The organism is Thioalkalivibrio sp. XN8 (genome assembly GCF_011058255.1).
Taxonomy (GTDB): Bacteria; Pseudomonadota; Gammaproteobacteria; order Steroidobacterales; family XN24; genus XN24.
In genome coordinates, this window is the sequence record NZ_JAALFH010000002.1 from 1 (window position 1) to 54,780 (window position 54,780).

General features: G+C 70.8%; 58 protein-coding genes and 1 tRNA gene (1 of these 59 only partly in view). 22 read left to right on the forward strand and 37 right to left on the reverse strand.

Annotated elements, in window-relative coordinates; translation table 11 throughout:
• From nadB to G6N75_RS00115, 18 genes are all read right to left on the reverse strand, one after another.
• A partial coding sequence (gene nadB / locus G6N75_RS00030) for an L-aspartate oxidase (protein ID WP_165346023.1) occupies positions 1–1,244 on the reverse strand: 1,244 nt, incomplete at its 3' end.
• Complete coding sequence (nadA, locus tag G6N75_RS00035; RefSeq protein ID WP_165346024.1) at positions 1,241–2,239, reverse strand: quinolinate synthase NadA; 999 nt, start codon at positions 2,237–2,239, stop codon at positions 1,241–1,243. The genes nadB and nadA, both read right to left, overlap by 4 nt.
• A 136-nt stretch (positions 2,240–2,375) precedes the next feature.
• Positions 2,376–3,320 carry a hypothetical protein gene (locus G6N75_RS00040; protein WP_165346025.1) on the reverse strand — a complete coding sequence of 315 codons (945 nt, stop codon included), beginning with the start codon at positions 3,318–3,320 and terminating at the stop codon, positions 2,376–2,378.
• Positions 3,317–4,153 carry an ion transporter gene (locus G6N75_RS00045; protein ID WP_206202814.1) on the reverse strand — a complete coding sequence of 279 codons (837 nt, stop codon included), beginning with the start codon at positions 4,151–4,153 and terminating at the stop codon, positions 3,317–3,319. The genes G6N75_RS00040 and G6N75_RS00045 overlap by 4 nt, the downstream gene beginning before the upstream one ends.
• Positions 4,150–4,950, reverse strand: coding sequence for a putative DNA-binding domain-containing protein (locus G6N75_RS00050; protein WP_165346026.1), 801 nt, complete (start codon positions 4,948–4,950; stop codon positions 4,150–4,152). The genes G6N75_RS00045 and G6N75_RS00050 overlap by 4 nt, the downstream gene beginning before the upstream one ends.
• A complete protein-coding gene (locus G6N75_RS00055; protein WP_165346027.1) occupies positions 4,943–5,806 on the reverse strand; it encodes a DUF692 domain-containing protein in 864 nt (287 codons plus the stop codon). The genes G6N75_RS00050 and G6N75_RS00055 overlap by 8 nt, the downstream gene beginning before the upstream one ends.
• 3 nt (positions 5,807–5,809) lie before the next feature.
• Positions 5,810–6,250: a DUF1841 family protein gene (locus G6N75_RS00060; protein ID WP_346765447.1), complete on the reverse strand. Its 441-nt coding sequence runs from the start codon at positions 6,248–6,250 to the stop codon at positions 5,810–5,812.
• Positions 6,234–6,935, reverse strand: coding sequence for an endonuclease III (gene nth / locus G6N75_RS00065; RefSeq protein ID WP_165346029.1), 702 nt, complete (start codon positions 6,933–6,935; stop codon positions 6,234–6,236). Before nth ends, G6N75_RS00060 begins: the two co-directional genes overlap by 17 nt.
• Positions 6,936–6,948: 13 nt before the next feature.
• A complete protein-coding gene (locus tag G6N75_RS00070) occupies positions 6,949–7,635 on the reverse strand; it encodes an electron transport complex subunit E (RefSeq protein WP_165346030.1) in 687 nt (228 codons plus the stop codon).
• The gene (gene rsxG, locus G6N75_RS00075) at positions 7,632–8,285 is read right to left on the reverse strand and encodes an electron transport complex subunit RsxG (RefSeq protein WP_165346031.1); all 654 of its coding nucleotides are present in this window, start codon (positions 8,283–8,285) and stop codon (positions 7,632–7,634) included. The genes G6N75_RS00070 and rsxG overlap by 4 nt, the downstream gene beginning before the upstream one ends.
• A gap of 13 nt (positions 8,286–8,298) precedes the next feature.
• Positions 8,299–9,342, reverse strand: coding sequence for an RnfABCDGE type electron transport complex subunit D (locus tag G6N75_RS00080; RefSeq protein WP_165346032.1), 1,044 nt, complete (start codon positions 9,340–9,342; stop codon positions 8,299–8,301).
• Positions 9,339–10,895, reverse strand: coding sequence for an electron transport complex subunit RsxC (gene rsxC, locus G6N75_RS00085; protein WP_165346033.1), 1,557 nt, complete (start codon positions 10,893–10,895; stop codon positions 9,339–9,341). Before rsxC ends, G6N75_RS00080 begins: the two co-directional genes overlap by 4 nt.
• Positions 10,892–11,446: an electron transport complex subunit RsxB gene (gene rsxB, locus G6N75_RS00090; protein ID WP_165346034.1), complete on the reverse strand. Its 555-nt coding sequence runs from the start codon at positions 11,444–11,446 to the stop codon at positions 10,892–10,894. Before rsxB ends, rsxC begins: the two co-directional genes overlap by 4 nt.
• A gap of 1 nt (position 11,447) precedes the next feature.
• Complete coding sequence (rsxA, locus tag G6N75_RS00095; RefSeq protein WP_165346035.1) at positions 11,448–12,029, reverse strand: electron transport complex subunit RsxA; 582 nt, start codon at positions 12,027–12,029, stop codon at positions 11,448–11,450.
• A gap of 27 nt (positions 12,030–12,056) precedes the next feature.
• The gene (gene metG, locus G6N75_RS00100; RefSeq protein WP_165346036.1) at positions 12,057–14,087 is read right to left on the reverse strand and encodes a methionine--tRNA ligase; all 2,031 of its coding nucleotides are present in this window, start codon (positions 14,085–14,087) and stop codon (positions 12,057–12,059) included.
• Positions 14,088–14,135: 48 nt separating this feature from the next.
• Entirely contained in the window at positions 14,136–15,254 is a 1,119-nt protein-coding gene (locus G6N75_RS00105) for a type IV pilus twitching motility protein PilT (RefSeq protein WP_165346037.1), read from the reverse strand.
• Complete coding sequence (locus tag G6N75_RS00110; protein WP_165346077.1) at positions 15,251–16,342, reverse strand: PilT/PilU family type 4a pilus ATPase; 1,092 nt, start codon at positions 16,340–16,342, stop codon at positions 15,251–15,253. Before G6N75_RS00110 ends, G6N75_RS00105 begins: the two co-directional genes overlap by 4 nt.
• Before the next feature lie 3 nt (positions 16,343–16,345).
• On the reverse strand, positions 16,346–18,754 hold the full coding sequence (locus tag G6N75_RS00115; protein WP_165346038.1) for a HEAT repeat domain-containing protein: 2,409 nt from the start codon (positions 18,752–18,754) through the stop codon (positions 16,346–16,348).
• Positions 18,755–19,047: 293 nt separating this feature from the next.
• Between G6N75_RS00115 and apbC the strand changes: the two genes are divergently transcribed.
• Complete coding sequence (gene apbC / locus G6N75_RS00120; RefSeq protein ID WP_165346039.1) at positions 19,048–20,142, forward strand: iron-sulfur cluster carrier protein ApbC; 1,095 nt, start codon at positions 19,048–19,050, stop codon at positions 20,140–20,142.
• Entirely contained in the window at positions 20,142–20,708 is a 567-nt protein-coding gene (dcd, locus tag G6N75_RS00125) for a dCTP deaminase (RefSeq protein WP_165346040.1), read from the forward strand. The genes apbC and dcd overlap by 1 nt, the downstream gene beginning before the upstream one ends.
• A gap of 10 nt (positions 20,709–20,718) precedes the next feature.
• On the opposite strand, the gene purN is transcribed toward dcd, so the two are convergent.
• The gene (gene purN / locus G6N75_RS00130; protein WP_165346041.1) at positions 20,719–21,363 is read right to left on the reverse strand and encodes a phosphoribosylglycinamide formyltransferase; all 645 of its coding nucleotides are present in this window, start codon (positions 21,361–21,363) and stop codon (positions 20,719–20,721) included.
• On the reverse strand, positions 21,363–22,391 hold the full coding sequence (purM, locus tag G6N75_RS00135) for a phosphoribosylformylglycinamidine cyclo-ligase (RefSeq protein WP_165346042.1): 1,029 nt from the start codon (positions 22,389–22,391) through the stop codon (positions 21,363–21,365). Before purM ends, purN begins: the two co-directional genes overlap by 1 nt.
• A gap of 86 nt (positions 22,392–22,477) precedes the next feature.
• On the opposite strand from purM, the gene G6N75_RS00140 reads away from it, so the two are divergent.
• The 3 genes from G6N75_RS00140 to hda are packed head-to-tail and all read left to right on the forward strand — an operon-like array spanning position 22,478 to position 24,743.
• Positions 22,478–23,497, forward strand: a complete 1,020-nt coding sequence (locus G6N75_RS00140) for a DUF2066 domain-containing protein (RefSeq protein WP_165346043.1) — start codon at positions 22,478–22,480, stop codon at positions 23,495–23,497.
• Complete coding sequence (locus tag G6N75_RS00145; protein WP_165346044.1) at positions 23,494–24,042, forward strand: CDP-alcohol phosphatidyltransferase family protein; 549 nt, start codon at positions 23,494–23,496, stop codon at positions 24,040–24,042. The genes G6N75_RS00140 and G6N75_RS00145 overlap by 4 nt, the downstream gene beginning before the upstream one ends.
• Positions 24,042–24,743 (forward strand): DnaA regulatory inactivator Hda, encoded by a 702-nt coding sequence (gene hda, locus G6N75_RS00150; RefSeq protein ID WP_165346045.1) that lies wholly within the window; start codon positions 24,042–24,044, stop codon positions 24,741–24,743. Before G6N75_RS00145 ends, hda begins: the two co-directional genes overlap by 1 nt.
• Here the strand turns inward: hda and G6N75_RS00155 are convergent.
• The 3 genes from G6N75_RS00155 to arsC are packed head-to-tail and all read right to left on the reverse strand — an operon-like array spanning position 24,700 to position 26,014.
• Positions 24,700–25,059 carry a DUF2069 domain-containing protein gene (locus G6N75_RS00155; RefSeq protein WP_165346046.1) on the reverse strand — a complete coding sequence of 120 codons (360 nt, stop codon included), beginning with the start codon at positions 25,057–25,059 and terminating at the stop codon, positions 24,700–24,702. The two genes, hda and G6N75_RS00155, sit on opposite strands and share 44 nt — an antisense overlap.
• Positions 25,056–25,667 (reverse strand): NAD(P)H:quinone oxidoreductase, encoded by a 612-nt coding sequence (gene wrbA / locus G6N75_RS00160; RefSeq protein WP_165346047.1) that lies wholly within the window; start codon positions 25,665–25,667, stop codon positions 25,056–25,058. Before wrbA ends, G6N75_RS00155 begins: the two co-directional genes overlap by 4 nt.
• Positions 25,664–26,014, reverse strand: a complete 351-nt coding sequence (gene arsC, locus G6N75_RS00165) for an arsenate reductase (glutaredoxin) (protein WP_165346048.1) — start codon at positions 26,012–26,014, stop codon at positions 25,664–25,666. Before arsC ends, wrbA begins: the two co-directional genes overlap by 4 nt.
• Positions 26,015–26,122: 108 nt before the next feature.
• Between arsC and G6N75_RS00170 the strand changes: the two genes are divergently transcribed.
• Positions 26,123–26,431, forward strand: a complete 309-nt coding sequence (locus G6N75_RS00170) for a DUF4398 domain-containing protein (RefSeq protein ID WP_165346049.1) — start codon at positions 26,123–26,125, stop codon at positions 26,429–26,431.
• Positions 26,432–26,438: 7 nt separating this feature from the next.
• Complete coding sequence (locus tag G6N75_RS00175) at positions 26,439–26,714, forward strand: acylphosphatase (protein ID WP_165346050.1); 276 nt, start codon at positions 26,439–26,441, stop codon at positions 26,712–26,714.
• A 25-nt stretch (positions 26,715–26,739) separates the two neighbouring features.
• Here the strand turns inward: G6N75_RS00175 and G6N75_RS00180 are convergent, their stop codons facing one another.
• Together G6N75_RS00180 and G6N75_RS00185 are read right to left on the reverse strand one after the other, a co-directional pair.
• Positions 26,740–27,306, reverse strand: coding sequence for a lytic transglycosylase domain-containing protein (locus tag G6N75_RS00180; RefSeq protein WP_165346051.1), 567 nt, complete (start codon positions 27,304–27,306; stop codon positions 26,740–26,742).
• Positions 27,303–29,033 carry a proline--tRNA ligase gene (locus G6N75_RS00185; RefSeq protein WP_165346052.1) on the reverse strand — a complete coding sequence of 577 codons (1,731 nt, stop codon included), beginning with the start codon at positions 29,031–29,033 and terminating at the stop codon, positions 27,303–27,305. Before G6N75_RS00185 ends, G6N75_RS00180 begins: the two co-directional genes overlap by 4 nt.
• Positions 29,034–29,114: 81 nt before the next feature.
• Between G6N75_RS00185 and ilvC the strand changes: the two genes are divergently transcribed.
• From ilvC to G6N75_RS00215, 6 genes are all read left to right on the forward strand, one after another.
• A complete protein-coding gene (ilvC, locus tag G6N75_RS00190; protein WP_165346078.1) occupies positions 29,115–30,107 on the forward strand; it encodes a ketol-acid reductoisomerase in 993 nt (330 codons plus the stop codon).
• Between the two features lie 61 nt (positions 30,108–30,168).
• Positions 30,169–30,963, forward strand: a complete 795-nt coding sequence (locus G6N75_RS00195) for a phosphatidylcholine/phosphatidylserine synthase (RefSeq protein WP_165346053.1) — start codon at positions 30,169–30,171, stop codon at positions 30,961–30,963.
• A 1-nt stretch (position 30,964) separates the two neighbouring features.
• Positions 30,965–31,678 carry a uracil-DNA glycosylase gene (locus G6N75_RS00200; RefSeq protein WP_165346054.1) on the forward strand — a complete coding sequence of 238 codons (714 nt, stop codon included), beginning with the start codon at positions 30,965–30,967 and terminating at the stop codon, positions 31,676–31,678.
• A complete protein-coding gene (gene rimI, locus G6N75_RS00205) occupies positions 31,675–32,139 on the forward strand; it encodes a ribosomal protein S18-alanine N-acetyltransferase (RefSeq protein ID WP_206202815.1) in 465 nt (154 codons plus the stop codon). Before G6N75_RS00200 ends, rimI begins: the two co-directional genes overlap by 4 nt.
• A 66-nt stretch (positions 32,140–32,205) precedes the next feature.
• A complete protein-coding gene (locus G6N75_RS00210) occupies positions 32,206–33,795 on the forward strand; it encodes a peptide chain release factor 3 (protein ID WP_165346055.1) in 1,590 nt (529 codons plus the stop codon).
• A gap of 69 nt (positions 33,796–33,864) precedes the next feature.
• Positions 33,865–35,190 (forward strand): MFS transporter, encoded by a 1,326-nt coding sequence (locus G6N75_RS00215; protein ID WP_165346056.1) that lies wholly within the window; start codon positions 33,865–33,867, stop codon positions 35,188–35,190.
• On the opposite strand, the gene G6N75_RS00220 is transcribed toward G6N75_RS00215, so the two are convergent.
• From G6N75_RS00220 to G6N75_RS00250, 7 genes are read right to left on the reverse strand one after another with little or no spacing between them, the layout of a single operon-like run.
• Complete coding sequence (locus G6N75_RS00220) at positions 35,187–37,139, reverse strand: DUF3488 and transglutaminase-like domain-containing protein (protein WP_165346057.1); 1,953 nt, start codon at positions 37,137–37,139, stop codon at positions 35,187–35,189. The genes G6N75_RS00215 and G6N75_RS00220 overlap by 4 nt on opposite strands.
• On the reverse strand, positions 37,132–38,172 hold the full coding sequence (locus tag G6N75_RS00225) for a DUF58 domain-containing protein (protein ID WP_165346058.1): 1,041 nt from the start codon (positions 38,170–38,172) through the stop codon (positions 37,132–37,134). Before G6N75_RS00225 ends, G6N75_RS00220 begins: the two co-directional genes overlap by 8 nt.
• Positions 38,147–39,043, reverse strand: a complete 897-nt coding sequence (locus tag G6N75_RS00230; protein ID WP_276611188.1) for an AAA family ATPase — start codon at positions 39,041–39,043, stop codon at positions 38,147–38,149. Before G6N75_RS00230 ends, G6N75_RS00225 begins: the two co-directional genes overlap by 26 nt.
• A gap of 46 nt (positions 39,044–39,089) precedes the next feature.
• Complete coding sequence (locus tag G6N75_RS00235) at positions 39,090–41,855, reverse strand: valine--tRNA ligase (RefSeq protein ID WP_165346060.1); 2,766 nt, start codon at positions 41,853–41,855, stop codon at positions 39,090–39,092.
• 18 nt (positions 41,856–41,873) lie between these two features.
• Entirely contained in the window at positions 41,874–42,179 is a 306-nt protein-coding gene (locus tag G6N75_RS00240) for a hypothetical protein (RefSeq protein ID WP_165346061.1), read from the reverse strand.
• Positions 42,176–42,628 (reverse strand): DNA polymerase III subunit chi, encoded by a 453-nt coding sequence (locus G6N75_RS00245; RefSeq protein WP_165346062.1) that lies wholly within the window; start codon positions 42,626–42,628, stop codon positions 42,176–42,178. Before G6N75_RS00245 ends, G6N75_RS00240 begins: the two co-directional genes overlap by 4 nt.
• Positions 42,629–42,649: 21 nt before the next feature.
• A complete protein-coding gene (locus G6N75_RS00250) occupies positions 42,650–44,146 on the reverse strand; it encodes a leucyl aminopeptidase (protein ID WP_165346080.1) in 1,497 nt (498 codons plus the stop codon).
• A gap of 74 nt (positions 44,147–44,220) precedes the next feature.
• Between G6N75_RS00250 and lptF the strand changes: the two genes are divergently transcribed.
• Positions 44,221–45,348 carry an LPS export ABC transporter permease LptF gene (lptF, locus tag G6N75_RS00255; RefSeq protein ID WP_165346063.1) on the forward strand — a complete coding sequence of 376 codons (1,128 nt, stop codon included), beginning with the start codon at positions 44,221–44,223 and terminating at the stop codon, positions 45,346–45,348.
• Positions 45,345–46,409, forward strand: coding sequence for an LPS export ABC transporter permease LptG (gene lptG / locus G6N75_RS00260; RefSeq protein WP_165346064.1), 1,065 nt, complete (start codon positions 45,345–45,347; stop codon positions 46,407–46,409). The genes lptF and lptG overlap by 4 nt, the downstream gene beginning before the upstream one ends.
• Here the strand turns inward: lptG and G6N75_RS00265 are convergent.
• From G6N75_RS00265 to G6N75_RS00275, 3 genes are all read right to left on the reverse strand, one after another.
• Positions 46,395–46,838 (reverse strand): RDD family protein, encoded by a 444-nt coding sequence (locus G6N75_RS00265; RefSeq protein ID WP_165346065.1) that lies wholly within the window; start codon positions 46,836–46,838, stop codon positions 46,395–46,397. The genes lptG and G6N75_RS00265 overlap by 15 nt on opposite strands.
• Positions 46,828–47,496, reverse strand: a complete 669-nt coding sequence (locus G6N75_RS00270) for an NAD(P)H-binding protein (RefSeq protein ID WP_165346066.1) — start codon at positions 47,494–47,496, stop codon at positions 46,828–46,830. Before G6N75_RS00270 ends, G6N75_RS00265 begins: the two co-directional genes overlap by 11 nt.
• 36 nt (positions 47,497–47,532) lie before the next feature.
• Positions 47,533–47,607, reverse strand: a tRNA-Glu gene (locus G6N75_RS00275).
• A 178-nt stretch (positions 47,608–47,785) separates the two neighbouring features.
• On the opposite strand from G6N75_RS00275, the gene pcnB reads away from it, so the two are divergent.
• The 6 genes from pcnB (at position 47,786) to panD (ending at position 52,471) form a co-directional block, all read left to right on the forward strand.
• Entirely contained in the window at positions 47,786–49,138 is a 1,353-nt protein-coding gene (gene pcnB / locus G6N75_RS00280; RefSeq protein WP_346765448.1) for a polynucleotide adenylyltransferase PcnB, read from the forward strand.
• Positions 49,139–49,140: 2 nt separating this feature from the next.
• Positions 49,141–49,641: a 2-amino-4-hydroxy-6-hydroxymethyldihydropteridine diphosphokinase gene (gene folK, locus G6N75_RS00285; protein ID WP_165346067.1), complete on the forward strand. Its 501-nt coding sequence runs from the start codon at positions 49,141–49,143 to the stop codon at positions 49,639–49,641.
• The gene (locus tag G6N75_RS00290; protein ID WP_165346068.1) at positions 49,641–50,294 is read left to right on the forward strand and encodes a deoxynucleoside kinase; all 654 of its coding nucleotides are present in this window, start codon (positions 49,641–49,643) and stop codon (positions 50,292–50,294) included. Before folK ends, G6N75_RS00290 begins: the two co-directional genes overlap by 1 nt.
• An 80-nt stretch (positions 50,295–50,374) precedes the next feature.
• A complete protein-coding gene (panB, locus tag G6N75_RS00295; protein WP_165346082.1) occupies positions 50,375–51,205 on the forward strand; it encodes a 3-methyl-2-oxobutanoate hydroxymethyltransferase in 831 nt (276 codons plus the stop codon).
• Positions 51,202–52,062: a pantoate--beta-alanine ligase gene (panC, locus tag G6N75_RS00300; protein WP_346765449.1), complete on the forward strand. Its 861-nt coding sequence runs from the start codon at positions 51,202–51,204 to the stop codon at positions 52,060–52,062. Before panB ends, panC begins: the two co-directional genes overlap by 4 nt.
• 28 nt (positions 52,063–52,090) lie before the next feature.
• Positions 52,091–52,471 carry an aspartate 1-decarboxylase gene (gene panD, locus G6N75_RS00305; RefSeq protein WP_165346069.1) on the forward strand — a complete coding sequence of 127 codons (381 nt, stop codon included), beginning with the start codon at positions 52,091–52,093 and terminating at the stop codon, positions 52,469–52,471.
• Between the two features lie 7 nt (positions 52,472–52,478).
• Here panD and G6N75_RS00310 read toward each other — a convergent pair whose 3' ends face one another.
• Both G6N75_RS00310 and queG read right to left on the reverse strand, forming a co-directional pair.
• On the reverse strand, positions 52,479–53,429 hold the full coding sequence (locus tag G6N75_RS00310; protein WP_165346070.1) for a GGDEF domain-containing protein: 951 nt from the start codon (positions 53,427–53,429) through the stop codon (positions 52,479–52,481).
• Between the two features lie 54 nt (positions 53,430–53,483).
• A complete protein-coding gene (gene queG, locus G6N75_RS00315) occupies positions 53,484–54,560 on the reverse strand; it encodes a tRNA epoxyqueuosine(34) reductase QueG (protein WP_165346071.1) in 1,077 nt (358 codons plus the stop codon).
• Here queG and G6N75_RS00320 point away from each other — a divergent pair.
• Positions 54,559–54,780, forward strand: partial view of an NAD(P)H-hydrate dehydratase gene (locus G6N75_RS00320; protein ID WP_165346072.1) — the start only. Its footprint extends 1,284 nt past the window's final position; only the first 222 of its 1,506 coding nucleotides appear in the window; its start codon is at positions 54,559–54,561; its stop codon lies off the right edge, out of view. The two genes, queG and G6N75_RS00320, sit on opposite strands and share 2 nt — an antisense overlap.

Sequence of the window (54,780 nt, forward strand, 5' to 3'; positions counted from 1 at the left end):
CCGCCGGCGCCCGGCCGGGCCGGGCCGCGCGGCACGTCGGCCAGGATCGCCGCCGTCACGGCCTCGCCGTAGACCAGCCCCTCCAACAGGGAGTTGCTGGCCAGCCGGTTGGCGCCGTGCAGGCCGGTCCAGGCCGTCTCGCCGATGGCGTACAGGCCCGCCACGTCCGTCTGCCCGGCGCCGCCGGTCACCACGCCCCCGCAGGTGTAGTGCGCCGCCGGCGCGACCGGGATGGGCTCGCGGGTGATGTCGATGCCCACGGCCAGGCAGTGCTCCAAGGTGTTCGGGAAGTGGGTCCGGATGAAGCCGGCGCCGGCGTGGCTGATGTCCAGCAGCACGTACTCCAGCTTGTGGGCAGCCATCTCAGTATGGATGGCCCGGGCGACGACGTCGCGGGGCGCGAGTTCGCCGCGCGCGTCATAGCGATGCATGAAGCGCTCGCCGTCGGGCAGCAGGAGCCGGCCCCCTTCGCCGCGCACCGCCTCGGTCACCAGCCAGCCCTCGGCCCCGGGATGACGCAGGGCCGTCGGGTGGAACTGCATCATCTCCAGGTCCGCCACGCGGCAGCCGGCACGCCAGGCCAGGGCGATCCCGTCGCCCACCGGCCGGGAGCGGTTGGTCGAGATGGCGTAGATGCCCGAGGCGCCGCCGGTGGCCAGGACCACGTGGTCGGCATGCAGGGTGCGCAGCAGCCCGCGTTCCAGGTCCAGCACCTGGGCGCCGCGGCAGGCCCGCGCGCCCGGCGCGCCCGGCTCCGGTTCCACCAGCAGGTCGACCGCCGCGTGCTGTTCCAGCAGGGTGATGCCGGGATGGGCGCGCAGGCGCCGCAGCAGCGCCTGCATCACGGCCCGTCCCGTGGTGTCGGCCGCGTGCACCACCCGGCGCCGGCTGTGGCCGCCCTCGCGGGTCAAATCGAGCGCGCCGTCGCGCCGATCGAACGCTGCGCCCTGGTCGAGCAGCCACTCGATCGCGTCCGGGGCGCGTTCCACCACGCCCCGCACGGTCGACTCGCGGCACAGCTCGCCGCCGGCCGCCAGGGTGTCCGCCAGGTGCAGGGCAGGGGCGTCATCCGGGCCGATGGCCGCAGCGATGCCGCCCATGGCCTGGTTGCTGGCCGAATCCTCCAGCGCGGTGCGCGCCAGCACGGTGACGCGGCGGCCGGCGTCGGCCAGCCGCAGCGCCGCCGAGGCGCCGGCAACGCCCGCGCCGATGACGAGAATGTCGCTGCCGTCGCGCTGGTTCATGCGACCTCGAGCATGGCCTCGACGGCCCCGCGGGCGCGCCGCGCGACCTCGGGATCGATGAGGATCTCGTGGGTGCCGGTCTGCAGCGAGTGCAGGATCTTCGGCAGCGTGATGCGCTTCATGTGCGGGCACAGGTTGCAGGGCCGCACGAACTCGACTTCCGGGTGCTCGACCGCGACGTTGTCGCTCATCGAGCATTCGGTGATCATCACCACGCGCTCCGGTCGGTGGTCCCCGACCCAGTCGATCATGCCCTTGGTGGAACCGACGTAATCGGCCTCCGCCAGCACGTCCGGCGGGCACTCGGGGTGGGCGATGACGCGGATGTGGTCGAACTGCCGGCGGTAGTCGCGCAGTTCCTGGCCGGTGAAGCGCTCGTGCACCTCGCAGGCGCCCTCCCAGAGGATCAGCTCCACGTCGGTCTGGTCGGCGACGTAGCGGCCGAGGTACTGGTCCGGCAGGAAGATCACGCGGTCCACGCCCAGCGACTCGACAATGCGCACCGCGTTGCCGGAGGTGCAGCAGATGTCCGACTCCGCCTTCACGTCGGCGCTGGTGTTGACGTAGGTGACCACCGGCACGCCGGGGTACTGCGCCTTCAGCCGGCGCACGTCGGCGCCGGTGATGGACTCCGCCAGCGAGCAGCCGGCCCGCAGGTCCGGGATCAGGACCTTCTTGTCGGGGCAGAGGATCTTCGAGGTCTCCGCCATGAAGTGGACGCCGCACTGAACGATGATGTCGGCGTCGGTCTTGGCGGCTTCGCGCGCCAAGCCGAGGGAGTCGCCGGTGTAGTCGGCCACGCCGTGGAAGATCTCCGGCGTCTGGTAGTTGTGGACCAGCAACACGGCGTTGAGCTCGCGCTTGAGCTCGTTGATGGCGGCCACATAGGGCGCGTGCACGCCCCACTCGGCCTCCGGGATCACGTGCCGGACGCGGTCGTAAATGGCTCGCGTCTGGCGCGCGACCTCGGGCGTGTAACTGAGGTGTGTCGTCATCTACTTATACTCAAAATGAGCAATACTGCTGTCCAAAAAAAGGCCGAATCACAGGCCGGGGCTTATGCTACGCGGGAGCATAAGCAATGTCCAGTGCCAGGCCATGTCCTGGGGACTGTCCCGGGGACAGTCCCCATCAGCGGCCGCGGTAGCTGAGCGCGCCCACCCCGGGTGCTCGCCGCTCCCGCAGGACCTCGCGGCGGAAGCGGTACAGCTCGGCCGGCCGGCCGCCGGTGTGCGTATCGATCCGGCCGGTCTTCTCGACCAGCCCGCCGCGCTCCACCAGGCGGCGGAAGTTCTGCGTGTGCAGGGGCAGTCCGGCCAGCGCCTCGACCACGCGCTGCAGCTGGGCGAGGGTGAACTGCTCCTCGACCAGTTCGAAGACCAGCGGTCGGTAACGCAGCTTGCCGCGCAGGCGGGCCAGCCCCGTGGCCAGGATGCGGCGGTGGTCGTGGGCCATCGGCTTGCCGAACAGGGGCGCCTCGGCCGACGGCCGGGCGCCGCGGTCGAACCAGGACTCGGCCGTAAGGCCCGCCTCGTACAGCAGTTCGTAGCGCTCCAGTACCCGGTAGCCGTCCCAGCCGGCGCCGCCGAGGCCGAAGCAGATCTCGGTCCGCTCGGTGCGCCGCTCGCGTTCCTTCCTGGCGCGGCCCTGGCGCGCCCAGGCCGCCAGCGCCTCGCCGATGGGATCGAGGATCGCCGGCCGGTCGTGGCGCCAGTCTTCCCAGGGCAGGAAGCCGTAGCAGCCCATCCAGCGGCCGCCGGCCGCTTCGGCCGGCAGGTCCTGGGTGAGGGCGAGGTAGGCGACCGAAAGCATGCGCGGGCCGCCGGCCCGTTCGCGGGGGTCGCGGCCCTGGTCGCCGAAGGTGTAGAGCTGTTCGACGTAGCCGAGCTCGCGGCCGGTCTGGCGCCGGACCCAGTCGCGCAGCCCGAGCTCCAGGGTGCGGTCCTGTTCCGGGTCGAACGCCCCGGAGGGCAGCATCGGCAGGTCTGACTCGTCGCTCACCGTCAGCACCCGAGGCGCGTCCTCCCGCACCGAGATGATGACGGCGTTCAGCCCGACCGTGAGGTCGCCGCTCATGACTGCTCGAGCGCCGCGCCGCACATGCGGCAGTGGTGGGCGTCCGCCTCGTGACCCTTCAGGCCGCACTCGGCGCAGGTGCGCCGGCCGCGCCGCCGGTTGCTGGCCTGGTAGAACTCGCTGAAGAAGATGCCCATCGGCACGGCGATGATTCCGTAACCGGTGATCATGATCACCGAGGCGATGAACTTGCCCAGCGGAGTGACCGGGGTGATATCGCCGTAGCCGACCGTGGTGAGGGTCACGATCGCCCAGTACATGCTCATCGGGATGCTGGTGAAGCCGGCCTCGGGACCTTCCACGTAGTGCATCAGGGTGGCGAACACCACCACCAGGGTGATGACGACATAGACGAATACCAGCGTCTTGCGCCAGCCCGCTTTCAGCACCTCGAGCAGGATGTTGGCCTCGCCGATGTAGCGGTTCATGTGCATCACGCGGAACAGGCGCAGGATCCGCAGCACGCGGATCACCAGCATCGGCCCGGTGCCGGTCAGGATCAGCCCGAGGTAGGTCGGGATGACCGACAGCAGATCGACCACGCCGTAGAAGCTGCTGGCGTAGCCCCAGCGATTGCGCACGCAGTACAGCCGCAGGAAATACTCCACGGTGAAGATGATGGTGAAGACCCATTCGATGGCGTAGAGAATGCGGCCATGGCGCAGGTTGAACTGGTAGACCGTGCTCAGCAGAACCACCGTCACGCTCACCAGGATGGCGGCGATCAGCAGGACGTCGAACAGCATCCCGGCCGGGGTGTCGGAGCGGAAAATGACGCGGAACAGCGTCTCTTTGCCCGGGCCGCTGCCGGCCTCGTGGCGGGCCCTGGTCACCGGGCCGCTCCGGCCGTGGACTGGGCCACCGTTTCTTGCCGCACGCCGAGAATGACGTCCCGGGCCCGGAGGTCGTCGAGGATGGCGGCGCCCGCGGCCACGACCGTGTCGGGCGACGGGTGGCCGAGTTCGGCGGCGATCTGCAGCAGGCAGTCCCGTCCGCTGGACGCGCCCACGGCCCGGTCGAGCAGCTCCAGCAGCCGCGCCGTCACCGGGTTGATCTCGAGAAAGCCGATCTCGTCGGCCCGGTCGCGGTAGACGACCAGCCGCGTGGGCTCGGCCGGCGGCTCGGTCGGCTGGAAGTCGGGTGCGATGCGGTGCACCGGCCAAGTGTAGGCCAGCGACCACGCCAGCGGCGAGAGCACGGGATGCCCGGCGAGCAGGTTGCCGTCGCGCTCGATGCCGGTGTCGTCGAGGTCCCGCTCGTCGATCGACAGGGCCAGCTCGACCCACTCGTAGTGCGCCAGCTCGGCCAGGAAAGGCGGGTCTTCCGGCGCGTCCCGCGCGTCCTCGAGGTAGCGCAGGAACTCGCGCGGCAGCTCGAGGAACAGGGGCGTCTGCGCCCGGTGGCGCACCAGCCAGTCGCGCACCATCCGGCTCCAGGCGTCCTCGCCGAGGACGCGCCGGATGACGGGAAAGCTGCGGCCCAGCAGGTCACGCAGGTTGTTGTAGAACAGCTCACGGTAGATGTTGAGCCGGCGGTCCTCGATCCCGGCCGGGGCCGGCGACCGCTCCGGGTCGCGGATATGGGCGGCGAACTCGAGCTGGGTCCGGCGCAGGCGCTCGTGCTCACTCATCGCGGTCCGGCTCGTGCTTGCGCTGCAGGCTGCGGATCACCTCGAGCTCCCGGCGCAGCTCCGCCAGCGGCGGGATGTTGAAGTCCCGCTCCAGCAGCGTCGGGACTGGACCGAAGCGGGCATAGGCCTGGTCCAGCAGCTGCCACACCGGGTCCGCTACCGGCGCGCCGTGCGTGTCGACGCGCAGGTCCTCGGCTTCGACGTAATGGCCCGCCACGTGCATGTACACCACGCGCTCGGCGGGCAGGGACTCGAGGAACTGCCGCGGGTCGTAGCCGTGGTTCACGGCGTTGACGTAGATGTTGTTGATGTCCAGCAGCAGGCCGCAGTCCGCTTCCTCCAGGACCGCGCTGAGAAACTCGATTTCCCGCATCTCCTGGCCCGGCGCCGCGTAGTAGGAAACGTTCTCCACCGCGATCGGCCGCGCGAGGATCTCGCTGGCGCGACGGATCCGCCCGGCCACGTGCCGCACGGCCTCGGCGGTAAAGGGAATCGGCATCAGGTCGTAGAGGTGGCCGTCGTCGCCGGTGTAGGAGAGATGCTCGGTGTAGTAGCGGATGCCGTGCAGGTCGAGGAACTCGCGGACCCGGCCGAGAAAGGCCTCGTCCAGCGGCGCCGGCCCGCCCAGCGACAGCGACAGCCCGTGCACGACGAAGGGAAAGCGATCGGTGAACCAGCAGAACTTGCGTCCCAGCGCACCGCCGACACCGATCCAGTTCTCGGGCGCCACCTCCATGAAGTCCACGTCCCAGGGCGGCTCCGCCATCAGCTCGTCCATCATGCTCCGCCTGAGGCCGAGGCCGACGCCGCTGACGGGGTAGGTGTTCTGGCTGTTGCTGTGGTCGTGCTGTGCCATGACTCAGGCGCGGGTATCCCTTTCCAGTGCTCTTAGCGTCTCCAGGTAAGAGACGTCGTCCGGCGCCCGCTGATTGCGCTGCGCCTGCCACAAGGCCTCGGCCAGGCACTCGGCGATGCGATGCTCCGCCTCATGCCGGCCCAGCCGCGCGACCAGCGCGCCGTAGATGGCGGCGATCCCTGCCGGCCGGTCGGTGCCGGCCTGCTCGCGGACCGCCAGATGCAAGCCCATGTGGAGGAAGGGATTGCTCTCGCCGCCCTCGGGCGTCCAGTCGCGCGCCAGCGCCTCCGGGTCGTCCTCGAGCAATCGATGGTACTCGGGATGCTGCTCGATGACATCCGCGACCTGGACTTCCAGCGGCTCCGCCGGGAGGCGCTCCCGGCGCTTGCGCCACGCCTCGACGTAAAAGGCGCGCAGTTCTTCGCGGTTATTCGGCAGCAGCACGGCCCGCATCCTTGCGGCGCGTCGTACGCCGCAGCGGCGGCGAGGACGGCTCGCCGGGGGTCTTGTGACGGTAGTCGCACAGGTCGCGGATGATGCAGTGCGGGCAGTCGGGCTTGCGCGCCTTGCAGACATAGCGGCCGTGCAGGATCAGCCAGTGGTGGGCGTCGCGCTTGAACTCCGCCGGGGTGACCTTTTCGAGCCGCTCCTCGACCGCGCGCACGGTCTTGCCGGGCGCCAGGCCGGTGCGGTTCGCGACCCGGAAAATATGGGTATCCACGGCGATGGTGGGCTCGCCGAACGCGGTGTTCAGCACCACGTTGGCGGTCTTGCGGCCCACCCCGGGCAGGGCCTCGAGGGCCGCGCGGTCGCGCGGGACCTCGCCGCCGTGCTGCGCCAGGAGCATCCGGCACAGGGCAATCACGTTCTTCGCCTTGGCGTTGAACAGCCCGATGGTGCTGATGTAGCGCTTCAGCCCCTCTTCGCCGAGCTCCAGTAGGGCCGCGGGCGTGCGCGCCGCCGGGAACAGCCGCGCGGTCGCCTTGTTGACGCCCTTGTCGGTGGCCTGCGCGGATAGCACCACGGCCACCAGCAGCTCGAAAGGCGTCTCGTAGTTCAGCTCCGTGGTGGGATGCGGATTCGCGTCCCGCAGCCGGCGATAGAGCTCGTGGCGCTTGGCGTTGTTCATCGCCGGCCGCGGTTCAGGCCGCCTCGCCGGGGGCGGCGGCCGGCAGCGGCGGCGCGGCGGGCTGGCGGCGCTGCAGCCCGGCGTCGACGAGGTTCTTGGCGGCGACCAGCAGGCCGAGCCCGATAAACGCGCCCGGCGGCAGCAGCGCCAGCAGGAAACCGCCGTCGAACGCCTGCAGCTCGACGGCGCGGGCCGCCTCGCCGAACATCATGTGCGCGCCGGCGAACAGGGTGCCCTGGCCGATCAGCTCGCGCGCGGCGCCGAGCGTCACCAGGACCGCAGTGAAGCCCAGCCCCATGGCGATGCCGTCGAGCGCGGCCAGGCCCGGGCGCTCGCGGGAAGCGAAGGCCTCGGCGCGGCCGATGATCGCGCAGTTGGTGACGATCAGCGGGATGAAGATGCCCAGCACGCGATACAGCTCGTGGAACCACGCGTTCATCGCCAGTTCCACCGCCGTCACGAAGGAGGCGATCACCAGCACGAAGACGGGAATGCGGATCTCGGGCCGGACCACGTCGCGGATGAGCGAGACGGTCACGTTGGAGAGCAGCAGCACCAGGGTGGTGGCGATGCCGAGGCCCAGGCCGTTGACGAAACTCGTGCTGACGGCCAGCAGGGGACACAGGCCCAGCAGCTGGACCAGGCCCGGGTTGTTGCTCCAGAGGCCGGTGCGCATGACCTCGGCGGCGCGTCCGCTCATTCCTCCTCCTCGTCCCCGGCCGCTGGCGACGGCAACCCGGCGGCGCCGGCCGGCGCGGCGAACAGGGCGTCACGGTTGCGGTCGAAGTATATCAGCGCGTCGCGCACGGCCGAGACCACGGCCCGCGGCGTGATGGTCGCGCCGGTGAACTGGTCGAAGACGCCGCCGTCGCGCTGCACCGCCCAGCGCCCGGGCCGCGGGTCCTGCAGGGAACGTCCCTTGAAGCCGCGGATCCAGTCATTGCGTTCCACCTCGATCTTGTCGCCGAGTCCCGGCGTTTCCCGGTGCGAAACCACGCGCACTCCCCCCAGGGTGCCGTCGGCGCGGATGCCCACCAGCAGGCGGATCGGGCCGCTATAGCCGGCCGGCGCGGTCGGCGTCAGCACTGCGGCGACCGGCTTGCCGTCGCGGCGGGCGCGATACACGGTCACCGGCTCCGGCGTGCCGAGCAGCTCCGGGTCGGTCACGGTGATGGCGTCCTCGTGTACGGCGTTGTCGTAGCCGTCCGCCGGCAGCACGTCGGCGAGGCTGCGCAGCAGGAAGTCCTGCTCGTTCGCCGCGATCCGCTCCGCGGTCGACTCCCAGGTGAGCGCGACCAGCACCGCGCCCAGCACGGCGAAGCCCGCCAGCAGGCCGGCGGCCCGCCGCATGCTGCGCAACACTTCAGCCCGCGTGGCCATAGGTGCGCGGGCGGGTGAAGTGATCGATGGCCGGGACGGCCATGTTCAGCAGCAGCACCGCGAAGGCGACGCCGTCCGGGTAGCCGCCCCAGCTGCGAATGATGAAAATCAGCGCGCCGATGCCGAAGCCGTAGACCAGCCGCCCGGCCGGGCTGGTGGCGGCGGAGACCGGGTCGGTGGCGATGAAGAAAGCGCAGAGCAGGGCGGCGCCGCTGAACAGGTGGAAGGTCGGCGGCGGGAAGGTGGCCGGCGCCAGCAGCCAGGCCAGTGTTGCCGGCAGGCACAGGCCGGCGATCACCGCCAGCGGGATCTGCCAGCGAATGACCCGGCGCCACAGCAGGTAGAGCCCCCCGACGCCGGTCCACAGCGCGATCCACTCCCAGCCGCGGCCGCCGACCAGGCCGTACAACGGCCCGGCGCGGACCTGTTCCACCGTGGCGGCCAGCGACAGCCGGGTGCGCAGGTCGTCCAGCGGCGTGGCGCCGCTCAGCGCGTCCCAGGACACGCCGGCCGGCAGCGCCCCGGTCAGGGTGAAGCGGAGTGTCTCCCAGGCGCCCAGCGCGACCGGCGTGATTTCGCCCAGCCCCGCCTGCGGCCAGGGCCAGCGCGTGAGCTGCTCCGGAAAAGAGATCAGCAGCACCACGTAGCCTGCCATGGCGGGATTGAAAGGGTTGTACCCGAGCCCGCCGTAGAGCTGCTTGGCGAACAGGATGGCGAAGGCTGCGCCCGTGGCGGTGATCCACCATGGCGTCAGCGGCGGCAGGCAGAATGCCAGCAGCACCGCCGTCACCACGGCGCTGAGATCGGCCAGGTGGGGGTGCAGCGCGCGATCCCGCAGGCGCAGCGCGCCGGCTTCACAGGCCACGGCCACCAGGGTGGCGACGGCCATGTTGTAGAGAATCCCCGGCCCGAAGAACCATACCCAGGCGATAGTCGCCGGCACCAGCGCGAGCAGCACCTCCCCCATCACCCGCGTGACGCTGCGGGCCGGGCGCAGGTGGGGCGGGCGGGTCAGCTCGAACCTCATTCGTCCTTCCCCGGCGGGCCGCTCGCCCCGGCGTCCCGCCGGGCCTGCACCCGCTCGAGCGCGGCATCGATCATGGCCTTGCGGGCCTGCTCGTCGCCACGGGCCTCGTCGGCGGCCCTGGCCTTTTCCTCCAGCCGTTGCTTGCGCGCCGCCTGCTCCGCCTCGAGCCGGTCGCGCCGCGCCTCGAAACGCTCGCGGGCGAGGTCGGATCGCACGCGGTCGTGCTGGCGCGCCCACAGCTCGGTCTTGGCGTAGCGAAAGTACTGGGTCAGCGGGATCTGGCTGGGGCAGGCGAGATCGCAGCAGCCGCACTCGATGCAGTCGAACAGGTGGTAGTCGTCGAGCGGCTCGAGGTCGTCGCTGCGCGCATGCCAGTAGAGCTGCTGCGGCAGCAGCTGGGCCGGGCACACCTCGGCGCATTCGCCGCAACGGATGCAGGGCATGACGGGCGCCCGGGGCCGGATTTCCTCCCGGGAAGCGACCACGATGCAGTTGGTGCCCTTGATCACCGGCAGGCTGTCGTCGGCCAGGGGGAAGCCCATCATGGCGCCGCCCATCAACAGGTGCGCGGCCTCGCCCGTGTAGCCGCCACAGGCCTGGACCAGCGCGCTGATCGGCGTGCCCAGGCGCACGTCGACATTGCGCGGGCCGGCCACGCCGTCGCCGGTCACCGTCACGATGCGCGAGATCAGCGGCTCGCCCTGCAGCACCGCCCGGGCCACGGCCGCGGCCGTGCCGACGTTGTGGCACAGGTAGCCGATGTCCGGCGGCAGGCCGCGGGCGGGGACCTCTTCGCCGGTGAGTACCTTGATGAGCTGGCGCTCGCCGCCCTCGGGGTAGACGGCGGGGACCGAGACCACCTCGAGGCGCGGATCGGCGGCCCGGGCGATGGCCAGTTCGAGGGCCTCGAGCGCCAGCGGCTTGTCGTTTTCGATGGCGATCACGCAGCGGGGAATGGCCAGCGCCTGCAGCAGGATCTGGGCACCGGCCAGCACCTCGGCGGCGCGCTCGCGCAGCAGCAGTTCGTCGCAGCAGATGTAGGGCTCGCATTCGGCGCCGTTGAGGATCAGCAGCTTCAGTCCCGATCCGGCGCCCAGCTTGACCGCGGTCGGGAAGGCGGCGCCGCCGAGGCCGACCACGCCCGCCGCCCGCACCCGCGCGCGCAGCTCGGGGCCGGTCAGCGCGGCGTAGTCGGACAGGGGCTCATAGCCCGTCCAGCGCTCGTCGAGCCCGTCGGTCTCGATCACGATGCAGGGCGCGGCCAGGCCGCTGGGATGCGGCACCGGGTGATTCGCGATCTCCACCACGGTGCCGGAGCTGGAGGCATGGACCTTGGCCCCGACGTAACCGCTCGGACGGGCGATCGGCTGGCCGCAGAGCACGCGTTCGCCGGGGACCACGATCGGCTCGGCCGGCTGGCCGACGTGCTGCGAGAGCGGTAGCACCAGCTGCGGCGGGACCGGGATCGTGCCGATCTGGTCGCCGGTGGCGCGCGCCGTGCGCGCGTCCAGCTTCAGCCCGCCATGGAAGCGCCAGAGCCCCGGCTGCTTCACCGGCGCTCCGCCGCCAGCGGCTCGGCCGGCCGCGGCCACTTCCAGGTCTTCAGGGTCACCGGCTCTTCGACCATGGCGATGCAGTCCACCGGGCAGGGCGCGACACAGAGCTCGCAACCGGTGCACTCGCTGGCGATCACCGTATGCATCTGCTTGCCGGCGCCGAGGATGGCGTCGACCGGGCAGGCCTGGATGCAGAGCGTGCAGCCGATGCACAGCGGCTCGTCGATGACCGCCACGGTGCGCGGCTTGATCTCGCCGCTCTCCGGGTCCAGCGGCTTCGGGTCGCGCTCGAGCAGGTCGGCCAGGGCGCGGATGGTGGCCTCGCCGCCCGGAGGGCAGCGGTTGATGTCGGCCGTGCCCGCAGCGATCGCCTCGGCGTAGGGGCGGCAGCCGGCGAAACTGCACTGGCCGCACTGGGTCTGGGGCAGCAGGGCGTCGATCCGGTCGACCACCGGGTCGCCCTCGGTGCGGAAGCGCACGGCGGCAAAGCCCAGCGCCAGGCCGAACAGCAGCGCGATACCGGCGATGACGGCGACGGCGGCAATCATGTCAGCCCCGCACCAGGCCGGCGAAACCCATGAAGGCCAGCGACATGAGGCCGGCCGTCACCAGGGCGATGGAGGCGCCGCGGAAGGGCGCCGGCACGTCGGCCGCGGCGATGCGCTCGCGCACGCCGGCGAACAGCACCAGCACCAGGGAGAAGCCGATGGCGGCACCGAAGCCGTAGACGAAGGACTCGAGGAAACCATGGCTCTCCTGCACGTTCAACAGCGCCACGCCGAGGACGGCGCAGTTGGTGGTGATCAGCGGCAGGTAGATCCCGAGCACCTGGTAGAGCAGGGGGCTCGTCTTGTGGACCACCATCTCGGTGAACTGCACCACGCCGGCGATCACCAGGATGAAAGCGATGGTGCGCAGGTATTCGAGGCCGAGCGGGGCGAGCAGGAACTCCTGCACCAGGTAGCTGCAGACCGACGACAGGGTCAGCACGAAGGTGGTCGCCAGGGCCATGCCGGCCGCGGTTTCCAGCTTCCTCGACACGCCCATGAAGGGGCACAGGCCGAGGAACTTCACCAGTACGAAGTTGTTTACCAGCACGGTGGCCACGAGAATGAGAGCCAGCTCTTGCATTGCCTCAGGTTCCGGGACGAGGTCGCCTCAGGTCACCCGCATGCCGGGTTCGGCACCGGCATCGGGCGCCAGCAGGAAGATGCCGCCGTCGCCGGAGGCTGCCAGCACCATCCCTTCGGACAGGCCGAAGCGCATCTGCCGCGGTTTCAGGTTCGCCACCACGACGGTGAGCCTGCCGGGAAGGTCTTCGGCGCGATAGGCCGAGCGGATGCCGGAGAAGACCTGGCGCTGGCTGTCGCCGAGGTCCAGCGTGAGCTTCAGCAGCTTGTCGGCCCCGTCCACGTAGTCGGCCTCGACGATGCGCGCTACCCGCAGGTCCACCTTGAGGAAGTCGTCGATGGCGATCTCGGCCGGGCCTTCCTCTGTGCCGGCCGGCGCCGCGACGCGAGCCGGCGCGGGCTTTTTCTCGAGGCTGTCGCGCGAGGCGTCCAGCAGGGCCTGCACCGCCTTCGGGTCCACCCGCTGCATCAGGGCCTCGAACGGCCCGATGGCGTGGTCGAGCAGCGGCCGGCCGGCGTCGTCCCACTGCAGCGGCGGGCAGCGCAGGAAGGCCTCGGCCGCCGCCGCCAGCCGCGGCAGCACGGGCTTGAGGTAGGTCACCAGGCTGCGGAAACCGTTCAGTCCCTGGGTGCAGGCCGCCTGCACCTCGCGCTCGCGCCCGGCTTCCTTGGCCATCACCCAGGGCTTTTCCCGGTCGATGTACTGGTTCACCCGGTCGGCCAGGGCCATGACCTGGCGCATCGCCTGGTTGTAGCGGCGCTGCTCGAAATGCTCGGCGATCTCCGGGCCGGCCGCTGCCAGCGCAGCCTGCAGCTCCGGCTCGGGCAGCTCCGCCGCCAGGCGGCCGTCGGCCACGCGGTGGATGAAGCCGGCGCAGCGGCTGGCGATGTTGACCAGCTTGCCGACCAGGTCGGAGTTCACCCGCTGGACGAAGTCGTCGAGGTTGAGGTCGATGTCCTCGGGGCCGGGACCGAGCTTGGTGGCGTAGTAGTAGCGCAGGGCCTCGGGATCGAGATGCTCCAGCCAGGTGCTGGCGCGAATGAAGGTGCCGCGGGACTTGGACATCTTTTCGCCGTTCACGGTGAGGAAGCCGTGGGCGAAAACCGCCGACGGCATCCGGAAGCCGGCGCCGTGCAGCACGGCCGGCCAGAAGAGCGAATGGAAGTACACGATGTCCTTGCCGATGAAGTGGTACAGCTCCTTGTCGCCGCCCGGCCGCCACCAGGCATCGAAGTCCAGCTCGGGCTGGCGATCGCAAAGATGGCGGAAACTGGCGATGTAGCCGATCGGGGCGTCCAGCCAGACGTAGAAATACTTGCCGGGGCGCCCCGGGATCTCGAACCCGAAATACGGCGCGTCGCGGCTGATGTCCCAGTCCTGCAGCCCCGCCTCGAACCATTCCTCGAGCTTGTTGCGCATGCTGTCGTGCAGGCGCCCCTCCGCCATCCAGGACTTCAGCAGCGGTTCGAAGTTCCCCAGCTTGAAGAACAGGTGCTCGGATTCCCGCTCCACCGGTCGCGTCCCGGACAGGACCGAGACCGGGTCCACCAGCTCGGATGGCCGGTAGGTGGCGCCGCAGACCTCGCAGCTGTCGCCGTACTGGTCGGCGGCGCCGCAGCGCGGGCAGGTGCCGCGGACGAAGCGGTCCGGCAGGAACATCTGCTCCTGCTCGTCGTAGGACTGGCGGATCGCCCGGGTCTCGATGTGGCCGCCGGCCTCGAGCGCGGCGAAGATCTCCTCCACCAGCGCCCGGTTTTCGTCCGAGTGGGTGCTGTGGTAGTTGTCGAAGCTCACGAGGAAGCCGGCGAAGTCCTCGACCTGGCCGGCGTGGACCTCGCGGATCAGCGCTTCCGGCGTGATCCCGTCCTGGCGGGCCTTGAGCATGATCGGCGTGCCATGGGCGTCGCTGGCGCAGACGTAGATGCAGCGGTGGCCGCGCAGGCGCTGGAAGCGCACCCAGATGTCGGTCTGGATGTACTCGACCATGTGGCCGAGGTGCAGCGGCCCGTTGGCGTAGGGCAGGGCGCTGGTGACAAGGATTTCGCGGCTGTCGCTCATGATCGCTTCCCGCCGAGGTTAAGCGGGAAATTATGCCATATCCGGGGCTCAGGCCCCGGGACGCGGCGGCTCGGAATCCTCGACGCGCTTGCGGAAGCGTTCCTTGTTGATGGCGCGCTCGTACGCTTCGCGGGCGGTGATGAAGCGCCGGTCCATGAGTTCCTGCAGGGCCGCGTCCATGGTGCGCATCCCGACGCCCGCCCCCGACTGCATCGCGGTTTCGAGCTGGTCCAGCTTGCCCTGGCGCAACAGGTTGGCGATGGCCGGCGTGTTGATCAGGATCTCCAGCGCGGGAATCCGGCCGTCACCGGTCTTCAGCCGGCACAACTGCTGGGAGATCACCCCGCGCAGGGAGGTCGAGAGCATGGTCCGGACGTGCGGCTGCTTTTCCGGCGGGAAGGCGTGGACGATCCGGTCCACCGTGGCCGCCGCCCCGTTGGTGTGCAGGGTGCCCATCACCAGGATGCCCATCTCGGCGGCCGTGATGGCGGTGGCCATGGTCTCCAGGTCGCGCAGCTCGCCGACCAGCACCACGTCCGGATCCTCGCGCAGCGCCGAGTGCAGGGCTTCGGCGAAGCTGGGGGTGTGGTTGCCGACTTCGCGCTGGCTGACCAGGCAGCTGATGCGGCTGTGGAGGAACTCGATCGGGTCCTCGATGGTGATGATGTGGCCTTTGCGCGAGCGATTGATCTCGTTGATCATCGCGGCCAGGGTGGTGGACTTGCCCGAGCCCGTCTTGCCGGTCACCAGGATCATCCCCTGGCGGTGCAGGCACAGGCTGCGCACCACGTCGGGCAGCTTGAGCGACTCCAGCGACACGGCCTGCGACGGGATGGCGCGCATCACGGCGCCCATGCCGCCGAGATGCCGGAACACGTTGACGCGGAAGCGGGACACACCCTCGATCATGTAGGCGAAGTCGGCCTGGTCCTCGCGGTCGAAGGTGGCCGCCGCCAGCGGCGTGGCGATCGACTGCAGGTTGGTGGACAGCTCCTGCTCGTCCAGCAGGTCCGGCTCGAGGGTCTGCAGGTCGCCATGCAGGCGGAAGCGCGGCGGATTGCGGGCGATCAGGTGCAGGTCCGAGCCGCCGCGCTCGACGGTCATCCGCAGCAGCCGGTCCACCAGGTCGGTGCGTTGGTGCCGGCCGGTCAGCGTCGGGTCGCTCATTCGGCCAGGTCCAGTTTCGGCAGGACGCCGGTGTCGGTGACAAAGCGCGCGAACTGCTTCTTTTCGGTGGCGAAGCGGTAGGCGTCGTCCGGGTCGATCTCGCGGCGCTGGATCGCCTCCATCAGCGCCTGGTCCATGAGCTGCATCCCGACGTCCTTGCCGGTCTGGAGCTGCGAGGGGATCAGGTGCGTCTGGTCGCTCATGATCAGGCGCGAGATGGCCTTGTTGCGGATCATGATCTCGTGGACCGCCTTGCGGTCGCGCCCGTCGACCGTCTTCACCAGCACCTGGGTGATCACCGCCACCAGGCTCTGCGACAGGAAGCTCTTGGTCTGTTCCCGCACGTCGGCGGGCAGGGCGTCGATCACGCGGTCGATGGTCTTGACTGCGCCGGTGGTGTGCAGCGTGCCCAGCACGAGGTGCCCGGTTTCGGCCGCCGTCATGGCCATGCTGATGGTCGCGGCGTCGCGCATTTCGCCCACCAGGATGACGTCGGGATCCTCGCGCAGCGCCGCCCGCACGCCGTCGGCGAAGCTGCGCAGGTGCGTGCCGAGCTCACGCTGCACCACCTGGGAGCTCTTGCTCTTGTGCACGAACTCGATCGGGTCTTCCAGGCTGATGATATTCATCTTCCGCGTCGAGTTGAGGAAGTCGATCATCGCCGCCAGGGTGGTCGACTTGCCGGTGCCGGTGGCGCCGGTCACCAGGACCATGCCCTGGTGGTAATCGCACAGCTGGCGGATGATCGGCGGCAGCCCCAGCGACTCGAGCGTCGGCACTTCGGCGGGGATGAAGCGGAATACCGCGCCCGGGCCGGTGTCCTTGCGGAAGAGGTTGACGCGGAAGCGGCCCCCTTCGGCGCTGACGTAGGAGAAATCGAGGTCGTGGCCGTGGCGGAACACGTCCTTCTGTTTCGGCGTCAGGATCTCGGTGACGTAGCCTTCCAGCTCGGCGGCCGACAGGTCGCGGAACTTGATGGGCATCAGGTCGCCGCGCAGCCGGAGCATGGGCGGCACGCCCACCGCCAGGTGGATGTCGGAGCAGCCCTGCGCCATGGCGAGCTGCAGGAAGGCGTCGATCCTGGCCAGGGCTTACTTCTCCATTCCGAAAAACGGACGCAGCGCCTCCCGCACCTCTTCCATGGTGTCGAAGCGCTTGCTCTTGTCCACCGACATGCAGCGGCTGATCAGTTTCGAGAGCTCGGCCGGGACCGCGGGATTGAGCTCGCGCGCCGGCTTGGCCTTGCCCTGTACGTGCTGGTACATGACCGACATGTGGTCTCCCCGGGTGTACGGCGCAAAGCCCGTGACCATCTCGTAGAGGATGACGCCGAGGCTGTAGATGTCCGCCTTCTCGTCCACCTTCTTGCCCAGGATCTGCTCCGGGGCCATGTATTTCGGCGAGCCTATCACATAGCCGGTGCGGGTGAGCTGCGTGTCCCCGCTGGCCCGGGCCGCGGCCACGCCGAAGTCCACGACCTTCACCAGCTTCGTGTCGTCGATGAGCACGTTGGCAGGCTTGAGGTCGCGGTGCACGACGCCGGCCTGGTGCGCCACGAACATGCCGGTGGCGATGTCCGAGCCATACTGCAGCGCGAGGTCCAGCACCAGCGGTTTCTCCTCTTTCAGCTCGTCCGACAGCGGATGGGACTGGAAGTACTCCATGGAGATGGCGTACAGCCCGCCGAGCGACAGGAAGTCATAGATCCGGATGACGTTCCGGTGGGTGATCTTGCGCGAGTAGCGCAGCTCGTGGATGAAGCGCTTCAGCATCTCCTCGTCCTGGGCCACGCCCGGGTTGAGGAACTTGAGCACCAGCTCCTCGTCCACCACCTGGTCCTCGACCAGCAGCACGGTGCCGAAAGCGCCCTTGCCGATCTGCCGCACGAACTTGTAGCGGCCGTCGATGACGTCGCCCGGCTCGAGCTTGGTGATGTCGAGTGTCTGGCCGTACTGGGCCGCCGCCTTCAGCAGCTCGCGCCAGTCCTTGCCGTCGCCCGGCCCCGGCTCGCCCGCGGCGCTGGCGGCCGCGGCCCCGCCGCCCACGGTGCCCGACAGCGTCCCGGTCGCCGTCCCGGTGCGCTCCTGCAGCCGCTGCACGGCCGCGGCGGCGGCCTCCGCGACGGTCGGGTCCTGCGAGCCGCTTTCGCGTGCCAGCCGGTTGATGATTTCGTCCGCCGCGGCCGGGTCCACCGCCTCGGCGAGAGCCTTCATGGCCTCGACGCGTACTTCCTTGTTCTTGTGATCGAGCAGCCGCTTGAGGTGGGGCACCGCTTCCTTGCCCGCCAGCTTGCCCAGTGCCCGGGCGGCGGCCGGGATCGAGCGGGATTCGCTGCCGAGCATGGCGACCAGCGCCGGCACGGCGCGGGCGTCGCCGATTTCGCCCAGCGCATCCGCCGCGCGTTCGCGCACCCACCAGTCCTTGTCGCGCGTCGCAGCGATGAGGTGCTGGACCGCGCGCTCGTCCTTGGTGCTGTTGAGGATCTCCACCGCCGCGCGGCGCACCGACTCGTCCTCGTCGTTGATCAGCCCGAGCACGGCGTCGATCACGCGCGGCCCGCCGATCCGCGCCAGCGCGTCGGTGGCCCGCGCGCGGACCCACCAGTCGTCGTCGCCCAGCGCGCTGAGCAGGTCCTTGATCGAGTCCTGGTCGCCGATCTCGTTGAGCACTTCCACTGCAGCCCGCCGCGCGAAGTCGGACTCGTCCTTGAGCACCTCGACCAGGTGGCGCAGCGTGTCGGGATGGCGCTTGCGGATGATCACGTCCACGGCGCGGTTCTGGACGCCCAGGTCGGGGTCGCGCAGCAGGCCGCAGAGCAGCTCGATGTTGGCGGTCCCGCTCATGCGCTCGAGCGCCCCGAGCGCGGTCTGGCGGATCAGCTTGTTGTCGCTGCGCAGCTCCCGCTCCAGGGCTTCCTGGACATCCGGCCGGTCGAAGCCGGACAGGATTTCCATGATGTGCGCCTTGGCGCCGACGTCCTTGCCAGTGAGGCGGCTCACCAGTTCCGGTACCAGGCTTTCGTCGGCCGCCGCGGCAATCAGCTTGAACAGCGCGGCCTTCTCGGTCGGCCCGGCCTGGTAGGCCTGGTTGAGCAAGGCGCGTACGTCGAGCCGGGGCTGCTGCGCGGCGAGGATTTCGAGCAATGCCGGTCGCGGCGCATGCTCGTCCGCAAGATGATCGAGGAGCTTGTTCGGGTTGTAGTCGCGGCTGTTGCTCAGCGCCCACACCAGGCCCTTGAGCGCCTTGGCGTTGCTCGACGACATCAGGGCGACGGCCTCGCCGACCGTGGCCGGCGACACCAGCACGCCGAGCACGCGGCACAGCGCCTGCATGCGGGGGCCGTCCGCCGTCTCGAGCTGCGCAACGGTCTTGCGCATGGCGGGCACCCCGATCTTTCGCAGGCGGGCCACGGCCTTGCGGCCGCCGTCGCCTTCCAGGTCGGCGGGTCCCTGGATGCCGGCCAGGATGCGGTCGGCGATCGCGCCGCCGAACAGGCTCACCGCCGGCCTCCCGGGGCGGCGGGGCGAGATCGATGGTGGCTGCGGTCGCGGCGCGACATGGGTGCAAGCGGGTTTGGCTGGGCGTCTCTCAAGTGGTCTTTCCGGCTTCTGCTCCCGGCATTGTACGGTCCCGGCGCCGGTCCTGATGGCATCCTGCCTGCCCCCGGGCCGGGCGTTCGAACCCTGTACAGTACACCGCGCCGGCCCGGCCTCCAAGCGGTGCTGCCGGCGTCCGCGGGGTCGGCTACAATGCGCGCCTCTTTCATCAGTTTAGCGACTCTGCGGGGCTTCAAATGACCCAGGAAACCATTGACCGTGCGCGCAGCCTGCTGGCGGAGCGTGTCGATCCCGTCCTCGAGCAGGACCTGGTCTCGGCCGGCGCCGTCGCCGACCTCAGCCTGGTGGACGGCGAGCTGACGGTCAGCCTGCGCTTCGGCTTTCCGTCGGATCGCTACGCCCGCGAGCTGCAGCGCGAGTTCTCCGGCCTGCTGGGCGAGCTGCCTGGCGTGTCACGGGTGAAGGTCAAGACCGAGTGGGCGGTGGAATCGCGCTCGGTGCAGCCGGGACTGTCGCCGTTCCCCGGCATTCGCAACATCATCGCGGTCGCTTCCGGCAAGGGCGGCGTGGGCAAGTCCACCACGACCGTGAACCTGGCGCTGGCGCTGGTCGCCGAGGGCGCGAAGGTCGGGATCCTGGACGCCGACATCTACGGGCCGAGCCAGCCGCGCATGCTCGGCCTGTCGGGCCGGCGCCCGAGCAGCGAGGACGGCAAGCGCATCAGCCCGGTGGAGTCCTTCGGCGTCAAGTGCATGTCCATCGGCTTCCTCATCGACGAGGACCAGCCGATGATCTGGCGCGGCCCCATGGTGACCCAGGCGCTCCAGCAGCTGCTCGGCGACACCAACTGGGGCGAAATCGACTACCTGATGGTGGACATGCCGCCGGGCACGGGCGACATCCAGCTGACCCTGTCCCAGCGCGTGCCGGTGAGCGGCGCCGTCATCGTCACCACCCCGCAGGACATCGCGCTGCTCGACGCCCGCAAGGGCCTGCGCATGTTCGAGAAGGTCAAGGTGCCGGTGCTGGGCATCGTCGAGAACATGAGCCTGCACATCTGCTCCAACTGCGGCCACCAGGAGCCGATTTTCGGCACCGGCGGCGGCGAGCGCATGGCGGAGCAGTACGGCGTGCCGCTGCTGGGCAACCTGCCGCTGGATATCCACATCCGCGAGGAGGCCGATGCCGGCCAGCCTTCGGTCGTGGCCGATCCGGACGGTCCGGCGGCCGGCGCTTACCTGGATATCGCCCGGCGCATGTGCGCGCGCCTGGCGGCCGGCGGGGCCCTGCCGGGCGCCAAGTTCCCGACCATCAGCTTCGAGGACGACTGATGAGCATCAAGTCCGACCGCTGGATCCGCCGCATGGCGGAGGCGCACGGCATGATCGAGCCTTTCGAGGCGAGCCAGGTGCGGGCGGTCGACGGCCGCAAGGTGGTCAGCTTCGGCACTTCCAGCTACGGCTACGACGTGCGCTGCGCGCCGGACTTCAAGATCTTCACCAACATCAATTCGGCGGTGGTCGACCCCAAGGCCTTCGACGCCTCGAGTTTCGTCGACGTCAGCGCCGACGTGTGCATCATCCCGCCCAACTCTTTCGCCCTCGCGCGCACCGTGGAGTACTTCCGGATCCCGCGCAGCGTGCTGACCATCTGCCTCGGCAAGAGCACTTACGCGCGTTGCGGGATCATCGTCAACGTGACCCCGCTCGAGCCCGAGTGGGAAGGGCACGTCACGCTGGAGTTCTCCAACACCACGCCGCTGCCGGCCAAGATCTATGCCAACGAGGGCGTGGCCCAGATGCTGTTCCTGGAGTCGGACGAAGTCTGCGAGACGTCCTACGCCGACCGCGGCGGCAAGTACCAGGGCCAGCGCGGGGTGACGCTGCCGAAGGCCTGAGGCGTCGGCCTCAGACGACCACCGGCCGCCGCAGCGGGCGGCCGTAGAGCCAGGGGCCGCCGTCCTTCCATTCCAGCCGGCCTTCGGCTACCCAGCGCACGGCCCGCGGGTAGATTTCGTGTTCGCGGGCCTGCACCTTGCGGGCGAGGCTCTCGGGGTCGTCGCCGGGCAGGACCGGCACGCGCGCCTGCAGCACCACCGGGCCGCCGTCGAGCTCCTCGGTGACGTAGTGCACGCTCGTGCCGTGCATGCGGTCGCCGGCCGCCAGCGTCCGCCGGTGCGTATGCAGCCCGCGGTGCAGCGGCAGGAGGGAGGGGTGAATGTTGAGCATCCGTCCTTCCCAGGCGCGAACCAGGCCCGGCTCCAGTACCCGCATGAAGCCGGCCAGCACCACCAGCTCTGCGCCCGCCTCCCGCAGGGCGGCGCCGAGTGCTGCGTTCCAGGCGGCCCGGTCGGCGCTTGCCGCGGGCGCGATCGTCGCCGTGGGGACACCCGCCGCCCGTGCCCGTTCCAACCCGTAGGCGTCGGGCCGGTCGGAGGCGACCAGCCGGAAGTCCACCGGCAGCCGGCCCCGGGCCCGGGCATCGAGCAGCGCCTGCAGGTTGCTGCCGAAGCCCGACACCAGCACCGCGACGGGCAGCGGCGCGCGGGTCATCAGGCGAACACCACCCTGCGCTCACCGCGCTCGATGCGGCCGGCCACCCAGGCCTGCTCGCCCTCGGCTGCCAGCAGCTCGACGGCCCGGTCGGCCTGCGCCGCCGGCACCACCACTGCCATGCCCAGGCCGCAATTGAAGGTGCGGTACATTTCCGCGTCCGCGATCCCGCCTTCCGCCTGCAGCCAGTCGAACACCGCCGGCCGACGCCAGCTGGCGGCGTCGATCACCGCCGCCGTCTCGTCCGGCAGGACGCGCGGCAGGTTCTCCGGCAGGCCGCCGCCGGTGATGTGCGCCAGCGCGCGCACCTCGACCTCGGCCAGCAGCGCCAGCAGCGGCTTGACGTAGATGCGCGTGGGCGCGAGCAGCTGGTCGAACAGCGGGCGCCCTTCCAGTTCCGTGTCCGGCCCCGCGCCGCTGCGCTCCAGCACCTTGCGCGCCAGCGAGTAGCCGTTGGAATGCAGCCCGGAGGAGGCCAGCCCGATGATCGCGTCGCCCGGCGCCACGCGCGTGCCGTCGATGATCCGGTCGTGCTCCACGATCCCGACGCAGAAGCCCGCCAGGTCGTACTCGCCGCCCTGGTAGAAGCCGGGCAGCTCGGCCGTCTCGCCGCCGAGCAACGCGGCGCCGGCCTGGCGGCAGCCTTCGGCGATGCCCGCGATCACGGCGGCGGCGACGTCCACGTCCAGGCGGCCGGTGGCGTAGTAGTCGAGGAAGAACAGCGGCTCGGCGCCCTGCACCACGACGTCGTTGGCGCACATGGCCACCAGGTCGATGCCCACCCCGTCGTGGCGGCCGGTGTCGATCGCCAGTTTCAACTTGGTGCCGACGCCGTCCGTGCCGGCCACCAGCACGGGGCGACGGTAGCCGGCCGGGATCTCGAACAGGCCGCCGAAGCCGCCGATGCCGGAGAGCACGCCGGGCCGCATGGTCGCGCGCACCGCGGGCTTGATGCGCTCGACCAGGGCGTTGCCCGCGTCAATGTCCACGCCGGCGTCCTTGTACGTCAGCGGTGTGCGATCGCTCATGGGGATGACATCCGTATGCGGCCCCGGCCGGGGCGGTGGCGTGTTATTTTATCCGACGCTTCGAGCCGAGGCAGGATACCCCGAAAGTGCGTCGCTTCCATCCCGTCTTTTCGCTTCTCATCCTGGCGCTGGCCCTGGCGGCGATGCTCGCTTGCGGGCCGGCCCGCGCGGACCGGGTCCAGGGCCTGTACGAGGCCGAAGTGCCGATGGTGGACGAGGACCGGGAGGCGGCGTTCGGCGCGGCCCTGGGCGAAGTGCTGGTGCGGATCACCGGGCGGCGCGACATCGCGACGCGCGCAGAGGCCGGGGCGCTGCTGGCCGACGCCGCGGCCTACGCGCAGCAGTTCCGCCAGCCGGCGCCCGACCGCCTGTGGGTGGCGTTCGACGGCGCTGCGCTGGAGAGCGAGCTCGCCCGGCTGGAACTGCCGGTATGGGGCGCGGACCGGCCGGTGACGCTGCTCTGGGTGGCGATGGATGCCGGCGGCGGGCGGCGCTTCGTCGTTGCCTCGGGCGCGGAGCAACCCCTCGAGGCCGAGCTGCGCATCGCGCTGCAGGACGCGGCCCGGCAGCGCGGCATCCCGATCATGTTCCCGCTGATGGACGCCGAGGACCGCGCCCGGGCCTCCTTCGCCGAGGTCTGGGGCGGGTTCGAGGACTCGATCCGGGAGGCGTCCCGGCGCTACGGCGCCGACGCCGTCCTGGTTGGGCGGTTGAGCGCCGCGGACGGGGACTTCGGCCGCTGGACCCTGCTGGAGGACGGCGGCGCGCAACGGTGGACCGGGGGCGCCGCGGAAAGCCTCGGACGGGTGGCGGATCTGTTCGCCGGCCGGTTCGCGGTGGTCTCCTCCGGCGCGTCGCGGCCGGTCCTGGTCGAGGTGGCCGGCCTCGGTTCGGTCGAGGACTATGCCCGGGTGATGCTGTTCCTGGAACAGCTGACCGCCGTGCAGGCACTGTCGCTGGAGCGTCTCGACGGCGATGCCGCGATCTTCCGCCTGGTGCTGCAGGGGAGCACCGAGGCGTTCGCGGAGTCGGTCGCCCTGGGGCGCCTGCTCGAGCGGAACCTGGCCGGGAGCGGCGCCGAGCTCAGCTACCGCGTGGCGCGATGAGAGCCCGCGATATTCCGAACCTGCTCTGCGTGCTGCGCATCCTGCTGACCGTGCCGGTGGGCTGGGGCATCGTCACCGGGCGCTACGAGCTGGCGCTGGTGCTGTTCTTCGTCGCCGGCGCGACTGACGCCGTGGACGGGTTCCTGGCCAAGCGCTTCTCCTGGCAGAGCCGACTCGGCGGCATGCTGGACCCGGCCGCCGACAAGCTGCTGCTGGCAACCGCGTTCATCACGCTCTGGATGGCCGGCTACGTGCCCACCTGGCTGCTGCTGGCCGTGGTGGCCCGGGATCTCGTAATCGTCACCGGCGCCGGGCTCTACCGCTGGCTGATCGGGGCGTTCGAGGCCGAGCCCAGCAAGATCAGCAAGTTGAATTCCCTGCTGCAGCTGTCCTATGTGATCCTGATCCTGGCCAAGCTCGTCTTCGGCTTGCCGACCCCGGCGCTGATCGCGGCGCTCGGCTGGTGCGTGCTCGCCACGACGGTAGTCAGCGGCGTCGACTACGTGATCCGGTGGGGCGCGCGGGCGCGCGCCGTGAAGGCCTGATGCGGCAGTTGCCCCTGCCCGTGCGGCTGCGGGACTTCGCCCTGTTCGAGACCTTCGAGGCGGGGCCCAACGGCGCGGTCGTCGCCCTGCTGGCCGCGCCGGCGCAGGCGGCCCCGGCAGCCTGGGTCTGGGGCCCGCCCGCCAGCGGCAAGAGCCACCTGCTGCAGGCTGCCTGCGCCGCGCATGCCGGCGCCGCCTACCTGCCGGCGGCAGAGCTCTGGCCCGGCGGGCCGACGACCCTGGCCGGCTGGGAAGACCGGTCCCTGGTCTGCCTCGACGACGTCGATCGCCTGCTGGGGCAGCGGGACTGGGAGGTCGCACTGTTCGGCCTGTTCAACGCGCTGTGGGAGCGCGGCGGGTGCCTGGTGGTCAGCGCCACGACGGCGCCCGGCGCGGCCGGGTTCGTGCTGCCGGACCTCGCCTCGCGCCTGGCCTGGGGCGGCGTGTTCCGGCTCGAGCCGCTGGCCGACGACGATCGCGTCGCGGCGCTGCGCAAGCGCGCGCGTCACCGCGGGCTGGAGCTGCCCGAAGACGTGGCGCGTTACCTGCTGCGCCGGCTGCCGCGGGACATGCGCGCCCTGTGCGACTGGCTGGACCGTCTCGACACGGCCTCGCTCGCCGCCGGGCGTCGCCTCACCATGCCTTTCGTGCGCGAGGTCATCGCGGCCGGGCGTCCGGAGCGCCCCGTCGCACCCAGCTGACGGCCGCGCCGAAGGCGAGGGCCACGGCGAAAGCGCCGGCGGTGACCCAGCCGCGCGCCTCGGGGTTGCCGACCGCGCCGACCAGGAAGCCCGCCGCATAGAACGGCAGCAGCAGGCTCAGCCGCTGGGCGGTGCGCGGTTGCGCCCGGGCCAGGCCGATGACTCCGAGCCCGAGCGGGAGCAGCAGGAGCAGGAGCAGCCCCACGCCGGGCCAGCCGCCGTCGCCGGCGACCGGGGCCAGCCAGCCGGCGAGGCAGGCGCCCGTGACTGCCAGGGAGGCGATCGCCACGGCGCGCGCCGGCGCGACACCGCTCAACGGAGCTCTTCCCGCGCGGCGGCCAGGGCTGAGCCCGCCAGGGCCAGCCGGCGGCCGAGGGCCCGCGCCAGGGCCTGCTCCGCCTCGTCCAGCCGGTCGCCGCCCTCCCGGCCCGCGACGTGGCTGGGGCCGTAGGGCGTGCCGCCCCCGCGGGTGTCGGTGAGCGCCTGCAGCGTATAGGGCAGGCCGAGGACCAGCGCGCCGTGATGTAGCAGCGGGATCATCATGCTCAGCAGGGTCGATTCCTGGCCGCCATGCTGGGTGGACGTCGAGGTGAACACGCCGGCCGGCTTGCCGGACACGGCGCCCTCCAGCCACAGCTCGCTGGTGCCGTCGAGGAAGTATTTCAGCGCGGCGGCCATGTTGCCGAAACGCGTCGGGCTGCCCAGCGCCAGCGCGTCGCAGGCCCGCAGGTCGTCGAGGGTGGCGTACGGCGCCCCGTCCGCCGGTACCGGCGGGGCCGCTGTGCGCGTCTCCGGCGCCACCGGCGGCACGGTGCGCAGCACCGCTTCGGCCTCGGGCACCGTGCCGACGCCGCGCGCGATCTGGCGCGCCAGTCCCGCCGTGCTCCCGTTCCGGGAGTAATACAGCACCAGTACCCGGGTCACGGCAGGATCTCCAGCACGGCCTCGGGCGGACGGCCCAGGCGCGCTTTCCGGCCCACGACCACGATCGGCCGCTCGATCAGTTTCGGCTGGCTGGCCATGGCCTCAAGGATCGCATCCTCGCTGGTACCTGGCGCATCCAGCCCGAGCGCCTTGAACTCGGGCTCCTTGCGCCGCACCAGCGCGCTCGCCGGCAGGCCGAGCTTGCGCAGCAGCGCCTTGAGCGTGGCCCGGTCGGGCGGCGTCTTGAGGTACTCGACGACGCGGGGCTTCACGCCGTGCTCCTCGAGCAGCGCCAGGGTTTGCCGCGACTTTGAACAACGAGGATTATGATAGACCGTCACTGCCATGATTTATCTCCAATTTCCCGGGGGTTTCATTGCCTCGTCCGGCTTGACGGGCGAAAGCCCCGACTGCTAGTTTCTGTTTCCTGCCGGTAGCTTGAGAGTGGGTCCCCGATGATTGACGCCCCCGGCGCGAGGCGCAGGCTTGGCCGCGGTGCCACCGTGGTCGCCGCGCTCGTGCTTGCCGCCTGTGCCAGCGCGCCCGTCCAGGAGATGAGCGACGCGCGCCAGGCGATCCACGCCGCCGAGGAAGCGGGCGCGGCCGAGCTGGCGCCCGAGGCCCTCAGCGAGGCGCGGCGCCTGCTCAGCAGCGCCGAGCAGAAACTCCAGTACCGCGCTTATTCCGGGGCGCGCCACGACGCCCGCGAGGCGCGCCGCAGGGCGGCTGACGCGCTCCGCGCCGCCAAGGACAAAGAGGACTGAGGCCGGCGTGACCGTCGCCCGCCGCTGCACCGTCACCGGCCGCGTCCAGGGCGTGTTCTTCCGCGCCAGCACCGCCCGCAAGGCAGCCGAGCTCGGCGTCACCGGCGCGGCGCGCAATCTTCCTGACGGCACGGTCGAAGTGCTGGCCTGCGGCAGCGAGCAGGCCGTGGCCGGCCTGTGCGACTGGCTGCACGAGGGGCCGCCCGCAGCCCGGGTGGACGAGGTGGAGGTCCGGGACGTCCCGGTGCCCGACCCCCTGCCGCGCAACTTCGCCACGGGCTGAGCGGACCGGCCCGGCCGGCGGGGCATCAGTACCGGTACCACTTGCGGCCCAGCCGGTCGAAAACACGGTCCGGGTACCAGCGCTGGCCGCGGCTGCCGTTGTAGCGCGCCAGTGCGGCCCGGCGGTCGCCACGCTCCTTTTCCAGGTAATAGGCCAGGATGCGGCAGCCGTAGAGCAGGTTGGTCTGGATGTCGTGCAGGTTGTCGTCGGGACGGCCGATCTCGTTGCGCCAGAACGGCATCACCTGCATCAGCCCGAGCGCGCCCGCGTGGGAGATGGCATAGCGGTCGAAATTGCTCTCGACGTCGATGACGGCCAGCACCAGCTCCGGCGGCAGCTCGAACATGGTGGCGTAGCGATGCACCAGCCGCAGGATGAGCATGCGCTCCTGCTCGTCCGGTACCTGGCGCGCCAGCCGCCTCGACATGTCCGTCAGCCAGACCTCGGCGTCGAAGCGATCGGCGAAACTGTCGGCTTCCTCGACGGCGGCACGCAGTGCCTCGCGCAGCTCGGGGTCCACCGGCGCCGTCGCACGGTCCGCCGCGGCGGGCAGCGCCAGGCAGAACAGCAGCGCCGCGAGCAGGTTCCTCATCGCTGGTGCCGGTCGATCCCCTGGCGCACGCGCTCGAGCAGCGCCGCCGCGGCGCCTTCCAGCGGCAGTGCCTCGTTGTCCTCGGCCCGGCGCGAGCGGTATTCCAGCGCGCCTGCCGCCAGCCCGCGCTCGCCTACGACCACGCGGTGGGGAATGCCGAGCAGCTCGATGTCGGCGAATTTCACGCCCGGGCGCACGTCCCGGTCGTCGAGCAGGACCTCGACGCCGGCTTCGAGCAGCGCTTGGTACAGCGGTTCGACCGCGGTCCGCACCGCCTCGCTCTTTTGCGGGTTCATGGGTACCAGCGCGACCTGGAAGGGCGCGATGGTCTCCGGCCAGACAATGCCGCGGTCGTCGAAGTGCTGTTCGATGGCGGCGGCCACCAGGCGCGTCACGCCGATGCCGTAGCAGCCCATGAACATCGGTTGCTCGCGACCCTCGGCGTCGAGCACCAGCGCGCCCATCGATTCGCTGTACTTGCGGCCGAGCTGGAACACGTGGCCCACCTCGATGCCGCGGGCGATTGCCAGCGTGCCCTGGCCGTCCGGGCTCGGATCGCCGGCGAGGACGTTGCGGATGTCGGCTGCCGCGGGCTCCGGCAGGTCGCGGCCCCAGTTGACCCCGACCAGGTGCGCGTCGGCCTCGTTGGCGCCGCAGGCGAAGTCGGCTGCGGCCAGCGCGGCGTGGTCGGCGTACACCTGGATGCCGAGGCCGACCGGACCGACGAAGCCCGGCTCGCAGCCGGCCGCCGCCTGCACCTGCTCCGCGGTGGCCATGCGCAACGGCGCCGCCACTCCGGGGAGCTTTTCCGCCTTCACCGCATTGAGTTCGTGGTCGCCGCGGATGACCAGCGCCACGGCGCCGCCGTCCTCGCCCTGCACGATCAGGGTCTTCAGGCACTGCGCCGCCGGCAGTTCCAGGAAGGCGGTCAGCTCCGCGATGGTACGTACGCCGGGCGTGGCGACGCGCTCCAGCGTGCGGTCGGCGGCCGGGCGGGGCGCGGTCGGCGGGAGCGCGGGAGCGAGTTCGACGTTGGCGGCGTAGTCCGAGCCGGTCGAGAAGGCGATGGCGTCCTCGCCGGACTCCGCCAGCACGTGGAACTCGTGCGACAGGTTGCCGCCGATGCTGCCGGTGTCGGCTTCCACCGCGCGGTAGGCCAGGCCGAGCCGGTCGCACACCCGCCCGTAGGCTGCGTACATTCTCTCGTAGGTGCGCGCGAGACAGGCCTCGTCGAGATGGAAGGAGTAGGCGTCCTTCATGATGAACTCGCGCGAGCGCATCACGCCGAAGCGCGGGCGGATCTCGTCGCGGAACTTGGACTGGACCTGGTACCAGTTCACCGGCAGCTGCTTGTAGCTCTTGAGCTCGCGGCGGGCGAGATCGGTGATCACTTCCTCGTGGGTCGGCCCGAGGCAGAAGTCGCGCTGGTGGCGATCCCGGAGCCGCAACAGCTCGGGACCGAACTGGTCCCAGCGACCCGATTCCCGCCACAGCTCCGCCGGCTGCACCATGGGCATCAGCAGCTCCTGGGCGCCGGCGCGGTCCATCTCCTCGCGCACGATCGCCTCGACCTTGCGCAGCACGCGGACGCCCAGCGGGAGCCAGGTGTAGAGTCCGGCAGCGAGCTGGCGAATCAGCCCCGCGCGCAGCATCAGCTGGTGGCTGACGATTTCCGCGCCGGCCGGGACTTCCTTTAGAGTGTTGAGGGGGAACTCGGAGAGGCGCATGGAGATGCCTTTGCTGATGGGTTCGGCAGCGGAAGCGGTCGCTTCCCTCGAGGCCGCATTCTAACCGGAGGGACGAGCATGATGGAGCCGCTCGCGGCAGGCCAGCTGGACCCGGCGGCGCTCGCCGGGCGCCGGGTGGCGGTATTCGGCTTCGGCGCGCAGGGCCGGGCCCACGCCCTGAACCTGCGGGATTCCGGCGTGGACGTGGTGGTGGCGCTGCGCGACGCGTCCCCGCGCCATGCCGACTGCGCCGCGGAGGGAATGGCGACGCTGGCGCCTGCAGCGGCGGCGCGCGCCTGCGACCTGGCCGTGATGCTGGTGCCCGACGAAGCCCAGCCGCGCCTGTACCAGGAGTCCCTGGCGCCGGCCCTGCGGCCGGGCAGCGGGCTGCTCTTTGCGCATGGCTACAACATCCACTATCGCCGGCTGGAGCCGCGCGCCGACCTCGACGTCGTCATGGTGGCGCCGCTCGGGATCGGCGAGCAGGTGCGACGGCAGTACCAGCAGGGCCGCGGCGTGCCGGCGCTGCTGGCGGTGCACCAGGACGCGAGCGGGGCGGCGGCGGCCGTCGCCGGCGCCTACGCCGCCGCCAACGGCCACGCCCGGGCCGCAGTTTTCCGCAGCAGCTTCGCGGCCGAGACGGAGACCGACCTGTTCGCGGAGCAGGCCGTGCTGTGCGGGGGCCTCGGCCAGCTCATCCTCGCGGCCTTCGAGACGCTGGTAGAGGCCGGTTACCCGGAGGAAGTGGCCTATTTCTGCTGCCTGCACGAGGTCAAGCTGATCGCCGACCTGGTCCAGGGCCGCGGCCTGGCAGGCATGCGGCGCTCCATCTCCAGCACGGCCGCCTACGGCGATGCCACGCGCGGCCCGCGGGTGGTCGGCACGGCCAGCCGGGAGGCGATGCGGGAACTACTGGCGGAAATCCAGGACGGGCGCTTCGCGGCTGAGCTCGACGCCGAGATGGCGCAGGGCGCGCCGACGCTGGCGGCCTGGCGCAGGGCGGCGGAGACGCACCCGATCGAGGCGGTGGGGAGCCGGCTGCGGGCCCTGATGCCGTGGCTGGAACAAGGCTGAGCGGTGGAAATCGCAACGGCGAAATGAGTAAATGGGCCGCTCCTCCAGCCCACGACACTTCATGGAAGACCACCACCCGACACGCAAGGGCATCTACATCCTGCCCAACCTGATCACTACCGGCGCACTGTTCGCCGGCTTCGCCGCCGTGGTCACGGCGATGGACGGGAATTTCGTCACCGCGGCCATCGCCATCTACATCGCCGGCGTGCTCGACGGCATGGACGGGCGGGTCGCCCGGATGACCAGCACGGAAAGCGAATTCGGCAAGCAGTACGACAGCCTGGCGGACATGGTTTCGTTCGGCCTGGCGCCGGCGCTGGTGTTCTATTCCTGGGGCGCCAGCCATTTGCAGGAACTCGGCTGGCTGTGGGGCAAGCTCGGCTGGCTGGTCGCCTTTTTCTTCGCGGTGGCGGCCGCGATGCGCCTGGCCCGCTACAACGCCCGGGCCGGGTCGGCCGACAAGCGCTACTTCGAGGGCCTGCCGAGTCCCTCGGCGGCGGCGCTGGTGGCCGGCCTGATCTGGCTCAGCACGGTCCTCGAGGCCTCCGGCCTGCTGGCGATGCTGGCCGGCCTGGTGGTGACGGCGGGCGCCGGCGCGCTGATGGTCAGCCACTTCGCCTACTACAGCGGTAAGGACTTCAATCTCGGGCGGCGCATCCCCTTCGGCTACGCGCTGCTGATTCCCGCGATTTTCATCCTGATCAGCCTCAACCCGCCGGTGGTGTTGTTCCTGCTGTTCGGAAGCTACGCCCTGTCGGCGCCGCTGACGGCGCTCTGGCGCTGGCTGCGTCGCCGCCGGCGGCGCCAGGCCCGGGAAGCCCGGGACGATGCGGCCGGGTCGGGCCCGGACTGAGATGGACCCGCGGCGGCTCGAATGCCTGCATGCGCTCGGCCTGCCCGCCTGGGCCCCGCGTCCCGGCGCGATCCTGCCCGGCGCGCCCGAGGCCTGGCGGGTGCCCGCCGTGCCGGCCGAGGCGCCGGCGCAGCCCGCGGTTGACGATGCCGCCGGCCTGGACTGGGAGGCGCTGGAGGCCCGGGTGAGTGCGTGCACCCTGTGCCCGCTGCATGCCGGGCGGACCCGCACGGTGTTCGGCGTGGGCAATCGCCGCGCCGACCTGCTGGTCATCGGCGAGGCGCCGGGCGCCGAGGAGGACCGCCGCGGCGAGCCTTTCGTGGGCCGCGCCGGCAAGCTGCTCGACGCCATGCTGCTGGCGCTCGGCCACGACCGCAGTGAGGTCTACATCGCCAACGTGGTGAAGTGCCGCCCGCCGCAGAACCGCGATCCTCGCCCGGAGGAGGCGGCGAGCTGCGCGCCTTACCTGGACCGGCAGGTCGCACTGCTGCAACCCCGGGTCATCCTTGCCGTGGGCCGCGTCGCCGCGCAGCGCCTGCTCGACACCGAGGCCCCGGTCGGCCGCCTGCGCGGCAGGATCCACAGTTACGGCCCGGCGGAGACGCCCCTGGTAGTGACCTGGCATCCTGCCTACCTGCTGCGCCGGCCCGAAGCCAAGGCCGAGGCCTGGCGGGACCTGGTGCTGGCCGCCGAGGCAGCGGGAGCGGGACGATGAGCGCGGCGGTCGGGGCCTCGCAGCTGCGGATCCGCCGGATGGGCGAGGTCGATCTCGACGAGGTGTACGAGGTCGAGCGCAGCGCCTACGACTATCCCTGGTCGCGCGGTATCTTCGAAGACTGCCTGCGAGTGCCTTACGAATGCGAGGTGCTGGAGGAAAACGGCCGGATCGTCGGCTACACGGTGATGTCGCTGGCCGCCGGGGAGGCCCACCTGCTCAACCTGTGCCTCGCGCCGGACGTCCACGGGCGGGGGCTGGGACGGCTGCTGCTCGACCACGTGGTCGGGGTGGCGGAGTCCCGGGGCGCCAACGTCATTTTCCTCGAGGTGCGGCCCTCGAACCAGCGCGCCGTCCAGCTGTACCTGCGGGCAGGGTTTCGACGGCTCGGGGTTCGGCCGGACTATTACCGGGCCTCGGTCGGCCGCGAGGATGCCCTCGTCCTCGCGCGGCGCTTCTGAGCCGGCCGGTTCCTGCTAGAATGCCGCGCTTTGCCAGCCCCGGCGGCTGAGCCGCCGCAGCCCCACATGACCGCATTGCCTCCCGAAGTCGCCCGGCGACGCACTTTCGCCATCATCTCCCATCCGGACGCGGGCAAGACCACGCTGACGGAGAAGCTGCTGCTGTTCGGCGGTGCGATCCAGATGGCCGGCTCCGTGAAGGGCCGCAAGGCCGAGCGCCACGCCACTTCCGACTGGATGGCGCTGGAGCAGCAGCGCGGCATTTCCGTCACTTCCTCGGTGATGCAGTTCCCCTACAAGAACCGGATCATCAACCTGCTCGACACGCCGGGACACGCCGATTTCTCGGAGGACACCTACCGCACCCTGACGGCGGTCGACTCGGCCCTGATGGTCATCGACGCGGCCAAGGGCGTGGAGGAGCGCACGATCAAGCTGATGGAAGTGTGCCGGCTGCGCACCACGCCGATCATCAGTTTCATCAACAAGCTCGACCGCGACGGGCGCGAGCCGCTGGAGCTGCTGGACGAGATCGAGCGCATTCTCAAGATCCGCTGCACGCCGGTGACCTGGCCGATCGGGATGGGCCGCGATTTCCGCGGCGTCTATCATTTCCTGCAGGACCGGATCTATGTCTACCACGAGGCGGCCCGCGGGGCGGCCGGGCAGACGGAAATCATCGAGGGCCTCGATTCGCCGGCCGCCGCGGCGTTGCTGGGCCCGATCGCCGCGACCTTCCGCGAAGAGGTGGAGCTGGTGCGCGAGGCCTGCGACGACCTCGACCTGGATGCCTACCGGCAGGGCGGGCAGACGCCGGTGTTCTTCGGCTCGGCGATCAGCAACTTCGGCGTGCGCGAGCTGCTGGACGGCTTCATCGAGTGGGCGCCGCCGCCCATGGCGCGGTCCACGACCACGCGCGAGGTGGCGGCAGGGGAACCTGCCCTCACCGGCTTCGTGTTCAAGATCCAGGCCAACATGGACCCCGCGCACCGGGACCGGATCGCCTTCTTCCGGATCTGCTCCGGGCGCTACACGCGCGGCATGAAGCTGCGCCATGTGCGCATCGGCCGCGACGTGCGCATCGCCGACGCCCTGACCTTCATGGCTTCGGACCGCGAGCGGGCCGAGGAGGCGTGGGCGGGCGACATTCTCGGCCTGCACAACCACGGCACCATCAATATCGGGGATACCTTCACCGAGGGCGAGGAGCTGACCTTCACCGGCATCCCCAATTTCGCCCCGGAACTCTTCCGCCGCGCCGTGCTCGGCGACCCGCTGCGCGCCAAGGCGCTGCACAAGGGGCTCGACCAGCTGTGCGAGGAAGGCGCTACCCAGCTGTTCCGGCCGATGCGCAACAACGACGTCATCCTCGGCGCGATCGGGCCGCTGCAGTTCGATGTGGTGGCGTGGCGGCTGCAGGAAGAGTACGGCGTCGATTGCCGCTTCGAGCAGGTCAACGTGGCCACCGCGCGCTGGGTCTATTGCGACGATCGCAGGCGGCTGGAGGAATTCCGCAACAAGGCTGCCGAGCATCTCGCGCTGGATCATGCCGGCGCGCTGGTGTACGTGGCGCCGTCCCGCGTCAATCTGCAGCTGACCCAGGAGCGCTGGCCCGAGGTCCGCTTCATGCCGACCAGGGACCACCTCGCCGCCTGAGCCGGGTCCCGGCGCCTGCCCGGGTTCCGCTATAGTGGCGCGTGCCAAGCCCGTATCCCGGAGCCGTCGATGCGCCGCCTGTACTTCCGCCGTCCCGTGCTCTCCTGGGCGCTCTACGACTGGGCCAACTCGGCCTTCGCGACGACGGTCATGGCCGGTTTCTTCCCGGTCTTCTACAGCGGCATCACCGGGCACCTCAGCGCGGAGGACTCCCAGTTCTGGTTCAACATGACGCTGGCCGCCGCGAGCCTTGTGGTGGCCGTGGCGGCGCCGATCCTCGGCGCGATCGCCGACCGCGGCGGCAGCCGCAAGCGTTTCCTGGCCGCCTTCGCCTTCGTCGGCATCCTGATGACGGCGGCCCTGGCCTGGATCCACGCGGGCGAATGGTGGGTCGGCCTGCTGCTCTACGGGCTCGGCACGGTGGGTTTCACCGGCGCCAACGTGTTCTACGACTCGATGCTGCCGACCGTGGCCGAGCGCAAGCAGCTCGACGTCGTCTCGGCCTACGGCTTCGCCATGGGCTACATCGGCGGCGGCCTGCTGTTCGCGCTCAACGTGCTGATGGTCCAGCACCCCGGCTGGTTCGGCCTCGACAGCGCCGGGGCTGCCGTGCGCGCCTCGTTCCTCAGCGTCGCGGTCTGGTGGGCCGTGTTCAGCGTGCCCCTGATGCTGTTCGTGGAGGAGCGCCCGGTGCCGGATGCGCCGCGCGGCATGGCCGCCGTGCGCGAGGGCCTCGCGCAGCTGGCCGGCACGCTCCGCAAGGTGCGCCAGATGCGGGTCCTGCTGGTCTTCCTGGTCGGCTACTGGCTGTATATCGACGGCGTCAACACGGTGATGAAGACGGCCGTGTTCTTTGGTGACCGGGTCCTCGGCCTGCCGTCGACGGCGCTGGTGACCGCGTTGCTGGTGACCCAGTTCGTGGCCTTCCCGGCAGCGCTCGCCTTTGGCTGGATCGGGGAACGGATCGGGCCGCGCCGCGGCATCCTGATCGGGCTGGCGGTCTACCTGGGGGCCATCGTCTACGCCTGGCGCTTTCTCGACGACTCGGCCGACTTCTACGCCCTGGCGGTGGCGATCGGGCTGGTGCAGGGCGGCGTGCAGAGCCTGAGCCGCTCGCTGTATGCGCGGATGGTGCCGGCGAGGATGGCCGGGGAATTCTTCGGCTTCTACAACATGGTCGGCAAGTTCGCCGCCATCCTGGGGCCCGTGCTCCTCGGTCTCACGCCGCTGGTGATTCCCGGCGCGACCACCCGTGACAGCATTCTCTCGCTGGGGCTGCTGTTCGTCCTCGGCGGGATCCTGTTGTGGCGGGTCGATCCGGTGGCGGGCGCCCGGCTTGCCGATGAACTCGACGCCTCGGCCGAGAAGATGCAACGCCTCGAGCGAGAGTCCTAGGGCCGGAACCCGCGGATGCGCTGCTGCAACGCCGCGATGGTCGCCGGATCCCCGCCGTGCCCGTAGCGGGCGGCGAGGTAGTCGCGGGTGACGGCCTCCACCGGCCCGGCCAGGTCAGGCCTGGCGGCGGCGACCCGCCGGGCGTAGTCGGCCGGGGCCTCGGCGGGGTCGCGCGGGAGGCCGCGCGCCGCGAGCCGGGCGCAGAACAGGTCGTACGCGGCCCGGGCCGGATCCTGGCGCGGGCCGCGGCTGCGCCAGGCCAGCCACAGCGTGAACATGCCCATGATGCTGGCGACCAGCACGGTGAGACCGACGACGAGCGCGCGCCAGTCGCCGTCCGGCAGGCCCAGGCGCGCGAGCAGGGCGAGTTGCCGCTCCGGGCCGTAACCCAGTACCCAGTCGGTCCACAGGCTGTTCAGCGCGTCCCAGCCCTGGCTCAGCGCGCGCACGCCGAACAGCTGTCGCAACGCGGCGCCGGGCACGCGCTCGCCGGCCGGCAGCGCCTCGCCCAGGCCGAGCTCGATCCGGTCCGGCGCAATGGCGGCAGTGGGGTCCACGCGGACCCAGCCGCGGCCTTCGAACCAGACTTCGGACCAGGCATGCGCGTCCATCTGGCGCACCACCAGCCGGTCGCTGAGCGGGTTGAGCTCGCCGCCCTGGTAGCCGGTGACCACGCGCGCCGGCAGGCCGGCGGCCCGGGCCATCACGGTGAAGGCCGAGGCGTAGTGTTCGCAGAAGCCGCGCTGCGTGCGGAACAGGAACTCGTCCACGGGGTGGTTCGAAGCGAGTGCCGGGGGCTGCAGCGTGTACACGAAAGGCTCCTGCCGGAAGTGCCGGAGCAGCGCGTCGACCAAGGCCTCGTCCGAGCCCGCCTCGGCCCGCAGTGCCCGGGCGAATGCCACGGTGCGGGGGTTGCGGCCCTCCGGCAGCCGGAGGCTGCGGAAACGCGTGATCGGTCCGAGCTCGGCCTCGATTCGCGCCTCCGGCCAGGACTCCACGTCGAGGGCGCGCACGTTCTCCACCGGCCGGCGCGAGACCAGCTGGAACTCGTGGGTCAGGAAGGCGTCCGGGTCGTCCCACGCGCCCGGCACGTCGAGCCCCAGCAACCAGGCGCGGCCATGCGGCTGGATGATGATGCGGTAGCGGTAACTCGGACCCACCAGCTCCAGCGGCTGGTTGAGGCGGGGCAGGCGCTCCAGGTCGCTCCAGGTCCAGCCATCGAAACGCTCGAGCACCGGGCCGCGCCAATAGCGTTCCGCCGGCGGCGGCAGGGCGCCCTCGAAACTGGCGCGGAACGCCACCTCGTCGGACTGGATCAGGCGCGAGATGGTGCCCGGCGACATCTCGTCGGAGAGGCCGGTCATCGCTTCGCCGCCGCGCGAGGGCAGGGCCCAGAACGGCCCCGGCACCCGCGGAAACAGCAGGAACAGGATCGCCGCCACCGGCAGCGCGAACGCCAGCATCCTGGCCACGATGCCGGTGGCCTCCCGCCAGGGGAGCGGGGGGCCGGAGCGCACGCCCTGGAGCAGCGCGAGCACGATGGCCGCCACGCTGGCCGCCAGCCAGGGCAGGCTCCAGATCGGCTGGTCGTACAACAGCTGCATCAGCACCAGGAAGAAGCCGATGAACGACAGCACCTGCAGGTCGCGCCGGCTGCGGGTTTCCAGCAGCTTCATCGCGCCCATCACCACCAGCAGCGCGCCGCCGGCCTCCAGCCCGTTGAGCGTGCGATAGGTCAGCAGCACGCCGACCACGCAGGCGCCGGCCAGGGCCAGGCGCAACCAGCGGGGCGGCAGGCGCCAGCCCTGGCGCTGGATGGCCAGGCGCCAGGCGGCTGCGCCGAGGAACACGGCGGTGATCCAGACGGGCAGGCGTGGCACCGCAGGCGCCAGCGCCAGGGCCAGGCCCCCGAGCATCCAGCCCAGCCGCAGCGCGGTGGGATCAGCCATCGGCCGGGCCCGCCCCGCCGGGATAGAGGGCCAGGGCGCTGAGGCAGCGATGGCGGTGCGCGGGTCCGAGCGCCGGCGGGATCACGACGCCGGGAATGCGCAGCCCGTAGGCCCCGCCGCCGGCATGCGCGTCCAGCACCCAGTGGCAGAGCACGCCCAGTCGCTCCTCCGGCGGCAGGTGCGGCAGGCTGTCCCACTCGAGCCACGCGCTGCCCCGGGGGCTGCCGGCGAACTGCTTGACCGGCAGCTCTTCGCTGCGTGCCGCCGCCTTCCAGGCGATGCGGCGGGGGGAGTCGCCGGCGCGAAAGGCGCGCAGGCCGGCGAAATCATCCTCGCCGGCCCGCTCGTTCCAGCGTCCTTCGGCGTCTTCCGGCCCGCCGGCGGGCGGCGCCGGTGCGTGCTCTGCCGGCGCGGGGTAGACCACCGTCTCGCAGTCCGGATGGAGCCAGGCCCAGGCGCGGAACAGGCCGAAGGGGAAGGCAGTGCTCACCCGCACCCGGTCGATGCGCAGGCGGCCGCGGCGGCTCGTCGGCAGCTCGAGATGCACGGCCTCGCAGCAGCCCGGGGCGAGATCCACCGGCGCCGAGGACTCGCTGTCGCAGCGGGCCTCGAGGTCGTGGCGGGCGCTGCCGCCCGGGTTTTCCAGCGCCAGTTCCAGCCGCGCGGGCTGGCCCGCGAACGCCGGCCGCAGGCGCACCCCGCGGGCCACCACGCCGCTCAGGTTCTGGTGGCACCAGTGCATGGTCACCAGCCCGAGGCCGGCGAGCAGGAAAGTCAGCATGAAGCCCATGCTGTTGTTGTAGTTCATCGCCGCCAGCAGCATGCCGAACAGGCTCAGGCCATAGCCGCCGCCGAGCGCGGTGGGCAGGATGTATACGCGCTTGCGATGCAGCTGGACCGGCTCCGGGTCGGGGCCCTGCCGCCGCCGGGCCCAGTCCGCGGCGAGTGTCCCGATGCGCCGCGCCAGCCCGGGGCCGCGCCGGCGGACCGGCGCGGCCGAGGCGGTTTCAGGGGATGGGGACGGCGGCGACAAGGCGCTCTCCGGGATCGTCGCCCGGCGATTCGCCCTCGGTGCGCAGGCGATGGCCGACGACCGCCGGCGTCACGGCCTGGACATCCTCAGGAATGACCGCCCGGCGCCCGTCCAGCAGGGCCCAGGCCCGCGCCGCCCGCAACAGGGCGATGGCCGCGCGCGGCGACAGCCCGGCGCCATAGCCGGGATGCTCGCGGCTCCAGGCGACCAGCGCCTGGACGTAGTCGAGCAGGGCTTCGGAAGCGTGCACCCGGTCGACTTCCGTTCGCAGCTGCAGCAGCGCGGCCGGCGAGGCCGCGGCCGCCAGCCGGCGCAGCAGGGCGCGGCGGTCTTCCCCGCGCAGCAGTTCGCGTTCCAGCGCCCGCTCTGGATAGCCCAGCCGGATCCGCATCAGGAAGCGGTCCAGCTGCGATTCGGGCAACGGGAAAGTGCCCACCTGTTCGGCGGGGTTCTGGGTGGCCACGACGAAAAACGGCTCGGGCAGCGCGCGGGTGATCCCGTCCACGGTCACCTGGCGCTCCTCCATCGCTTCCAGCAGGGCGCTCTGGGCCTTCGGCGTAGCGCGGTTGACCTCGTCGGCGAGCACCAGCTGGGCGAAGATCGGCCCGGGGTGGAACGTGAACTTGCCGCTGTCGCGCTGGTAGATCGAGACGCCGACGATGTCCGCCGGCAGCAGGTCGCTGGTGAACTGGATGCGGTGGCAGGAAAGGCCCAGCACCCGGGCGATGCCGTGCGCCAGCGTGGTCTTGCCCACCCCGGGCAGGTCCTCGATCAGCAGGTGGCCGCCGGACAGCAGGCAGGCGAGGGACAGCCGGAGCTGGCGCTGCTTGCCGAGGATGATGCTCTCGAGAGCACGCAGCGCCTGGGCCAGCTGCGCGAGCTGCTCGGCGGCGCTCTCGGCCGGTGCGGGCCGCCCGTCAACCGAGGGCACGGACGCGCTCCAGCTGTTGCTCGATCTTGGCGATGGCGTCGCCGAGTTCTGCGGCGCGGCGCCGCTCCTTGTCCACCACCGCCGGCGGTGCATTGTCGACGAAGGACGGCTTGTCCAGCTTGGCCCGGGTCTTGCCCAGGTCGGACTCCAGCTTCGCCCGCTGTTTCTCCAGTCGGGCGAGCTCGGCTTCGGCGTCGATCAGGCCGGCCATGGGCACGAGCAGCCCCATGGACCCGAGCAGCACCGTGGCGGCCGGCGGCGGCGCCTCGCCGGCGGCCAGCGGCCGGACCGACTCCAGCCGCGCGAGGCTGGCGAGCAGCGTCTGGTTGGCGGCCAGCCAGTCGAGGTCCCGGGCCGCGGCGTCCTGCAGCAGCACGGGCAGGGGCTTGCCCGGGGCGATGTTCATCTCGCCGCGGACCTGGCGCATGCCCAGCACGAAGCCCTGCACCCAGGCCATTTCTTCCTCGGCGGCCTCGTCGGGCGGGTAGTCCGCCGCGGCAGGATAAGGTTGCAGCATTACGGTGCCGCCCGTGACTCCGGCCGCCGGCGCGGCCCGCTGCCACAACTCCTCGGTAATGAAGGGCATCAGCGGGTGCAGCAGCCGCAACAGCGCCTCGAGCACCTCGGCCAGGGTCCGGCGCGTGCCGCGCTTGCGTGCCGCGCCGGCGGTCTGGTCATTGAGCACCGGCTTGACCAGTTCCAGGTACCAGTCGCAGAACTCGTGCCAGGTGAAGTCGTAGATCGCCTGGGCGGCCAGGTCGAAGCGGTAGGCGTCGAAGGACTCCTGCGCGCTGCGCACCGCCGCGCCGAGCCGCGAGCGGATCCAGCGATCGGCCAGGCCGAACTCGAGTTCGCCGCCGGGCCCGCAGTCCTCGCCCTCGGTGTTCATCAGGACGAAGCGCGAGGCGTTCCAGAGCTTGTTGCAGAAGTTGCGGTAGCCTTCGATCCGCCCGAGATCGAGGCGCACGTCGCGGCCGGTGGTGGCGAGCGAGGCGAAGGTGAAGCGCAGCGCATCGGTGCCGAAGGCGGGGATGCCGTCCGGGAACTCCTTGCGCGTCGCCTGCTCGATGCGGGCCTTGAGTTGCGGCTGCATCATGCCCGTAGTGCGCTTGGCCACCAGCGTCTCGAGGTCCACGCCATCGATCAGGTCGAGCGGGTCGAGCACATTGCCCTTGGACTTGGACATCTTCTGGCCTTCGCCGTCCCGCAGCAGGCCGTGGATGTAGACCTCGCGGAAGGGCACGTCACCCATGAACTTCAGGCCCATCATGATCATCCGGGCGACCCAGAAGAAGATGATGTCGAAGCCGGTGACCAGTACCTGGCCCGGGTACCAGGTGGCCAGCGCTGGCGTGCGCTCGGGCCAGCCCAGCGTGCTGAAGGGCCAGAGCGCGGAGGAGAACCAGGTGTCGAGCACGTCCTCGTCCTGCGCCAGCGGCACCTCGTCGCCGAGCCCGCTGCGCCGCCGGGCATCGGCCTCGTCGAGCCCGACGTGCACGCCGCCGTCCGGGTCGTACCAGGCCGGGATGCGGTGGCCCCACCACAGCTGGCGGCTGATGCACCAGTCCTGGATGTTGCGCATCCATTCGAAGTAGGTCTTCGACCAGTTCTCCGGCACGAAGCGCACCCGGCCGTCCTCGACCGCTCTGATTGCGGGTTCGGCGAGCGGGCCGATCTTCACGTACCACTGGTCGGTGAGATAGGGCTCGAGCACGGCGCCGCTGCGGTCCCCGCGCGGCACGAACAGGCGGTGATCCTGGACGCGCTCGAGCAGCCCGAGGGCCTCCAGGTCGGCGACCACCCGGTCGCGGGCGACGAAACGGTCGAGGCCGCGATAGGGCGCCGGCACCTCGTCGTTGAGCGTGGCGTCGTCGCGCAGCACGTTGATCATCTCGAGGCCGTGGCGGCGCCCGATCTCGTAGTCGTTGAAGTCGTGCGCCGGCGTGATCTTGACGCAGCCGCTGCCGAACTCGGGGTCGACGTAGTCATCGGCGATGACGGGAATGCGCCGCCCGGTCAGCGGCAGCTCGATCTCCCGCCCCACCAGCTGCGCGTAGCGGGCGTCGTCCGGGTGCACGGCGACGGCGGTATCGCCCAGCATGGTTTCCGGGCGCGTCGTGGCCACCACGAGGTGGCCGCTGCCGTCGGCGAGGGGGTAGCGGAAATGCCAGAGTCTCCCCTGTTCCTCCTCGTTGATCACCTCGAGGTCGGACAGCGCCGTATGCAGCACCGGGTCCCAGTTCACCAGCCGCTTGCCGCGATAGATCAGGTCCTCCTGGTAGAGGCTGACGAAGGCCTGCAGGACCGCCCGTGACAGTTCCGGGTCCATGGTGAACTTGTGCCGCGACCAGTCGACCGAGGCGCCGAGGCGCCGCAGCTGTCGCTGGATGGTGTCGCCGGATTCCTCCTTCCACTGCCACACGCGCTCGATGAAGCGCTCCCGGCCGAGGTCGCGCCGGTGCAGGCCTTCGGCTTCGAGCTGGCGCTCGACCACCATCTGGGTGGCGATGCCGGCGTGATCGGTGCCGGGCTGCCACAGGGTGTTGCGCCCGCGCATGCGCTGCAGCCGGGTCAGCGCGTCCATGATGGTGTCCTGGAAGGCGTGGCCCATGTGCAGCGTGCCGGTGACGTTCGGCGGGGGCAGCATGATGCAATAGGGTTCGCCCTCGCCCGAGGGCGTGAAGCGCCCCTCCTGTTCCCAGGCGGCGTAGATCCGGGCCTCGATGTCCTCGGGGTTATAAGTCTTCTGCATGGCGGGATTGGGTCCGGGTCAGGAACGCAGGTGGTTGCGCAAGGCGCGCTCGACGATATCCGGCAGCTCGTCACGCAGCCGTGAGGAAACCTGTTCGAACAGGGCCGCCTCGACTTCCCGCACCGCCGAGTGCAGCAGGTCGACCACGACCTCCCAGGCGACCGCGACCAGTTCCGCCTTCAGCGCCGCAAGCTCGCGGTCGGAGAGCAGCCGGGGCGCCGGCACGGCCACGGCGCGCAGCACGGGCGGCGCAGGCCCGGCGTCCGGCTCGAGCTTCTGCTGCAGGACGGGGCGGATGCCGGTGGAGTTGGTATCGTCGGTCATGCCCGGGACGCCCCGATCTGGTGGGTTGCCAGGGCGTAGCCCCGGTCCCGGTAGAAACGGAAGCGTTCCCGCGCCGCGGCCTTCTCCTCGTCGGTGCCGGCGACGATTTCCGCCACCCGGTCGAAGCGGCTGAAGAACAGCGGCACCTCGGCGCCGAGGTTGATGAGCAACTCGGCCTCGAAGCGCGGTTCGCCGCCGGCCCCGATGCGCACCGGCGTGCGGCCGGCGACGGCCGGGTCGAGATCCTCGGTATCGATGGAGTGCGGGACGAAGCTGCCGTCGCGGAAGGTCCACAGCAACTGGTCCACCTGGCGCGCGGCCTCAGCGGAGGCGGCATGCAGGTAGACCCGGTGCTGCAGCCGCCACGCTTTCTCGGTGAGGCGACAGGCGAACAGTTCCCGCGCCTGCACGGCGGGTGCGTCGAGGACGTAGAAGTCGACCCGCGTCATCCTGCTTTGGCGGGCCGGCCGTCAGGCCACGCCGGCCCGGCTCATCAGGAACTGCGCCAGCAGCGGCACCGGGCGGCCGGTGCCGCCCTTCGCCTGCCCGGACTTCCAGGCCGTGCCGGCGATGTCGAGATGCGCCCAGCTCAGGTCGCGGGTGAAGCGGTTGAGGAAACAGGCCGCCGTGATGGCGCCGGCGTCGCGGCCGGCGACATTGGCGAAGTCGGCGAAATTGCTCTTCAGCTGCTCGTCGTAGTCCGCGCCGATGGGCAGGTGCCAGGCGCGATCCTCGGCTTCCACGCCGGCGCGCAGCAGTTCGTCGGCGAGCGAGTCGTCGTTGCTCATCAGCCCGCTGAGGTGATGGCCGAGCGCAATCACGCAGGCGCCGGTCAGCGTCGCGATGTCGACCACCGTGGCGGGCTTGTAGCGGCGGGCATAGGTCAGCGCGTCGCACAGGATCAGCCGGCCTTCGGCGTCCGTGTTGAGGATTTCCACCGTCTGGCCCGACATGGTCGTGACAATGTCGCCGGGCCGGCTGGCCAGGCCGTCCGGCATGTTCTCGGCCGCCGGCACCAGGCCGATCACGTTGATCGGCAGGTTCAGCCGCGCCACCGTGGCCATGGTGCCGATCACGCTGGCGCCGCCGCACATGTCGAACTTCATCTCGTCCATGGCCGGCGCGGGCTTGATGCAGATCCCGCCGGTGTCGAAGGTGATGGCTTTGCCGACCATCGCTACCGGCGCTTTCTGCTTCGGGCCGCCGCGCCACTCGAGCACGATCAGCTTGGGCGGCTGGCGGCTGCCCTGGGATACCGACAGCAGGGCGTTCATGCCCAGCTTCTTCATCTGCGCCTGCTCGAGCACCGAGACCTTCAGGCCCTGGTGGGCCGAGGCCAGTTTCTTCGCCTCGGCCGCCAGGAATGCCGGCGTGCAGACGTTGCCGGGAAGGTTGCCCAGCCGCCGGGCGAGGGACTGTCCCTCCGCGACGCCCTGGCCATGCTTGAAGCCCAGGCTGGCGGCCGACTGCGCCTTGCGATCGGCGACCCACATGGTGAGCCGGTTGAACTTCGAGGGCGGCGTCTCCACCACCGACTTCATTTCGTCGAAGCGGTAGGCGGTTTCCTCGGCGGCTTCGGCTGCATGGCGCGCCAGGGTGTAAGGGTCAGCGTCGGCGACGGTTTCGCTGGAGAGGAAACTGAAGGCTTCCCGGGCGCCGGTGCCGAGCAGGACCTTCACGGCGGCCCCATGCGCCTTGCGCCAGGCCTTCAGGTCCAGCTTGCCGGCCTCGCCGAGCCCGACCAGCAGCAGGCGCCTGGCGCCGAGGCCCGCCGGCTTCGGCACCAGCAGCGTGGAACCCGGCTGGCCGCGGAAATCGCCGCTCTTCACCAGCCCGCTGACGAGCTTGTCGGTGACCACGTCGATTTCCCGCGCTGCTTCGGAGAGCCTGCCGTCCTTATAAATGCCGACGACAGCGCAATCCGTCCTGACGGTTGCCGCGGAGCCGGTCTTCGCCGTGAAATCCATCATTCCCTCTCCTCAGGTTCTGCCGCCGGGGGCGACGTAGCGCGCCGCAGACGCGGTAAGATGCCGGAGTTTAATTGATCAGGGGGCAGGCCGAAACTGCGCGCGTCGTGTCAGGCATCATCAATCGCTACCTCCTGCGCGAGATCGTCCGCAATTTCCTCGGCGTGACGGTCGTGCTCATGCTGATCCTGCTGGGCGACCAGTTCGCCCGGGGGCTGGCGCGCGCGGCGGCGGAGCGGATCCCGCGCGAGGCCGTGCTGCAGCTGATGGGCCTCACCACCATCGAGTACCTGAGCCTGCTGATCCCGGCGGCATTCTTCTTTGCCGTCATGCTGGCACTGGGCCGGCTGAACCGCGACAGCGAGATGGCGGCGCTGAACGCCTGCGGCATCGGCTCGGTGCAGTTGCTGCGGCCGCTGCTGTGGGGCGCCGCGCTGGTGGCCGCCGGCCTCGCCTGGCTCAGTTTCGGCGCCGCGCCCTGGGCCGCCGCCAAGGCCCTGGAAATCCGCCAGGAGGGCCAGCGCCAGGTCCAGCTGACCGCGCTCGAGCCCGGCCGTTTCCGCAGCGCCTCCGACGGGCGCCTGGTGTTCTACGCGCGCGACCGCAACGAGTCGGGCATCCTGACGGGGATCTTCATCCAGCAACGGGCCGGCGACCTGGTGGAAGTGGTCACGGCGGCGCGCGCCGAGCAGCGCCTGGCGCCGGAGCGGGACGAGAACTTCCTGGTCCTGTATGACGGCATCCGCTATTCCGGCCGTCCGGGCAGCGCGGAGTTCCGCAGTGCCCGCTTCGAGGAGCACGGCATTCCGCTGCCAATGCCGCGGCGCGTCGACCCCGATCGCAAGCGCGAGGAAATGCCGACGCTGGCGCTGCTCGGGACCGGGGACCCGGAGGACGCGGCCGAGTTGCAATGGCGGTTGGCGGCCCCGGTGTCGCTGCTGGTGCTGACCCTGATCGCGGTGCCGCTGGGCCGGGCGCCGCCGCGCTCGGGCCGTTACGGCCGGCTGGGCTTCGCGATCCTGGTGTTCGTGTTCTACAGCAACGCCCTCAGCGTGGGGCGGATGCTGATCGAGGACGCGCTGGTGCCGGGCTGGCTGGGCCTCTGGTGGGTCCACGGGCTGGTCGTTGGGATCGGCCTGCTGCTGCTTTACCTGCAGGGCGGCGGGGCCTGGCGCCTGCGGGCGCGACGGAGGGCGGCATGAACATCGTGGACCGCTACCTCGCGATGGCCGCCGGCCGCACCACCCTGCTGGTGCTGGTGGTGCTGCTGGCCCTGATCGGCTTCATCGGTCTGACCGGCGAGCTGCAGGACGTGGGGCAAGGCAGCTACCGGGCCCTCGACGCCTTTGTGGTGGTGCTCGCGCACTGGCCGCGCAACGCTTTCGATATCTTCCCGATCGCCGCGCTGCTCGGCGGGATGATGGGGCTGGGGGCGCTGGCCAATCACAGCGAGCTGGTGGCGCTGCGCGCTGCCGGCGTCGGGCTGCGCCGCATGGTGTATTCGATGACCCTGGCAGGCCTGATGTTCGCCGGGCTCGCGGCTGCGGTCGGCGAGCTCGTAATGCCCGGCGCCGAGCGTTTTGCCGATGCCTATGCGGACGAACTCAAGCGGGACCGCAACAGCCTGGCGGGGCTGTCCGGCAGCTGGCTGCGTGACGGCGACCGGGTGTTCAACATCCTGCAGGTCGAGACCCTCGACCGGCTGGGCGGCGTGTATGTTTACGAATTCGACGCCGCGGGCCGTCTCGACTCGGTCGCCATGGCGCACCGGGCGCAGGTGGGCGGCGACCGGCGCTGGATCCTGGAGGACGTCGAGCTGACTCGCTTCCGCGCCCAGATCGAAACAGAGACGCTAAACCAGCTCACGCTGCAGACCACCATCGACCCCGCGGTGATGGCGGTCTCGGTGATCGACACCAACAGCATGAGCATCCCCATGCTGCGGGACTACATCCGCTACCTGGAATCGAACGACCTGCGGGCGAGCCGCTACGAGATGGCGATGTGGCAGCGGCTGGCCAATATCGCGGCTGTGCCCGCCATGCTGCTGCTGGCCTTGCCGTTCGTCTTCGGCCCCTTGCGCTCAGGCGGCAACAGCGCGCGCTTCGTGGTCGGGTTCCTGGTCGGCGTGCTCTACATCCTCAGCAAAGGCGCGCTGGCCGACGGGGCCCAGGTCTACGGCGCGCCGGTCTGGCTGACGGCCTGGCTGCCGGTGGCCGTCATTCTCGCCGCCGCCTGGTTCGGGTTGTCACGAGTCCGCTGAGCGATGGCCGGCATCGGACCGGAGGACCAGGCGCGTGCCGGACAGCCGGTCGTGCCATGCGAGCCGGTCCCGGTCGACCAGGACCCACAGGAAACCGAGGCCGAGCGGCAACCATGACAGCACGGCGGCGGCGAACCTGAGCAGCGCCCGGCCCCAGCCGGGTGGCCGCCCCCCAGGCCCGACGAGCCGCAGCTTCCAGGCTCGCAGGCCCAGCGTCTCGCCCCGCGTCCAGAAAGCGGCGAAGAAGAGTGCGGTGACAGCCACCAGGTAGAGCCGGAACAGCAGGTCACCCGGCGCCGCAGCCGCGCGGTGGGCGGCGACCCAGGCGGCGCCGGCAATCATCAGCACTGCAGCCAGCACCAGCCCGTCGTAGAACATCGCCGCCAGGCGCCGCAGCAAGCCCGGCGCCGGCTGGTTCTCAGCGGCCATGAGCCAGTGCCTCGATGGCGGCGGGGTCGAGCCGGTGCAGCCCCGGCGGCAGCCGGCGGGCCGCCTCCAGCGCCGCGGCCACGGTGTCGATTCCGACGCTCCGGTAGCGCGACAACGGCCCGCGCATCAGCACGTCGGACAGCGGCGCCACCAGCTGGCCCAGCCGCTCGCCCAGCCGGAACTCCTCGCGCGGCCCGCGCAGCAGCCCGGGCTGCACGATCGCGAGGCAGTCGAAGCCCAGCGCCGCGACCCCGGCCTCAGCCTCGCCCTTGGTGCGCAGGTAGAAGTTGCGGGCCGTCGGGTCGGCGCCCGCGGCTGACACCAGCCCGAGGAAGCCGGCGCCGCAAGTGCGCGCTGCGGCCGCGAAGGACGCCACGCCCTCCAGGTCCACGGCGCGGAAGGCGGCGCGGCTGCCTGCCGCGCGCATGGTCGTGCCGAGGCAGCAATAGGCTTCGTCCGCTGCAACCCCGGCCAGCGCCGGCGCCAGCGCGTCCAACTCGGTGCGGCGCCATTCGAGGCGCGGGTGCGCCCGCGGTGCGGGGCCGCGCGCAACCGCCAGCACCCGCGTGCCGTCGGTGCGCGCCAGCAAGCGGTCGAGCAGGCGACTGCCGACCGCGCCGGTGGCACCTGCAACAAGGGCAAAGGGAGGTTGGGTCATGGGCTCGCGACCTCTGGCGGGTGTGCCGCGGGAAGGTGGCGCTCCGTAGGGGATTCGAACCCCTGTTACCGGCGTGAGAGGCCAGCGTCCTAACCACTAGACGAACGGAGCGTCGGGCCGCCCTGCGCACCCGCGGGTGCAGCGAGCGCGGCATTGTACCGGCAGTGCCGGCCCGACTCAATGGCCGGAGGCGCCCGGGGCCGGCCTTGGTGCTAAACTTGCTGGCTTGATTGACACAGGCGGAAACGGATTGGCCAGCGCGGCTCCAGGCATCGGTGCGGCTCCCCGGGTGATTCCCCGGCCGGAGCACAATATCTCCCGGGCGAACATCTCGCGCAATGCGCTGAAGGTCATGTACCGGCTGCGTGACGCGGGCTACCAGGCCTTCCTCGTCGGCGGCGGGGTGCGGGACCTCCTGCTTGGGCGGGAGCCGAAGGACTTCGACATCGCCACGGACGCGCACCCGGAGGACGTGCGGCGGCTGTTCCGCAACTGCCGGCTCATCGGCCGCCGCTTCCGGCTCGCCCACGTGTTCTTCGGCCGCGACATCGTCGAAGTCGCTACCTTCCGGGCTTCGGACCAGGAGGAGGGCGGCGACGAGGACGACACCCTGCTGGTGAAGGACGAGGAAGGCCGGATCCTCCGCGACAATCGCTACGGCACGATCGACGACGACGTGTGGCGGCGCGACTTCACCGCCAACGCGCTCTATTACAACATCGAGGATTTCTCGATCTGGGACTATGCCGGCGGCGTGGACGATATCCGCGCCGGCGTGCTCCGGCTGATCGGCGACCCCGAGGATCGCTATCGCGAGGATCCGGTCCGCCTGCTGCGCGCGGTGCGCTTCGCCGCCAAGCTGGGCTTTCGGGTCGAGCCGGAAACCGAGCAGCCGCTGACGACCCTCGCACCGCTGCTCGAATCCGTGCCGCCCGCCCGCCTGTTCGACGAGGTACTGAAGCTGTTCCTCAGCGGGCACGGCGTCGCGTCCTACGATTTGCTCAGGCGCTACGGGCACTTCCACCAGCTCTTCCCGGCGGTCGACCGGCTGCTCGACAGCGAAGCCGGCGAACCTTACCGCGCGCTGCTGCTCGCCTCGCTGCAGAACACCGATCAGCGGGTCGCCGCGGACGAGCCGGTCACCCCGGTGTTTCTCTTCAGCGTACTGATGTGGGGCCCGGTCCGGCGCCGCGCGGCCGAGCTGGAGGAGGCGGGCGAGCCGCCGATCCAGGCGCTGTTGCTGGCGGCCGACGAGGTCATGGATGCGCAGCAGTCGCAGGTGGCGATCCCGCGTCGCATCACCGCGCCCATGAAGGAACTGATGGTGACGCAGCTCAAGCTCAACCGCACCCGCGGCAAGCGGGTGCTCGGGCTGCTCGGACAGACCCGCTTCCGGGCGGCCTACGATTTTCTCTGCCTGCGGGCCAAGGTCGGTGACGCCGACCCGGCGCTGGCGGAGTTCTGGACGCAGCTGCAGGAACTCGACGAGGCGCAACGGATCGCGGCGGTCGATCCGGGCCGCCGGCGACCGGCCGATGGCGCCACGGAGGAACAGCCGCAGGCAGACGGCGAGGACCCGGCCAGGCCCCGGCGCCGCCGCCGCCGGCCGCGACGGCGCAAGCCCGGCGGCGGAACCGACTGACCGTGGCCGGTGAGCGTTTCCTGCCCGCCTATGTCGGGCTGGGCAGCAACCTTGACGATCCGGCCGGCCAGTTGCGCCGGGCCCTGGCCTCGCTCGCCGGGCTGCCCGCTACCAGGCTGCTGTGCGCGTCGTCGTTCTACCGCAGCCCGCCGCTGGGGCCTGCCAGCCAGCCCGATTACCTGAATGCAGTGGCCGGACTCCTGACTACGCTGCCGCCCCTTGAACTGCTCGCCGCGCTGCAGGCCATCGAGACGGCCCAGGGCCGCCGCCGCGACGGGGAGCGCTGGGGCCCGCGCACGCTCGATCTCGACCTGCTGCTGCACGGTGGCGCCCGGCTGGCTTCGGCGGCGCTGACGCTGCCGCATCCGGGGCTGCGCGAGCGCGCCTTCGTGCTGGTGCCGCTGGCGGAGATTGCGCCGGGCCTGCGTCTGCCCGACGGCGCGCTGGTGGCGCGGCTGGCGGGCGCCGTGGACGCGGCCGGGCTGCAGAGGCTGGCGGCCTGATGCCGCGCTCGTTGCGTTACCTGGCAATCGAGGGCCCGATCGGTGTCGGCAAGACGTCACTGGCGCGGCGCCTGGCCGAGACTCTCCAGTTCGACCTCGTGCTCGAACAGGCCGAGGAGAACCCTTTCCTGGAGCGCTTCTACCGCGACCCGGAGCCCAATGCCCTGCCGACCCAGTTGCACTTCCTGTTCCAGCGCGCGCGGCAGGCCCAGGAGATGCGCCAGGCCGACCTGTTCGCAGGCGGCCGCGTCGCCGACTTCCTGCTCGAGAAGGACCGGATCTTCGCCCGCCTGACCCTGCGCGACGAGGAATACCGGCTCTACGAGCAGGTCTACCAGGGCCTCACGCTGGACGCGCCCACGCCCGACCTGGTGGTGTACCTGCAGGCGCCGGTGGAGGTGCTGGTCGAGCGCGTGCAGCGCAGGGGCATCCCCTACGAGCAGCAGGTGCAGGCGGACTACCTGCGGCGGCTGTCGGAGGCCTACATGGATTTCTTTCATCGCTACGATGCCGGCCCGCTGCTGATCGTCAACGCGGCGACCATCGACCCGGTGCGGCGCGAGGCGGATTTCCAGGACCTGCTGCAGCGGATCCACGCCATCGAAGGGGGCCGCCAGTACTACAACCCGACGCCCTTCGGCGGGCCGGGCTGAGCCAGGCGCCGGAGATTGATGTTCCCGGGGGAATTGGCCATGCTGGCCCGCGAGCGGACGAGGGGAGTCGCGCCATGACCATGTACAGCCACCTGCAGGACCGGGCGCGGGCCGACCAGCCCGTCACGCTCGACACGCTGCGCGGCATGAAAGACGCCGGCGAGAAGATCGCCTGCCTGACCGCCTACGATGCCAGCTTCGCGGCGGCCGTTGACGGGGCCGGGACCGACCTCGTCCTGGTGGGCGATTCGCTGGGGATGGTCGTGCAGGGCCACGACACCACCGTGCCGGTGACCATGGACGACATGGTCTATCACGCCCGCTGCGTGACCCGGGGAGTGCACCGGGCATTCCTGGTTGCGGACATGCCCTTCGGCAGCTACAGCCTGCCGGAGCCCGCCTTCGCCAACGCAGTGCGCCTGATGCAGGAAGGCGGTGCGGCGATGGTGAAGCTCGAGGGCGGGGCGCTGCAGGTTCGCACGGTGGAGTTCCTGGCCTCGCGCGACATTCCGGTGTGCGCCCACATCGGCCTCACGCCCCAGTCGATCCACAAGCTCGGCGGCTTCAAGGTGCAGGGCCGCGAGCAGGCGGCAGCCGAACAGATGATCAGGGACGCGCATGCGCTGCAGGAAGCCGGCGCGGACATCGTCCTGCTCGAATGCGTCCCGACCGCCCTCGGCCAGGCGATCACGCAGGCCTTGCGGGTGCCGGTGATCGGCATCGGCGCTGGACCCGCGGTGGATGGCCAGATTCTCGTGCTGTACGACATCCTCGCCGTGACGCCCGGCCGCAAGCCGCGTTTCGCCAGGGACTTCCTCGCCGGCGCCGGGAGCCTGCACCAGGCACTCGCGGCCTATGTCGCGGCCGTCAAGGACGGCAGTTACCCGGCGCCGGAGCACTGCTTCTCGTGAGCCGCCCGCCGGTCGAGGGCGGCGTCGCCGGCCTGCGGACGCGACTCGCCGACTGGCGCCGCGACGGCGCCCGCATCGCCTTCGTGCCGACCATGGGCAATCTGCACGAGGGGCACATGGACCTGGTACGCACGGCCGGCGAGCGAGCTGATCGCGTGGTGGCCAGCATTTTCGTCAACCCGCTGCAGTTCGGCCCGGGCGAGGACTTCGCCGCCTACCCGCGGACGCTGGCCGATGACCTGGACCGCCTCGCCGGGACCTGCTGCGACCTGGTGTTCGCCCCGACCGAGGCCGTCATGTACCCGCACGGGCGGGAGGGCCGGACGCGGGTCGAGGTCCCCGGCCTGTCCGCCATCCTCTGCGGGGCGAGCCGGCCGGGCCACTTTGCCGGCGTGACCACCGTGGTGGCCAAGCTGTTCCACCTGGTGCAGCCCGACCTGGCGGTGTTCGGCCATAAGGACTACCAGCAGCTCGCGATCATCCGGCGCATGGTGACGGATCTCGATTTCCCGCTCCAGGTGACGGGGGTGCCCACGCGGCGGGAAGCGGACGGGCTGGCGATGAGCTCGCGTAACCGCTATCTCACGCCTGCGGAGCGGCGGATCGCGCCGGCCCTTTACGCTGCGCTGCAGCAAGCCGCGGCGGGACTGCGGCAGGGCGAACGAGACTTTGTTGCATTACAACAGGCGGGCATGGAAAATATCCGGTCGGCCGGTATGGCCCCGGAGTATTTCGAGGTGCGACGGCAGGACACCCTGGCGCCGGCGACAGCCGGCGACCGGAACCTGGTGGTCCTGGCGGCGTCAAAACTGGGGCGGGCGCGACTGATCGACAACGTGCTCGTGGACCTGGACTGAACGGACCCTGCGTGGGAAGGAGCAACCGATGCAGCTGACTTTGCTCAAGGCCAAGCTACACCGGGCCTGCGTGACTCACGCAGAGCTTGATTACGAGGGTTCGTGCGCCATCGACTCCGACCTGCTGGAGCTGGCGGGGATCATGGAGTACGAGCAGATCCAGATCTACAACGTCACCGGCGGCGAGCGCTTCACCACCTACGCCATTCGCGCCGAGGCCGGCTCGCGCATCATCTCCGTGAACGGCGCCGCCGCCCACAAGGCGCGCCCGGGCGATCGCGTGATCATCTGCGCCTACGGCGGCATGAGCCAGCAGGAAGCCCGCCTGCACAAGCCGAAGCTGGTCTACCTCGACGAGCACAACCGCGTCACGCGCACCGGCGACGCCATCCCCGTCCAGGCCGCCTGAGACCTTCCTAGAGCGCGATCTGGTTCCTGCCGCCCATCTTGGCGCGGTACAGGGCATCGTCCGCGCGCGCGATCAACGTCTCCAGGGTGTCGCCCGGCTCGGCTGCGGCCACGCCCGCGGACAGCGTGATGCTGGGGGCGCCCGGGTCCAGGTCGGTGGCCTTGAGCACGGCCCAGCGGGCCCGCTCCGCGCAGGTGCGGGCCGCTTCCTTGTCCGCCCCCGGCAGCAGGATACAGAACTCGTCGCCGCCGAATCGCGCCACCATGTCGCCCGGCCGGAAATGCTGGCGCAGGGTCTCCGCGACCAGCCGCAGGGCCCGGTCCCCGGCGACGTGCCCGTAGCGGTCGTTGAAGCGCTTGAACTGGTCCACGTCGACCATGACCATTGCCGTCGGCGTCTCGTCCTTGAGGCAGCGATCCAGGCGGCGCCGGAACATGTTGTCCAGCCAGTGCCGGTTGTGCAGGTCGGTGAGGGCGTCGGTCACGGCGTGCTTCTCGAACTCGCGCAGGATACCCACGCTGTCGAGGATCACCTGGTTGTCGGAGCGCACCCGCGAGGACAGGATCACCAGCAGGTTGCGGGCGAAGGCGTGCGAGACGTTGATCATGCGCCAGAGAATGTCCTGCTCGATCACCATCAGGTGGGAATCGCGCGCCGCCACTACCCAGGCCGAGGGATTCTTCTCCTCGATGATGGACATCTCGCCCGCGCACTGCCCCGGCTGCAATGTGGTCAGCGGCTCGTTGTCGAGCGAGCCCAGGCGCACTTCGAGGGCCCCGGACAGGATCACGAACACGCGGGAGTTGGTGGCGGAGGGCGCCAGCAGGATCTCGCCGGCGCGGATGTCCCTGCGCCGCGTACGCGCCAGGAAGGGACCGACGGAACGGATGTCGACGCCGCTGAAAATCTGCAGCCCGGCCAGGAAATGCCTGATGTCAGGCGCGTCGACGAAATCCACTCGGGCGGCCCTCTGCGTACTTGCCGGTCATTCTGTGTTCAATCCCGGTCAAACTCAACGCTGCTGGGCCCGCTCGTGCCGGCCGAGCGCCCAGGCCACGTGCTCGCGCAACAGCGCCGAGGCATCGTCGGCACGGGCCGCGAGGGCCGCCCGGGCCTGCTCGTCCGGCGCCGCATTGCCGAGCGCGACGGCGATGTTGCGGAGCCAGCGCTGGTAACCGATGCGGCGGATGGCCGAGCCTTCCATCCGAGCCAGGAAATCCGTCTCTGACCAGGCAAAGAGTTCCGCCAGCACCGGCGCGTCGAGGTTGTCGCGCGCCCGGAAGTCGCGGGTTGCGGCGAATTGCGCGTAGCGGTTCCAGGGGCACACGAGCTGGCAGTCATCGCAGCCGTAGATCCGGTTGCCCAGGGCCGGCCGCAGTGCCACCGGGATGGCGCCCTCGTGCTCGATCGTCAAATAGGAAATACACCGCCGGGCATCGAGCTCGTAGGGCGCCACGATGGCCGCGGTCGGGCAGGCATCGAGGCAGGCGGTACAGCTCCCGCAATGGGCGCTCGGGGCCGTGTCGGCCGGCAGCGGCAGGTCCGTGTAGATCTCGCCCAGGAAGAACCAGCTGCCGGCGTCGCGCGCCAGGAGGTTGGTGTGCTTGCCGATCCAGCCGAGCCCGGCATCGCGGGCCAGCGCCTTCTCCAGCACCGGTGCGCTGTCGGTGAAGACCCGGTAGCCGAAGGGGCCGACCGCGGTCTCGATCCGGTCGGCGAGACGCTGCAGGCGCCGGCGCAGCACCTTGTGATAGTCGCGGCCGAGGGCGTAGCGGGACACGTAGCCCAGGCTGCGCTCGGCCAGCACCGCCTCCGCTGGCGCCGCCTCCGGGGGCAGGTAATCGAGCCGCACCGAGATCACGCTGATCGTGCCCGGGACCAGGTCCGCCGGACGGCTGCGGCGCGTCCCGTGGCGCGCCATCCACTCCATGTCGCCGTGGCGGCCCAGCGCCAGCCACCGCTTCAGCCAGGCCTCGTCCTCGGGCACCGCCGCGCGGGCGATGCCGACCGCGCCGAAGCCCAGCTCGCGTCCCCAGTCCTTGATCTGTCGGGCCAGAGTCTCCACGCCCGGCAGTATAATCGGGGTCATGACGATGATGCCCCGGGAACTGTGGACCGCCGCCCAGGTGCGCGAGCTCGACCGCCGCGCCATCGAGGAGGAGGGTATCCCGGCGCGCGAGCTGATGGAGCGGGCCGGCCTGGCGGCCCTCGAGGCCCTGCGCCGGGGATGGCCGGCGGCGCGCGACGTGACGGTGCTGTGCGGCGGCGGCAACAACGGCGGCGACGGCTACGTGCTGGCGCGCCGGGCG

What these genes read in the sequence shown, in the direction of transcription:
- nadA (WP_165346024.1), bottom strand. Translation starts at nt 2,239, where the DNA reads ATGACGACACACCTCAGTTACACGCCCGAGGTCGCGCGCCAGACGCGA.
- G6N75_RS00040 (WP_165346025.1), bottom strand. Translation starts at nt 3,320, where the DNA reads ATGAGCGGCGACCTCACGGTCGGGCTGAACGCCGTCATCATCTCGGTG.
- G6N75_RS00050 (WP_165346026.1), bottom strand. Translation starts at nt 4,950, where the DNA reads ATGAGTGAGCACGAGCGCCTGCGCCGGACCCAGCTCGAGTTCGCCGCC.
- G6N75_RS00055 (WP_165346027.1), bottom strand. Translation starts at nt 5,806, where the DNA reads ATGGCACAGCACGACCACAGCAACAGCCAGAACACCTACCCCGTCAGC.
- nth (WP_165346029.1), bottom strand. Translation starts at nt 6,935, where the DNA reads ATGAACAACGCCAAGCGCCACGAGCTCTATCGCCGGCTGCGGGACGCG.
- G6N75_RS00070 (WP_165346030.1), bottom strand. Translation starts at nt 7,635, where the DNA reads ATGAGCGGACGCGCCGCCGAGGTCATGCGCACCGGCCTCTGGAGCAAC.
- rsxG (WP_165346031.1), bottom strand. Translation starts at nt 8,285, where the DNA reads ATGCGGCGGGCCGCCGGCCTGCTGGCGGGCTTCGCCGTGCTGGGCGCG.
- G6N75_RS00080 (WP_165346032.1), bottom strand. Translation starts at nt 9,342, where the DNA reads ATGAGGTTCGAGCTGACCCGCCCGCCCCACCTGCGCCCGGCCCGCAGC.
- rsxB (WP_165346034.1), bottom strand. Translation starts at nt 11,446, where the DNA reads ATGATTGCCGCCGTCGCCGTCATCGCCGGTATCGCGCTGCTGTTCGGC.
- rsxA (WP_165346035.1), bottom strand. Translation starts at nt 12,029, where the DNA reads ATGCAAGAGCTGGCTCTCATTCTCGTGGCCACCGTGCTGGTAAACAAC.
- metG (WP_165346036.1), bottom strand. Translation starts at nt 14,087, where the DNA reads ATGAGCGACAGCCGCGAAATCCTTGTCACCAGCGCCCTGCCCTACGCC.
- G6N75_RS00105 (WP_165346037.1), bottom strand. Translation starts at nt 15,254, where the DNA reads ATGAGCGACCCGACGCTGACCGGCCGGCACCAACGCACCGACCTGGTG.
- apbC (WP_165346039.1), top strand. Translation starts at nt 19,048, where the DNA reads ATGACCCAGGAAACCATTGACCGTGCGCGCAGCCTGCTGGCGGAGCGT.
- dcd (WP_165346040.1), top strand. Translation starts at nt 20,142, where the DNA reads ATGAGCATCAAGTCCGACCGCTGGATCCGCCGCATGGCGGAGGCGCAC.
- purN (WP_165346041.1), bottom strand. Translation starts at nt 21,363, where the DNA reads ATGACCCGCGCGCCGCTGCCCGTCGCGGTGCTGGTGTCGGGCTTCGGC.
- purM (WP_165346042.1), bottom strand. Translation starts at nt 22,391, where the DNA reads ATGAGCGATCGCACACCGCTGACGTACAAGGACGCCGGCGTGGACATT.
- G6N75_RS00145 (WP_165346044.1), top strand. Translation starts at nt 23,494, where the DNA reads ATGAGAGCCCGCGATATTCCGAACCTGCTCTGCGTGCTGCGCATCCTG.
- hda (WP_165346045.1), top strand. Translation starts at nt 24,042, where the DNA reads ATGCGGCAGTTGCCCCTGCCCGTGCGGCTGCGGGACTTCGCCCTGTTC.
- arsC (WP_165346048.1), bottom strand. Translation starts at nt 26,014, where the DNA reads ATGGCAGTGACGGTCTATCATAATCCTCGTTGTTCAAAGTCGCGGCAA.
- G6N75_RS00170 (WP_165346049.1), top strand. Translation starts at nt 26,123, where the DNA reads ATGATTGACGCCCCCGGCGCGAGGCGCAGGCTTGGCCGCGGTGCCACC.
- G6N75_RS00180 (WP_165346051.1), bottom strand. Translation starts at nt 27,306, where the DNA reads ATGAGGAACCTGCTCGCGGCGCTGCTGTTCTGCCTGGCGCTGCCCGCC.
- G6N75_RS00185 (WP_165346052.1), bottom strand. Translation starts at nt 29,033, where the DNA reads ATGCGCCTCTCCGAGTTCCCCCTCAACACTCTAAAGGAAGTCCCGGCC.
- ilvC (WP_165346078.1), top strand. Translation starts at nt 29,115, where the DNA reads ATGGAGCCGCTCGCGGCAGGCCAGCTGGACCCGGCGGCGCTCGCCGGG.
- G6N75_RS00195 (WP_165346053.1), top strand. Translation starts at nt 30,169, where the DNA reads ATGGAAGACCACCACCCGACACGCAAGGGCATCTACATCCTGCCCAAC.
- G6N75_RS00200 (WP_165346054.1), top strand. Translation starts at nt 30,965, where the DNA reads ATGGACCCGCGGCGGCTCGAATGCCTGCATGCGCTCGGCCTGCCCGCC.
- rimI (WP_206202815.1), top strand. Translation starts at nt 31,675, where the DNA reads ATGAGCGCGGCGGTCGGGGCCTCGCAGCTGCGGATCCGCCGGATGGGC.
- G6N75_RS00210 (WP_165346055.1), top strand. Translation starts at nt 32,206, where the DNA reads ATGACCGCATTGCCTCCCGAAGTCGCCCGGCGACGCACTTTCGCCATC.
- G6N75_RS00215 (WP_165346056.1), top strand. Translation starts at nt 33,865, where the DNA reads ATGCGCCGCCTGTACTTCCGCCGTCCCGTGCTCTCCTGGGCGCTCTAC.
- G6N75_RS00220 (WP_165346057.1), bottom strand. Translation starts at nt 37,139, where the DNA reads ATGGCTGATCCCACCGCGCTGCGGCTGGGCTGGATGCTCGGGGGCCTG.
- G6N75_RS00235 (WP_165346060.1), bottom strand. Translation starts at nt 41,855, where the DNA reads ATGCAGAAGACTTATAACCCCGAGGACATCGAGGCCCGGATCTACGCC.
- G6N75_RS00240 (WP_165346061.1), bottom strand. Translation starts at nt 42,179, where the DNA reads ATGACCGACGATACCAACTCCACCGGCATCCGCCCCGTCCTGCAGCAG.
- G6N75_RS00245 (WP_165346062.1), bottom strand. Translation starts at nt 42,628, where the DNA reads ATGACGCGGGTCGACTTCTACGTCCTCGACGCACCCGCCGTGCAGGCG.
- G6N75_RS00250 (WP_165346080.1), bottom strand. Translation starts at nt 44,146, where the DNA reads ATGGATTTCACGGCGAAGACCGGCTCCGCGGCAACCGTCAGGACGGAT.
- lptG (WP_165346064.1), top strand. Translation starts at nt 45,345, where the DNA reads ATGAACATCGTGGACCGCTACCTCGCGATGGCCGCCGGCCGCACCACC.
- G6N75_RS00265 (WP_165346065.1), bottom strand. Translation starts at nt 46,838, where the DNA reads ATGGCCGCTGAGAACCAGCCGGCGCCGGGCTTGCTGCGGCGCCTGGCG.
- G6N75_RS00270 (WP_165346066.1), bottom strand. Translation starts at nt 47,496, where the DNA reads ATGACCCAACCTCCCTTTGCCCTTGTTGCAGGTGCCACCGGCGCGGTC.
- G6N75_RS00290 (WP_165346068.1), top strand. Translation starts at nt 49,641, where the DNA reads ATGCCGCGCTCGTTGCGTTACCTGGCAATCGAGGGCCCGATCGGTGTC.
- panB (WP_165346082.1), top strand. Translation starts at nt 50,375, where the DNA reads ATGTACAGCCACCTGCAGGACCGGGCGCGGGCCGACCAGCCCGTCACG.
- panD (WP_165346069.1), top strand. Translation starts at nt 52,091, where the DNA reads ATGCAGCTGACTTTGCTCAAGGCCAAGCTACACCGGGCCTGCGTGACT.
- queG (WP_165346071.1), bottom strand. Translation starts at nt 54,560, where the DNA reads ATGACCCCGATTATACTGCCGGGCGTGGAGACTCTGGCCCGACAGATC.